At 59.9% G+C, this 56,987-nt stretch carries 49 protein-coding genes, 2 tRNA genes and 1 pseudogene (2 of these 52 cut by a window edge); 21 read left to right on the forward strand and 31 right to left on the reverse strand.

The genetic code is table 11. The features are described from left to right. Both yidC and ABD837_RS17200 read left to right on the forward strand, forming a co-directional pair. Positions 1 to 688 carry the 3' portion of a membrane protein insertase YidC gene (gene yidC / locus ABD837_RS17195; RefSeq protein WP_345056931.1) on the forward strand. 1,118 nt of this gene lie to the left of the window's left edge, so only the last 688 of its 1,806 coding nucleotides appear in the window; its start codon lies off the left edge, out of view; the stop codon is at positions 686 to 688. Positions 689 to 856: 168 nt separating this feature from the next. Then, the gene (locus tag ABD837_RS17200; protein WP_345056933.1) at positions 857 to 1,390 is read left to right on the forward strand and encodes a DUF6438 domain-containing protein; all 534 of its coding nucleotides are present in this window, start codon (positions 857 to 859) and stop codon (positions 1,388 to 1,390) included. Between the two features lie 24 nt (positions 1,391 to 1,414). Here ABD837_RS17200 and ABD837_RS17205 read toward each other — a convergent pair whose 3' ends face one another. Beyond that, complete coding sequence (locus ABD837_RS17205) at positions 1,415 to 2,266, reverse strand: alpha/beta hydrolase (protein ID WP_345056935.1); 852 nt, start codon at positions 2,264 to 2,266, stop codon at positions 1,415 to 1,417. Between the two features lie 39 nt (positions 2,267 to 2,305). Further along, positions 2,306 to 4,000: an ABC transporter substrate-binding protein gene (locus ABD837_RS17210; protein ID WP_345056937.1), complete on the reverse strand. Its 1,695-nt coding sequence runs from the start codon at positions 3,998 to 4,000 to the stop codon at positions 2,306 to 2,308. Positions 4,001 to 4,178: 178 nt separating this feature from the next. Between ABD837_RS17210 and ABD837_RS17215 the strand changes: the two genes are divergently transcribed. The 6 genes from ABD837_RS17215 to lepB all read left to right on the forward strand — a co-directional run bounded on the left by ABD837_RS17215 (position 4,179) and on the right by lepB (position 9,566). Continuing rightward, positions 4,179 to 4,985 carry a ParA family protein gene (locus ABD837_RS17215; RefSeq protein WP_345056939.1) on the forward strand — a complete coding sequence of 269 codons (807 nt, stop codon included), beginning with the start codon at positions 4,179 to 4,181 and terminating at the stop codon, positions 4,983 to 4,985. A 19-nt stretch (positions 4,986 to 5,004) separates the two neighbouring features. After that, positions 5,005 to 5,388, forward strand: a complete 384-nt coding sequence (locus ABD837_RS17220; protein ID WP_345056941.1) for a hypothetical protein — start codon at positions 5,005 to 5,007, stop codon at positions 5,386 to 5,388. A gap of 333 nt (positions 5,389 to 5,721) precedes the next feature. Beyond that, positions 5,722 to 6,705: a ParB/RepB/Spo0J family partition protein gene (locus ABD837_RS17225; protein ID WP_345056943.1), complete on the forward strand. Its 984-nt coding sequence runs from the start codon at positions 5,722 to 5,724 to the stop codon at positions 6,703 to 6,705. A gap of 58 nt (positions 6,706 to 6,763) precedes the next feature. Further along, a complete protein-coding gene (locus tag ABD837_RS17230; protein WP_345056945.1) occupies positions 6,764 to 7,519 on the forward strand; it encodes a DUF5683 domain-containing protein in 756 nt (251 codons plus the stop codon). 93 nt (positions 7,520 to 7,612) lie between these two features. Then, positions 7,613 to 8,332 (forward strand): 4-hydroxy-tetrahydrodipicolinate reductase, encoded by a 720-nt coding sequence (gene dapB, locus ABD837_RS17235; RefSeq protein WP_345056947.1) that lies wholly within the window; start codon positions 7,613 to 7,615, stop codon positions 8,330 to 8,332. Between the two features lie 82 nt (positions 8,333 to 8,414). Continuing rightward, on the forward strand, positions 8,415 to 9,566 hold the full coding sequence (gene lepB / locus ABD837_RS17240) for a signal peptidase I (RefSeq protein WP_345056949.1): 1,152 nt from the start codon (positions 8,415 to 8,417) through the stop codon (positions 9,564 to 9,566). A gap of 246 nt (positions 9,567 to 9,812) precedes the next feature. Here lepB and ABD837_RS17245 read toward each other — a convergent pair whose 3' ends face one another. Further along, positions 9,813 to 10,475: a uracil-DNA glycosylase gene (locus ABD837_RS17245; protein WP_345056951.1), complete on the reverse strand. Its 663-nt coding sequence runs from the start codon at positions 10,473 to 10,475 to the stop codon at positions 9,813 to 9,815. A 114-nt stretch (positions 10,476 to 10,589) separates the two neighbouring features. Here ABD837_RS17245 and apaG point away from each other — a divergent pair, with 114 nt between their 5' ends. Both apaG and ABD837_RS17255 read left to right on the forward strand, forming a co-directional pair. Next, positions 10,590 to 10,976: a Co2+/Mg2+ efflux protein ApaG gene (gene apaG / locus ABD837_RS17250; protein ID WP_345056953.1), complete on the forward strand. Its 387-nt coding sequence runs from the start codon at positions 10,590 to 10,592 to the stop codon at positions 10,974 to 10,976. 91 nt (positions 10,977 to 11,067) lie between these two features. Further along, a complete protein-coding gene (locus tag ABD837_RS17255) occupies positions 11,068 to 11,847 on the forward strand; it encodes an O-methyltransferase (RefSeq protein ID WP_345056955.1) in 780 nt (259 codons plus the stop codon). A 308-nt stretch (positions 11,848 to 12,155) separates the two neighbouring features. Here ABD837_RS17255 and kdsA read toward each other — a convergent pair whose 3' ends face one another. Beyond that, a complete protein-coding gene (kdsA, locus tag ABD837_RS17260; RefSeq protein WP_345056957.1) occupies positions 12,156 to 13,004 on the reverse strand; it encodes a 3-deoxy-8-phosphooctulonate synthase in 849 nt (282 codons plus the stop codon). 6 nt (positions 13,005 to 13,010) lie between these two features. Next, on the reverse strand, positions 13,011 to 13,619 hold the full coding sequence (locus tag ABD837_RS17265) for a methyltransferase domain-containing protein (protein WP_345056959.1): 609 nt from the start codon (positions 13,617 to 13,619) through the stop codon (positions 13,011 to 13,013). Positions 13,620 to 13,726: 107 nt separating this feature from the next. Here ABD837_RS17265 and ABD837_RS17270 point away from each other — a divergent pair, with 107 nt between their 5' ends. Then, positions 13,727 to 14,695 carry a hypothetical protein gene (locus ABD837_RS17270; RefSeq protein WP_345056961.1) on the forward strand — a complete coding sequence of 323 codons (969 nt, stop codon included), beginning with the start codon at positions 13,727 to 13,729 and terminating at the stop codon, positions 14,693 to 14,695. A gap of 60 nt (positions 14,696 to 14,755) precedes the next feature. Here ABD837_RS17270 and ABD837_RS17275 read toward each other — a convergent pair whose 3' ends face one another. The 10 genes and pseudogenes from ABD837_RS17275 to ABD837_RS17320 form a co-directional block, all read right to left on the reverse strand. Further along, positions 14,756 to 16,471 carry a T9SS type A sorting domain-containing protein gene (locus ABD837_RS17275; protein ID WP_345056963.1) on the reverse strand — a complete coding sequence of 572 codons (1,716 nt, stop codon included), beginning with the start codon at positions 16,469 to 16,471 and terminating at the stop codon, positions 14,756 to 14,758. 109 nt (positions 16,472 to 16,580) lie between these two features. Next, the gene (gene cphA, locus ABD837_RS17280) at positions 16,581 to 19,208 is read right to left on the reverse strand and encodes a cyanophycin synthetase (protein WP_345056965.1); all 2,628 of its coding nucleotides are present in this window, start codon (positions 19,206 to 19,208) and stop codon (positions 16,581 to 16,583) included. Between the two features lie 180 nt (positions 19,209 to 19,388). Further along, positions 19,389 to 19,459: transfer RNA gene (locus ABD837_RS17285), tRNA-Cys, on the reverse strand. A 663-nt stretch (positions 19,460 to 20,122) separates the two neighbouring features. Beyond that, positions 20,123 to 21,928 (reverse strand): annotated as a pseudogene (rpsA, locus tag ABD837_RS17290) (30S ribosomal protein S1); the annotation flags it as partial. Between the two features lie 129 nt (positions 21,929 to 22,057). Further along, entirely contained in the window at positions 22,058 to 22,672 is a 615-nt protein-coding gene (locus tag ABD837_RS17295) for a hypothetical protein (RefSeq protein ID WP_345056967.1), read from the reverse strand. A 115-nt stretch (positions 22,673 to 22,787) separates the two neighbouring features. Further along, positions 22,788 to 24,038 carry an RsiV family protein gene (locus ABD837_RS17300; RefSeq protein WP_345056969.1) on the reverse strand — a complete coding sequence of 417 codons (1,251 nt, stop codon included), beginning with the start codon at positions 24,036 to 24,038 and terminating at the stop codon, positions 22,788 to 22,790. 117 nt (positions 24,039 to 24,155) lie between these two features. Continuing rightward, complete coding sequence (locus tag ABD837_RS17305) at positions 24,156 to 25,430, reverse strand: DUF3298 domain-containing protein (protein WP_345056971.1); 1,275 nt, start codon at positions 25,428 to 25,430, stop codon at positions 24,156 to 24,158. A gap of 34 nt (positions 25,431 to 25,464) precedes the next feature. Then, entirely contained in the window at positions 25,465 to 26,724 is a 1,260-nt protein-coding gene (locus ABD837_RS17310) for a DUF3298 domain-containing protein (RefSeq protein ID WP_345056973.1), read from the reverse strand. Between the two features lie 237 nt (positions 26,725 to 26,961). After that, positions 26,962 to 27,792 (reverse strand): polyphosphate kinase 2 family protein, encoded by an 831-nt coding sequence (locus ABD837_RS17315; protein WP_345056975.1) that lies wholly within the window; start codon positions 27,790 to 27,792, stop codon positions 26,962 to 26,964. Positions 27,793 to 27,837: 45 nt separating this feature from the next. Further along, positions 27,838 to 28,566 (reverse strand): VIT1/CCC1 transporter family protein, encoded by a 729-nt coding sequence (locus ABD837_RS17320; protein ID WP_345056977.1) that lies wholly within the window; start codon positions 28,564 to 28,566, stop codon positions 27,838 to 27,840. A 114-nt stretch (positions 28,567 to 28,680) separates the two neighbouring features. Here ABD837_RS17320 and ABD837_RS17325 point away from each other — a divergent pair, with 114 nt between their 5' ends. Further along, positions 28,681 to 29,367 (forward strand): Dps family protein, encoded by a 687-nt coding sequence (locus tag ABD837_RS17325; RefSeq protein ID WP_345056979.1) that lies wholly within the window; start codon positions 28,681 to 28,683, stop codon positions 29,365 to 29,367. Positions 29,368 to 29,456: 89 nt separating this feature from the next. Here the strand turns inward: ABD837_RS17325 and ABD837_RS17330 are convergent, their stop codons facing one another. Next, on the reverse strand, positions 29,457 to 29,858 hold the full coding sequence (locus tag ABD837_RS17330; protein ID WP_345056981.1) for a low affinity iron permease family protein: 402 nt from the start codon (positions 29,856 to 29,858) through the stop codon (positions 29,457 to 29,459). A 239-nt stretch (positions 29,859 to 30,097) separates the two neighbouring features. On the opposite strand from ABD837_RS17330, the gene ABD837_RS17335 reads away from it, so the two are divergent. Then, positions 30,098 to 30,179 (forward strand) — tRNA-Leu (locus tag ABD837_RS17335). 134 nt (positions 30,180 to 30,313) lie between these two features. On the opposite strand, the gene ABD837_RS17340 is transcribed toward ABD837_RS17335, so the two are convergent. The 4 genes from ABD837_RS17340 to ABD837_RS17355 form a co-directional block, all read right to left on the reverse strand. Next, positions 30,314 to 31,873, reverse strand: coding sequence for an NFACT RNA binding domain-containing protein (locus ABD837_RS17340; RefSeq protein WP_345056983.1), 1,560 nt, complete (start codon positions 31,871 to 31,873; stop codon positions 30,314 to 30,316). Positions 31,874 to 32,404: 531 nt separating this feature from the next. Continuing rightward, positions 32,405 to 33,172, reverse strand: a complete 768-nt coding sequence (locus ABD837_RS17345) for an MBL fold metallo-hydrolase (RefSeq protein ID WP_345056985.1) — start codon at positions 33,170 to 33,172, stop codon at positions 32,405 to 32,407. A 96-nt stretch (positions 33,173 to 33,268) separates the two neighbouring features. Then, positions 33,269 to 33,652 (reverse strand): response regulator, encoded by a 384-nt coding sequence (locus ABD837_RS17350; RefSeq protein WP_345056987.1) that lies wholly within the window; start codon positions 33,650 to 33,652, stop codon positions 33,269 to 33,271. Positions 33,653 to 33,716: 64 nt separating this feature from the next. Next, a complete protein-coding gene (locus tag ABD837_RS17355) occupies positions 33,717 to 37,382 on the reverse strand; it encodes a PAS domain S-box protein (protein ID WP_345056989.1) in 3,666 nt (1,221 codons plus the stop codon). 133 nt (positions 37,383 to 37,515) lie between these two features. On the opposite strand from ABD837_RS17355, the gene ABD837_RS17360 reads away from it, so the two are divergent. The 4 genes from ABD837_RS17360 (at position 37,516) to miaA (ending at position 43,496) form a co-directional block, all read left to right on the forward strand. Continuing rightward, positions 37,516 to 38,643, forward strand: coding sequence for a glycosyltransferase (locus tag ABD837_RS17360; protein ID WP_345056991.1), 1,128 nt, complete (start codon positions 37,516 to 37,518; stop codon positions 38,641 to 38,643). Between the two features lie 43 nt (positions 38,644 to 38,686). Beyond that, positions 38,687 to 40,363, forward strand: coding sequence for an amidase (locus tag ABD837_RS17365; RefSeq protein ID WP_345056992.1), 1,677 nt, complete (start codon positions 38,687 to 38,689; stop codon positions 40,361 to 40,363). 130 nt (positions 40,364 to 40,493) lie between these two features. Beyond that, complete coding sequence (locus ABD837_RS17370; protein ID WP_345056994.1) at positions 40,494 to 42,497, forward strand: OmpA family protein; 2,004 nt, start codon at positions 40,494 to 40,496, stop codon at positions 42,495 to 42,497. Between the two features lie 63 nt (positions 42,498 to 42,560). Then, complete coding sequence (gene miaA, locus ABD837_RS17375) at positions 42,561 to 43,496, forward strand: tRNA (adenosine(37)-N6)-dimethylallyltransferase MiaA (RefSeq protein ID WP_345056996.1); 936 nt, start codon at positions 42,561 to 42,563, stop codon at positions 43,494 to 43,496. 125 nt (positions 43,497 to 43,621) lie between these two features. Here the strand turns inward: miaA and pfkA are convergent, their stop codons facing one another. Beyond that, a complete protein-coding gene (gene pfkA, locus ABD837_RS17380; RefSeq protein ID WP_345056998.1) occupies positions 43,622 to 44,593 on the reverse strand; it encodes a 6-phosphofructokinase in 972 nt (323 codons plus the stop codon). Between the two features lie 231 nt (positions 44,594 to 44,824). Between pfkA and ABD837_RS17385 the strand changes: the two genes are divergently transcribed. Beyond that, positions 44,825 to 45,286 carry a tellurite resistance TerB family protein gene (locus ABD837_RS17385; protein WP_345057000.1) on the forward strand — a complete coding sequence of 154 codons (462 nt, stop codon included), beginning with the start codon at positions 44,825 to 44,827 and terminating at the stop codon, positions 45,284 to 45,286. A gap of 102 nt (positions 45,287 to 45,388) precedes the next feature. On the opposite strand, the gene ABD837_RS17390 is transcribed toward ABD837_RS17385, so the two are convergent. The 4 genes from ABD837_RS17390 to ABD837_RS17405 all read right to left on the reverse strand — a co-directional run bounded on the left by ABD837_RS17390 (position 45,389) and on the right by ABD837_RS17405 (position 48,341). Continuing rightward, complete coding sequence (locus ABD837_RS17390) at positions 45,389 to 46,603, reverse strand: aspartate aminotransferase family protein (protein ID WP_345057002.1); 1,215 nt, start codon at positions 46,601 to 46,603, stop codon at positions 45,389 to 45,391. 143 nt (positions 46,604 to 46,746) lie between these two features. After that, positions 46,747 to 47,232, reverse strand: coding sequence for a hypothetical protein (locus ABD837_RS17395; protein WP_345057004.1), 486 nt, complete (start codon positions 47,230 to 47,232; stop codon positions 46,747 to 46,749). Between the two features lie 25 nt (positions 47,233 to 47,257). Then, positions 47,258 to 47,725, reverse strand: coding sequence for a hypothetical protein (locus ABD837_RS17400; RefSeq protein WP_345057006.1), 468 nt, complete (start codon positions 47,723 to 47,725; stop codon positions 47,258 to 47,260). Between the two features lie 67 nt (positions 47,726 to 47,792). Next, on the reverse strand, positions 47,793 to 48,341 hold the full coding sequence (locus tag ABD837_RS17405; RefSeq protein WP_345057008.1) for an RNA polymerase sigma factor: 549 nt from the start codon (positions 48,339 to 48,341) through the stop codon (positions 47,793 to 47,795). 125 nt (positions 48,342 to 48,466) lie between these two features. On the opposite strand from ABD837_RS17405, the gene ABD837_RS17410 reads away from it, so the two are divergent. From ABD837_RS17410 to ABD837_RS17420, 3 genes are all read left to right on the forward strand, one after another. After that, positions 48,467 to 49,114 (forward strand): hypothetical protein, encoded by a 648-nt coding sequence (locus tag ABD837_RS17410; protein WP_345057010.1) that lies wholly within the window; start codon positions 48,467 to 48,469, stop codon positions 49,112 to 49,114. Positions 49,115 to 49,203: 89 nt separating this feature from the next. Next, entirely contained in the window at positions 49,204 to 49,638 is a 435-nt protein-coding gene (locus ABD837_RS17415) for a hypothetical protein (protein ID WP_345057012.1), read from the forward strand. Positions 49,639 to 50,056: 418 nt separating this feature from the next. Next, positions 50,057 to 51,841 carry a serine hydrolase gene (locus ABD837_RS17420; protein ID WP_345057014.1) on the forward strand — a complete coding sequence of 595 codons (1,785 nt, stop codon included), beginning with the start codon at positions 50,057 to 50,059 and terminating at the stop codon, positions 51,839 to 51,841. A gap of 99 nt (positions 51,842 to 51,940) precedes the next feature. Here the strand turns inward: ABD837_RS17420 and ABD837_RS17425 are convergent, their stop codons facing one another. The 6 genes from ABD837_RS17425 to ABD837_RS17450 form a co-directional block, all read right to left on the reverse strand. Beyond that, on the reverse strand, positions 51,941 to 52,897 hold the full coding sequence (locus ABD837_RS17425) for a transketolase family protein (protein WP_345057016.1): 957 nt from the start codon (positions 52,895 to 52,897) through the stop codon (positions 51,941 to 51,943). A 49-nt stretch (positions 52,898 to 52,946) separates the two neighbouring features. Next, positions 52,947 to 53,579 carry a GldL-related protein gene (locus ABD837_RS17430; RefSeq protein ID WP_345057018.1) on the reverse strand — a complete coding sequence of 211 codons (633 nt, stop codon included), beginning with the start codon at positions 53,577 to 53,579 and terminating at the stop codon, positions 52,947 to 52,949. Between the two features lie 2 nt (positions 53,580 to 53,581). Further along, entirely contained in the window at positions 53,582 to 54,943 is a 1,362-nt protein-coding gene (locus ABD837_RS17435) for a vWA domain-containing protein (RefSeq protein ID WP_345057020.1), read from the reverse strand. Positions 54,944 to 55,088: 145 nt separating this feature from the next. Beyond that, entirely contained in the window at positions 55,089 to 55,976 is an 888-nt protein-coding gene (locus tag ABD837_RS17440) for a transketolase (RefSeq protein WP_345057022.1), read from the reverse strand. A 107-nt stretch (positions 55,977 to 56,083) separates the two neighbouring features. Further along, positions 56,084 to 56,533: a thioredoxin-dependent thiol peroxidase gene (gene bcp, locus ABD837_RS17445; RefSeq protein ID WP_345057024.1), complete on the reverse strand. Its 450-nt coding sequence runs from the start codon at positions 56,531 to 56,533 to the stop codon at positions 56,084 to 56,086. Positions 56,534 to 56,708: 175 nt separating this feature from the next. Next, positions 56,709 to 56,987, reverse strand: the final stretch of a protein-coding gene (locus ABD837_RS17450) for a M23 family metallopeptidase (protein WP_345057026.1). It continues 1,722 nt past the right edge of the window; the window shows 279 of its 2,001 coding nt (coding positions 1,723-2,001); its start codon lies off the right edge, out of view; it ends in the stop codon at positions 56,709 to 56,711.

Genomic DNA, 56,987 nt, shown 5'->3' on the forward strand with positions numbered 1-56,987 from the left:
CACCTACAAAAGCTACGAGAGCCAAGCCCGCATGAAAGTGCTGAAGCCGGAAATTGACGCCCTGAAAGAAAAGTACGGCGACGACGCCACCAAGGTGCAGCAGGAAACCATGAAGCTGTACCAGGAATTCGGGGTAAGCCCGCTAGGCGGCTGCATACCCACCCTGCTGACGCTGCCGATTCTGTTCGCCCTGTTTCAGTTCTTCCCCAACGCCATCGAGCTGCGCCAGGAAAGCTTTTTGTGGGCCAAGGATTTGAGCAGCTACGATGTGTTCATCAAACTGCCCTTCTACGTGAAATGGTACGGCGACCACGTCTCCATGTTCACGCTGATGATGACGGCCTCCACCCTGCTCATGACCTGGCAGAGCAACCAGACCAATACGGCCATGCAGGGCCCAATGAAGACCTACAGCTACTTGATGCCCATCATATTTCTGTTCGTGCTGAACAGCTTCGCGGCGGGCCTCACCTGGTACTACTTCGTCTCGAACGTCATCACTTTCGCGCAGCAGGCCGCCACCAAGGCGTTCGTGGACGACACGAAAATCCGCGCCCAGCTCGACGCCAACAAAATCAAAAACAAGGACAAGAAGCCCGGTGGCATTCAGGGCCGCATCGCCGAAGCCATGAAAGCCGCGCAGGAGCGCGAGGCGCAGGCCAAAGCTCAGGCCCGCAAGAAGTCGTAGCGCGGAGCCTTTGCTTCGCGTTTAGCTCAATGGCTTGTCATTCGTTGCAGCAAGTCGCGGAGCAAACGCTCCGCGCTACAAAACCGGCAATACCGAAACCGCAGGCACGGTTTTCGTATTGCCGGTTTTTTGTGAGCCTACTTTCACGCTCACCTCAGCCCTCTTGTCATGCGCTTTTTCACCCTTTTGCTGCTCAGCTTCTTCTGTTTTAGCAGCGCGCTGCCAGCCGCGGCCCAGCACGCGCCCACCAAGAAGATAAAGGCCAAGAAGGCCAGTAAAAAGACGGTAACTCGTCCTAAAGCCGCCGTACCGGCCACCGCGGGTCCGGTCCTCACCTTCGAGCGCACGCCCTGCTTTGGTACCTGCCCCGCCTACAGCATGCAGGTGTACGCCGACGGCCGCGTGGATTACGACGGCCGCCACGCGGTGCCGCTCATGGGCAAGCGTAGCCTGAAACTACCCGCTGCTACCGTAGCCGAAATGCTACGTCTGAGCCGGGAGGCCCATTTCGAAACGTTCGAGAAGGAATATTTGAGCGGCGCGACGGATATGCCCAGCACCATCGTCGCCATCCGCCAGCCCGACGGCAGCTTGCGGAAGGTAAAGGCCGAGGCCAACATTCCCGAAAACGTGAAAACCTATTTCACCTACCTCAGCACGCAGTTCGACCAATTAGCCCAAGTGAATGGTGCGGAGAAATAAGCTGATTCCCAGGCGCAACCCACCCTACCGCTTGCCTTTGGCTTGCGGCTTGAAAACCGCCCGGAAGGCCCGAAGCGCCGCCGGATGATAAATAGTGGCGTGCGTTTCCTCCGGCATTGGCTCGTAGTGCCAGGCCCCGGTGCGGGCTACTTCGGTGCCGCCCGCTTCCACCAGCTGGCGCGTGGTTTTTAGCTCGCCCTGGCTGCTGGTGGCCAGATAGACAGTGGTTGCCGGGCGGCCAGCGGCGCCCACCAGCTTGATGCCCTGCGCAGCTAGTTGCCCGTTATTCCACCACAGGCTGGGGTCGAAGGCGATATAAGTATTGAACAGTTTGGGCTCGAGAACCAGCGTTTCAACTACGAATAAGCCGGCCAACGACTCGCCCACAATGGCCGTTTCGGCCGTGGTGCGGTAGCGCTGCTTCACCTGCGGCATCAGCTCTTCGCGGATAAACTGCCGGTACGCGGCCGAACCGCCCACTTTCGGGGCAATCTTTTTATCCTCGGCGACTGTAGTGGGGCCGGTCAGGTCGCGCCGGCGCTGGGTGTTTTCGATGCCAACCAGAATAAAGGGCCGCATCGTGCCGTTGCCCGTCAGCACTTGCATGAGGCCCGCAACGTGCAGGAAATCTTCGGCAATGCCCCCGTCGGGCATGTACAGCACCGGCAGCCGCACCGTGGCCGAGTCGGTATAAGCTGTCGGCAGGTACACGTTGATGCGCCGCTTCTCACCCAGCGCTTGGGATTCCAAGGTAAACGTTTGGCCAATACCCAACGGGGCGGCCGCAGAGGTTGCGCTCGGGGCTTGCGCGTGTACGCCTTCGGCTCCGGCCCAGGCCAGCGCCACTGCCGCCAGCACAATTCGCAGATACCGCATTGGTTGGTTTCGTTTAGTTTAGTTGAGATAAGGGAATTGCTACTCCTTACGCACGCGCTCCAGCAGCAGTTGGTTCATCGGATTTGGGCGGAGGCCGCGCACATTGTTCTGCGTCAGGCGCACCACTTCATCGTAGTACAGGCTGATGACGGGCGACTCTTCCACCACAATCCGGTCCATGGCCTGGTAAAGGGCCGTGCGCTTGGCCACGTCCTGGGTGCGGCGGGCTTCGTCGTAGAGCTTGTCGTAGGCCGCACTTTTGAAGTGGGTTTTGTCGGGGCCGGCGGGGCTGAAATTGGGGCTGTAGAACAGGGCCAGGTAGTTTTCGGCATCGGGGTAGTCGCCCAGCCAGCTCTTGGCGAAGAAGGCCACCCGGCCGTTGTCCACCAAATCCTGCTGCGCCGCCGATTGGTTGATGTCAATTTGTACCTGCGCACCCACATCGGCCCACTGCTTCTGCAAGTACTCGCCTATCTCCTTGCGTTCCAGCACGGTGCTCAACCGCAGCCGCAGCGGGTGCTGTGGGCCGTAGCCAGCGGCGCGCAGCAGCTGGCGGGCCTTCTGGGGCTGGTAGCTGTAGCCGGGCACTTCCTTTTCGGAGAACGAGGGTAGTGCCGTGGGCACGAAGCCCGACGTGCCCGCATGGCCCACCCGGTTCAGCAGGTAAGTCAGCATTTCGGGCTTGTTGAGGGCATAGTTCAGGGCCTGGCGCACGCGCTTGTCGCGCAATGCCCGCCCCTGTATGGCCTGTTCGCCAATCAGATTCGCCGAGTCGAGCTGAAAGCCCAGGTACTCGGTGTTCAGGTACGGCGCTTTCTGCACCGTGAACTTGCCCTTGAAATCGGCCCGAATGGTGCCGTCGGGGTGCATTATAAGGTCGCGCGAGCCGGCCCGGATGCCCGACAGGAAATCCAGCTTGCCCTGCATGAAAGTCAGAAACTCGGTTTTGCGGTCGGGCAGAAAGCTCACGGCCACCGCATCCAGATACGGTAGCGGGCGGCCCTGCCGGTCAGCGCGCCAGTAGTCGGGGTTGCGCTCGTAGAGCAGCACGTTGCCTTCATCCCAGAGCTTGAACCGGAACGGTCCCGTGCCCACCGGGTGCTCGCGGAAGTCCTTCCCATATTTCTCCACGGCCTCATGCGGCACCACGTAAGCATACGGCATCGTGAGAATGCCCAGAAACGGAATGAATGGTTCCTTTAAGTGAATGCGCAGCGTCGAGTCATTAGCCGCCACAAACGCCGTGTCGCTGATGCTGCCGTCGGGCTTCTCCAGCACCTTGCCCCGAAAAATCCAGCCGCCCGAGCTGGCCGTGGCCGCATCCAGAATGCGCTTGAAGGAATAGACAAAATCTTGGGCCTTCACCTCCCGGCCCTGGCCACCCGCAAAAACGTTGCTGTCGTGAAACCGCACGCCCGGCCGCAGCACAAACGTGTACGTCCGCCCATCGGGCGAAATCGTGTAGCGCCGGGCCAGCGCGGGCACCGGCAACAGGGTCGAATCCAGCTCCATCAACCCATTGAACAGCTGCGATACCGCCCAGGAGTTGGCTTGGTTGCGGGCAAAAGCGGGGTCGAGCGAGGACAGCGCCTCGGGCTGGTTGTACCGAAACACGCGGCGCTCGTCGGCGGCCGGCTGGGCCGCGTTGTGGCAGCCGGCCAGCGCCAGTGCCGGTACCCAGAATCCAAAAGGTTTAGCCAATAAGCTAGCCCAACGAGCCAAAAAAGGGGCCATGCGAACAGGGAAAGAATGTATCTTTGTGCAATGCTACGGCAAAAGTTATTAGTTATTAGTCGCCAGTTGTTCGTTGTCAGTAGTTAGTCGATGTGGCTTAGAAGGCCCGGGAACTGACAATGGAGACCGAACAACCAGCAACTGACAACGAACAACTGACAACTGACAACTAACTCCAATGGGAAAAATCATCGCGGTAGCCAATCAGAAAGGCGGGGTGGGCAAAACCACTACCTCCATTAACCTCGCGGCTTCCCTGGCCGCCCTGGACTACCGGACCCTGCTCGTCGACGCCGACCCCCAGGCCAACGCCACCTCGGGCGTGGGCTACGACCCCAAGGACATTCAGAACAGCATCTACGAATGCATGGTCGACGGCATCAATGCCCAAGACATCATCGTGCCCACCAACATTTTGCCCCACCTAGACCTCATGCCCTCCCACATCGACCTGGTGGGCGCCGAGGTGGAAATGATAAACCTGCCCAACCGCGAAGAGAAAATGAAGGAGGCCCTGCGCCCCCTCGCCGAGCAGTACGACTTCATCATCATCGACTGTTCGCCCTCCCTCGGCCTCATCACGGTGAATGCCCTCACGGCGGCGCACTCGGTTATCATCCCGGTGCAGTGCGAGTATTTCGCCCTCGAAGGTCTGGGTAAGCTCTTGAATACCATCAAAATCATTCAGAGCCGCCTCAACACTGAGCTCGAAATTGAAGGCATCCTGCTCACGATGTACGACGTGCGCCTGCGCCTAAGCAACCAAGTGGTGGAGGAAGTCCGCATGCACTTCCAGCAGCTGGCCTTCGACACCATCATCCCCCGCAACGTGAAACTGAGCGAGTCGCCCAGCTTCGGCATTCCCGTCATCCTGCACGACGCCGAAAGCAAAGGCTCCATCAGCTACCTCAACCTGGCCCGCGAAATCGTGGAGAAAAACAGCGTGGAGGCTACGGAGGAAACGGCCGAGGACGAGCGGATTTAATAATGTTTGGTTTGCTGCTATGGCCTCCTATTCTGAACACCTGCCACCAGATTTCAGAGTAAGCTACCGTCTCTTCAGTGCTGAAGAAGGGGGAAGAAAAACGTCACATTTTCAGCATATTCGCTGGGATTTCTCGTACGAGGACGAAACAATTGGCAAACCGAATCAAGTCTTTTTGATTTGGCCGGAGTTCATTTCTGATTCCGGCCAGGTGCTGCCCGAAGGCCAACCGATGCCCAAGCAGGGTTTAGCCGATATGTTCATCGCAAATCCAGCATTTCGGGCGTTTCATAGCCAACATATCAAGGTGGGCGTGCGTGGCTATTTCAGAGAAGGATTCCGCAAAATCGCATTATGCGAAGTCGTTGAGATACTTGCGCTTCATCAGAATCCAACGTCGTAAATCCTCGTGTAGCCCTAGCGGGGCGGCAAATTGGTAGCGACTAAATCTTCTTCGGATTTCCAAAGCCCCGTCGGGGCGGCACTCGTTGAACGGGTATCGCCCCGACGGGGCTTTCTTATTCGTAATTATCACCTTACTACCAACATGTTGTCCTGCCTGAAGCTATGTTAAACTGGTTCTACGTCAGGCTCCCCTCTCTTGGGAAGAAGGGCCGGGGGTGAGGTTTCCCGCGTCTGGTGAATCCTGCCAAACATTCCGGCTTGCCCTTCGGCCAACAATCCGTAATTTTGACATCCGTTGCCGCAGGCCTTTTATGGGCGCGGCCGATGAATTATGCCGCTAGAGAAGAACGAAGAGAAATTGCAAGCTGCCCTGGCCGCCGCCGCGTCAGTAAAACGCAAGGGAGGCCTGGGCCGCGGCCTGAATGCCCTCATTGAAGGCAGCTACGACAAAAAAGGCGAGCGCCCCGGCTCCAGCGACCGGCTCGTGTCGCACCCCGTCAATTCGGTGGGCTTCATCTCCGTCGAGCACATCGAGGCCAACCCTTACCAGCCCCGCACCCATTTCGACAAGGAAGCGCTACAGGAACTGGCCGACAGCATTAAAATCCAGGGCATTATTCAGCCCGTGACCCTGCGCCAGCTCGGCACCAACTCCTACCAGCTCATTTCGGGGGAACGCCGCCTGCAGGCCTCCCGCTTGGCGGGCCTGGAAACCATTCCGGCCTACATCCGCAAGGCCGACGACCAGCAGATGCTGGAAATGGCCCTGATTGAGAACATTCAGCGCGAAAACCTGAATGCCATCGAAATTGCTCTCAGCTACCAGCGCCTGCTCAGCGAGTGCAACCTGCGCCAGGAAGACCTCGGCGACCGGGTGGGCAAGAACCGCACGACCGTAACCAACTACCTGCGCCTACTAAAGCTGCCGCCCGATGTGCAGATTGGCCTGCGCGACGCCGAAATCAGCATGGGCCACGCCCGCGCCCTCATCGGCCTCGACGACCCCAAGCTGCAGGTTGAGCTGTACCGCAAAACGGTAGCCGAAGAGCTTTCGGTGCGCCGCGTAGAAGAGCTGGTGCGCAACGGCTACGGCCGCAACAGCGCCGAGGCCAAGCCCAAGGCTGAAGGCGATACCACGCCCGCGTCGTCGGCGGTGCCGGTGGCCGAAATTCGCCGCGCCGAGCGCCACCTCACCGACCGGTTTGGCTCGCGGGTGCAGGTACGCCCCACGCCCAAGGGCAACGGCGAAATCAAAATCGCCTTCGACTCGGTGGAAGACATGCAGCGTATCCTGCACATTCTGCAGCCTTCGTAACACCCGAACCGGAACGCCGGTACGCTAAATGCCGGCAACCGCCGTTAGCTGGTTTGTTATGAAAAAACGAATTTCCCACGTTGTCTTCTTTGGGTTGCTGTTAAGCAGCTTGCTGGCCGGTTCCATCGCCCGGGCCCAGGTGGTCGACCCCAATGCCCCCCCCACCCGCACCTCGGCCGAGATTATGGCCGATACCACCGAGCGCCGGGAGGTAGTGGTAACGCCCGCCGCCAAGCGCCAGAAAGCCGCCGCCGATTCGGCCAAGCGCACCGAACACATGTTCCGGGCATTTGGCTACAAAGGCATCCGCCTCACGCGGCCGGGCAAAGCGGCGCTGCTGGCCGCCATTCTGCCCGGCGCTGGCCAGATTTACAACCACCGCTGGTGGAAACTGCCACTTGTTTTTGGAGCTGTAGGCGGCACTATTGCCGGTGAGGTATTTTACCAGCAGCGGTACAAGCAGTATGCTACTGCCTATAACCATATCATCGACAGCGATTACAATTCTGAAACGAAAGCAACCTTTAAGATAGGTGACCGGGCATTGGGCACGCAGGCTCGCAATGCCTTATCTGTGGATGGCTTAGACCGGGGCGTCCAGTATTACCGCGGTTACCGCGACATTTTTTACCTCTACATTGGCCTTGCTTACGGCCTGCAAATTGTAGATGCGCTGGTGGACGCACACTTGCAGGATTTCGACGTGAGCAACGACCTGAGCCTGCACTGGCAGCCCCAGTTGCTGCCCACGCCCGGCCAGCCGGCCAGCTTGCCCACCAACCCCGGCGTGATGTTCGCGCTGCGGGTCCGCTGATTAGTTGTCAGTTGCTCGTTGTCGGTTGTCAGTTTTGATGCTGTGACAATGAAGTTTCCTGATAACTGACAACCAAAAACTGACACCTAACCCATGAACATCCTCCTCATCGGCTACGGCAAAATGGGCCAGACCATTGCCGCCCTGGCCGCCCGGCGCGGGCACACCGTGGCTGGCATCGTCGACCTGCACACCTCACAATCGGCCATTACAGATTTCACGCCAGCTACCGTCGATGTCGCCATCGAGTTTACGCATCCCGATTCGGCTTTTGGCAACGTGGCGGCCTGCCTCCGCCAGGGCATTCCGGTGGTGTGCGGCAGCACGGGCTGGCTGCATCATTTCGAAGAAGCCCAGGCGCTAACCAAAGAAGTAGGCGGCAGCCTGTTCTACGCATCCAACTACAGCGTGGGCGTGAACCTGTTCTTCCACTTCAACGAGTACATCGCGGCCAAGATGGCGCAATTTGGTGGCTACGACGTGGCAATGCGCGAAATTCACCACACCCAGAAAATCGACCAGCCCAGCGGCACGGCCCTCACGGCGGCCGAAGCCATTATCCGGAATTTCCCGGCCAAAACCAGCTGGCGCAACGCGCCGGCCGAAACGCCTACCGAGTTGGCCGTCATCAGCGAGCGCACCGGCGATGCCGTGGGCACGCACATCGTCACCTACACTTCCGACGTGGATACGCTGGAGCTGAGCCACGCCGCGCACAGCCGTGAGGGCTTCGCGCTGGGCGCGCTGCTGGCCGCTGAGTGGCTGCCCGGCCGGTCGGGCGTGTTTGGCATGAAGGAGCTGTTGGAGCTGTAGCTGCCAGGTCTACTGCCCGCGGTGGCGTTCTGCTGCGTTTATTTGCTGAATTAACTTGCCAGGCTCAAGCTTGCTCTCCCTCATGTCTTTGCTCAAAACCGACCACACTGCCCCGCCCAAACCGCCCAAAACCAAAACCCGGGAGTGGGCCGACTCGCTGATTTTTGCCATTGTGGCGGCCACGCTCATCCGCTGGGCCACGTTTGAGGCCTACACCATTCCGTCGCCCAGCATGGAAGCCTCCCTGCTGGTGGGCGACTACCTGTTTGTGAGCAAGCTGCACTACGGCCCCATCACGCCCCAAACCCCGCTTCAGGTGCCCCTCACCCACCAAACCGTGTGGGGCACGGGCCTGAAAAGCTACTCCGAGCTTATTCAGCTGCCTACCTACCGGCTGCCCGGCTTCTCGGAAATTAAGCGCAACGACGTGGTGGTTTTCCACGTGCCCCACGAAAGCCAGTACCCGGCCGACCTGCGCACCAACTACATCAAGCGCTGCGTGGCCGTGGCCGGCGACACCCTCGAAATCCGCGATGGCAAGGTGTTTCTGAACGGCAAGCCCGGCGAAACGCCCCCCGGCCTGCAAACTACCTACTTCATGCAGGTAGACAGCCCGAACGACGAGGTGCTGGCCGCCCTGCGCAGCCAAGGGGTGGTGGAATACGAGGCACCCGGTGGGCTGCCGCAGGCGGTACCGGGCCCCACGCCCGGCAGCTATGGCTACACCATCAGCTGCACCCAGGCCACGGCCGACTATTTCAAAAAGCAGCCCTACGTGAAAGGTATGACGGTGCTGCAACCTCAGGTGCAGCTGTTCCCCGACGTAGCCGACTTCCACAACTCGCCCGCCATCAGCGCCACCCCGCGCAACTGGAGCCTCGACAGCTACGGCCCGCTGCCCATTCCCAAGAAGGGCCAGGTCATCACGCTCTCACCGGCCAATACGGCCATCTACTACAAAATTGTGGCCCGCTACGAGCACAACGAAGGCATTACCTGGCAGGACGGCATGATTTACCAGAACGGTAAGATGCTGACCAGCTACACCGTGAAGCAGAACTACTACATGATGATGGGCGACAACCGCCACAACTCAGAAGACTCGCGCTTCTGGGGCTTCGTACCCGAAGACCACGTGGTGGGCAAAGCCGTGCTCATCTGGCTCTCGATGGACCCCAACGCCGACTTCTGGCACAGAATCCGCTGGAACCGCCTGTTCAATATCATCCATTAATCACGCTGCCTGCCATTGCGAGGAGGCACGACGAAGCACCCGAAGAACAGCGTAGCTAATCCGTCCTCTCTCTGCGACAAGCCTGAAAGACGTAAAAAGCCCCGGCACTGTGCAGTGTCGGGGCTTTTTATGTGAAGGTTGATTGTATCTGAACAGCGCTATAGAAATCCCTGTCACACTATTAAGTTAGTTGCTTCGGGAGGATAGATTGCAGCGCTCCGCTCGCAATGACAGACGGTCTTGACGCTACCACTTTACCGGGCCCAGTCGGTGCTCGGCCAGCCAGGCATTGGCTTTGCTGAAAGGCTTGCTGCCGAAAAAACCTTTATCGGCGGCGAATGGTGAGGGATGAACTGATTTAATGACCAGGTGCTTGCGCTCGTCAATCAGCTCCGATTTTTTGCCGGCGTAGGCGCCCCAGAGGATGAAGACAACGTGCGGCCGGCCCTCCGACACTTTGCGGATAACGGCGTCGGTGAATTTCTCCCAGCCGCGCTTCTGGTGCGAAGCGGGCTCGCTGGCCCGCACCGTGAGGGTAGCGTTGAGCAGCAGTACGCCCTGCTGAGCCCAGCGGTCGAGGTTGCCGTTGGGGGGTGTGGGGGTGCCGGGGATATCGGCCTGCAGCTCTTTGAAGATGTTGACGAGTGAGGGCGGCGTGCGTTGGCCCTCCTGCACCGAAAACGAGAGACCGTGCGCCTGGTTGCGCCCGTGGTAGGGGTCCTGGCCCAGAATAACGACTTTCACCTGGTCGAAAGGGGTGGCGTCGAAGGCATGAAATATCTGGGAGCCGGCGGGGTAAACCGTGGCGGTGGCGTACTCGCCTTTTACAAACGCAATTAGCTTTTGGAAGTAGGGCTTTTCGAACTCATCGGCCAGCACGGGCTGCCAGCTTTCGGCTATCTTTACCATAGAAGTTTGCGGGAAAATAAACGGCACCGGGGCGGCGTTGCAGAGTCGTGTTTGCGTAAAACCAATTATCGCGGGCGACTGTTACGTCCGCAGCTATCTTTAGCTTTGCCGACTATGCCCACCACCACTACGCAAGGCGTCACCGTTTCGGTTACGACCAACTACCTGCCCGACTACTCCAGCCCCGGCCAGGAACATTTTGTATTTGCCTATAAAATTGAAATTCGCAACAACAGCGAGTTTACGGTGAAGCTGTTGCGCCGGCACTGGCATATTCACGATGCTACCGGTGCGGTGCGCGAAGTAGAAGGCGAAGGCGTAGTAGGCCGCCAGCCTGTGCTGGAGCCCGGCGAGGCCCACCAGTACGTAAGCGGCTGCAACCTGAAGTCGGGCCTGGGCAAAATGCGCGGCACTTACCTGATGGAGCGCCTGGCCAACGGCCAGCAGTTCCAGGTAGAAATACCCGAGTTTACCCTGATGGTGCCGTTCCGGATGAACTAGTTTAGTTTTCAGTTGCTCGTTGTCGGTTGTTAGTTTGTACCGTGGTTGTCGCTTCGGCCTGCCAACGGACAACTAACAACCGACAATTATTTTGTTTCAACTTCTCGCTTACCTCCGCTTCTGGCTGCGTTCGGGCAACGCCCACGGGCTGCACTCGCCGTTTGTTTTTGGGCTTTACACCTCGGTGGTGCGCCACACTGGCCATTACCGCGCCTACGCAGCCATTGAGGAGCGGCGGCGGCAGCTGCTGGCCAGCCCGGCCAGCCTAAGCGTAACGGATATGGGAGCGGGCTCGCACACCGGAGCGGGCCAGCAGCGCCGCGTGGCCGACATTGCCCGCAACGCTGCCAAGCCCCGGAGGCTGGCGCAGCTGCTGTTCCGGTTAGCAAATTACCTACGCCCCGCTACCGTGCTGGAGTTGGGCACTTCGCTGGGCCTCACTACCGCCTATTTGGCCGCTGCTAATAGCGGCAGCCGCGTTGTCACGTTCGAGGGTTGCCCCAACGTGGCCGCAGTGGCCCGCGAAACTTTTGCTACGCTGAACCTGGGCAACATTGACGTGGTGGAGGGCAACCTCGACCACACCCTGGCCCCTACCCTGTCGGGACTGGGGGCTTCGGTGGATTTCGTTTTTTTCGACGGCAACCACCGCTACGAACCCACGCTGCGCTACTTCGGGTTGTGCCTGGCCCACCGCACCGACGAGTCGGTGTTTGTCTTCGACGACATTCACTGGTCGGAAGAAATGGAGCGCGCCTGGGAAACCATCAAAGCCCACCCCGACGTGCGCCTAACGGTGGATTTGTTCTACATCGGCCTCGTGTTCTTCCGAAAGAGCCAGCCTAAACAGCACTTCTGGCTGCGGACGTGATTTAGCGAATTAGCAGTGCGACTGACGTTGTCAAGCCCATAGACAGTGCTAGCAACATCAAAAAGTGTTTTCGGCGCTCCTTGAAAGCAACTGCGCAGGCGATAATGCACAACAGGTAAGCCATCGAACCTATCATTCCAACAATCAACGGAATGATACTACCTTCTTCATATAGGAGACTATTGAGACAATAGTACACCCCTAAACCAATCCAACATAACGCGTATATAACGAGTGCGTTAGTAGAGGATAAGCTCCGTTGGATTTGATTATTGTCTAAGTACATCAGCATGTAGTTATTAAGAGCTTCAGTTCGATTTCACCTCGCCCGTTTCCCGAATGGCGTCGCGCACCCGCGTGAGTTTCACCAGCAATGCTTCGAGCTGGTCGAGCGGGAGCATGTTGGCGCCGTCGGACAGCGCCGTGGTGGGCGTCGGGTGGGTTTCGATGAACAGGCCGTCGGCCCCTACGGCAATGGCGGCTTTGGCGATGGTTTCGATGAGAGCGGGCTGGCCGCCGGTGACGCCGCTGCTCTGGTTGGGGCGTTGCAGCGAGTGCGTCACGTCCATCACCACGGGCACCTCGAACTCGCGCATGGCGGGCAGGTTGCGGAAATCTACCACCAGGTCGGAGTAGCCGAACGAGTTGCCGCGTTCGGTGAGGATGACGTGCGAGTTGCCGGCCTGGCGCACCTTATCCACGGCCCACTTCATGGCCTCGCCGCTCAGGAACTGACCTTTTTTGATATTCACCACCTTGCCGGTCTGAGCGGCCGCAATCAGCAAATCGGTCTGCCGACACAAAAAAGCCGGAATCTGCAGCACGTCGACGTACTCAGCAGCCAGCGCAGCTTCGCCCGATTCGTGGATGTCCGTCACGGTCGGCACGCCGATTTCGCGGCTCACCTTCTGCAGAATGCGCAGGGCTGTTTCGTCGCCGATGCCGGTGAACGAGTCGAGGCGCGAGCGGTTGGCCTTGCGGTAGGACCCCTTGAAGATGTAGGGAATCTGCAGCTTGTCCGTCATGCGCTTGATGCGCTCGGCGATGCGCAGGGCCATGTCCTCGCCTTCGATGACGCAGGGGCCAGCCATGAGGAAAAACTGACCGGAATTGGTGTGGTGGAAGTGCGGAAGGGTGTTGGCGAGGGCTTGCAGCATGATGGGTTATTTCTTTTTCAAACAAATGAACAGCTCGCGCCCCTCCCGGGGCTTGAGCGAGTTGGTAGCGGTTTCGAAATGGCGAAATTCAAAGTAGGGCGCGAAATATTCGCGGTATTCTTCCCTACTCCCGCCAAACGGTGGCTCCTGCACGGGCCCGAAGTCAGCATCGAACAGCAGGCCCATGAGCGTGCCGCCGGGGCGTAGCAAATCGGCGCACTGCCGGGCGTAGGCCGGGCGCAGGGCGGAGTCGAGGGCGCAGAAAAACGTCTGCTCTACAATTAAATCGTAGGGAGGGTCGTTGGGCAGACCAAAAAAGTCGGCCAGCATCAGGTGCTCCTTGGGGAAGCCGGGCACGCGGGCAGCCAGCGCGTCCAGCGCTTCGGGGGCGATGTCGGCCACAAATACCTGTCGAAATCCGAGCTGGTGCAGGTACTCGGCTTCGTAGGCCCGGCCGGCCCCCGGAATGAGGATGCGCGGTTGGACGGCCACGGCCATTTGGTCGAAATAGGCGCGCAGCGGCGGGGTGATGCCGCGGGTGTCCCAACCGTCGCGGCCGTCGTCGTAACGTGCTTGCCAGTAAGCAGCATCGAAGTCAGGTAAAACCGTTTTCATTTGGCCTGAGTATAGGTTTAACTTGCCAGGGCACCAAACTCCCCTATTTTTACGCCCAAAGGTACGTGCCGCACTGCGCCACCGGCCCCGATTTCCATTCGCTTCTTTTGCATAACTATTCCCGCATGGACCCTAACGAAACCCCCGAACCCCGCTCCAACAACAGCCGCGTCCTCCTCTGGGTCGCCCTGGTGCTCGTCCTGCTCGGCATTAATGGTGTCCTGTTCTACCTCAACCAGCAGAAAGGCCAGCAAAACGAGGTGCTGACCACCGAAGTAAAAGCCAAAGACAGCAAGCTCCAGGAACAAATCAAGCAATACGAAGCCCTAAAAGCTGATTTCGAGCGCCAAAGCCAGGAGTTACAAGCGCTGGGCCTGAGCAACGACTCACTCGTGGCCAAAATCTCGGCCGTGAACGCCGACCTGCTGAAGCTGCGCTCCTTTAAGGCCGGCAGCTTCTCCATTAGCCAGCAAACCCTCTTCAAGCGCCGCGCCCAGAACCTCGAAGGCCAGCTCCGCAAGAAGGACGACGACATTGCCCAGCTGAAGAAGGACAACGAGACCCTCTACACCGAAACCAACACGCTAAAGGAGAAGCAGAATAAGCTTTCCGACACCATCAGCACAGTGGTGCGCAGCAACAAAGAGCTCTCGGAAAAAGTATCGGTGGCTTCGCGCCTGCAGGCCGACAACATCCACGTGGCCATCATCACCTCCAAAAACAAGGAGAAGGACGACGAGAAAGAGGAGTTCAAGGCCAAGCGCGTGGAGAAGCTGAAAATCACCGCCAACTTTGCCCGCAACGACGTGTCGCCCAAGGAAACCAAGGCCGTGTATATGCGCATTCTGGAGCCCGACGGCGCGGCCCTCTACAACCTGAGCACGGGAGGCGGCACGTTCACCGTGGACGGCCAGGAGGCTTTCTACACCCAGAAGCAGGACGTGGTGTACGACAACTCCCGGCAGAAGCTGGAATTCGTGTACGCCAAGGGCGCCGAGTACAAGAAAGGCCTGCACACTGTAGAACTCTACGAAAGCGGCCAACTGATGGGCAAAACGACCTTCACCCTGAAGTAGCCCAAGAGAATTTCAACGCATAAAAAAGCCGCTTCAGTTGCTGAAGCGGCTTTTTGTGTTCTATTCTAGCACAAGTCGCTGGGCCGGCCCAGCTCCGCGCAGCAGGTAGAGGCCCGCGGGTAGGCCCTGCAGGTCAAGCGCAGCCTCGGCACTGGTTGGGGCGGGGTAGTGGCGCACGGCCCGGCCCAGCGCGTCGGTCAGAGTAAGAGGCGCGGGAGTCGTGCCGGCGGGCAGGCGTAGCGTGGCCGTGCGCCGGGCCGGGTTAGGGAAGAGGGTGGCCGCCTCGCGGGGCACGGCGGCTGTGGTGGCCGTTAGAGTGGCATCGGTGAGGGAGGCCAGGAAACCGAGGTTGGTGACAGGACTCGAGTTGGAGAGGGTAGTTGCACTGAAGCTGGCGGTAGAACTGGCAAAATACCCTGCCACGTAAACGCTAGTGGCGCTCACGACCAGCGCAGTGGATGCGTCGTTCCCCGTGCCGCCAGCCCGCTGTGCCCACGCGAAACTACCTGTGCTGCCCGCGTCGGTGAGCTTGGCCACAAACACGTCGGAAAAGCCCATATTCGTCAGCGGGGTGGTACCAAAACCTGCCGTTGGGCTATCGAAACCTCCGGCTAAGTATACACTATTTCCACTCACGACCAGTGCATTCGCTACCTCGCTGCCCGTGCCGCCGGCCCGCAGTGCCCATACAAAACTACCTGTGCTGCCCGCGTCGGTGAGCTTGGCCACAAACACGTCATAGATGCCCGCATTGGTCAGGGTGTTGGCACCGAAGCCTGCCGTGAGGCTAGCGAAACCTCCGGCCACGTATACGCTGGTTCCGTTAGTGGCCAGCGCGATGGCAAAATCACTACCCGTGCCGCCAGCCCGCTGCGCCCATGCAAAGCTGCCCGTGCTGCCCGCGTCGGTGAGTTTGGCGACGAATACGTCGGAAGAGGTTACATTGGTATTGGTCAATGTGATGGTGCCAAAATCCGCCGTGGAACTGGCGAAAACACCGGCCACGTACACGCTGGTGCCACTCACGGCCAGCGCGTTGGCGAAATCACCGTTTGTGCCACCGGCCTGTTGCGCCCACACGAAGCTGCTCGAACTGCCTGCGTCGGTGAGTTTGGTAACGAATACATCGGAAGTACCTGCACTGGTCAGCGTAGCGGTGCCAAAGCCTACTGTGAAGCTGCTGAAACTGCCGGCCACGTACACGCTGGTGCCACCCACGACTAGGGCATTTGCTTCGTCATCGCCCGTGCCGCCGGCCCGCTGCGCCCACACGAAGCTTCCTGTGCTGCCCGCGTCAGTGAGCTTGGCAACGAAAATATCGTCACCCCCGGCGTTGGCCAAGGTGGTGGGGCCGAAGCCCGCCGTTGAACTGGTGAAATATCCTGCTATGTAAACGTTGGTTCCGCTCACGGTCAGCGCGTCGGCATAGTCATTGCCCGTACCGCCGGCCCGCTGCGCCCACATGAACTGGTTGCTGGCGGGATTGAACTTGACCACGAACACGTCACGGTTTCCGAGGCTCGTCAGCGTGGTACCGCCCAGCACCACTGTATTCGCGAAATTCCCAGCTAGGAATACGTTGCCCGCCGCATCCACGGCCGTAGCCGTCACTATCGAGTAATTGCCTGATGCTGCCGCTGTGGCTGTTGCTACGGCCCGCGCCGACTGCCAGGACGGGGCCTGGGCCGCCGCCCGCAGGTGTAAGGTGAGGAACAACAGGGCCAGCAGGGTGCGAACCAGCGCGGCGGGAAGTGGCAAGGAGGAAAAGTTGAACATAGAAAGGAAGTAGCGTAACGCACTGATTATAGAACGATACAAAAATAGGGTGCGGGAATAAGTCCCCGCACCCTATTTACAAGGGCAGCCACTGCCGCCCTCAGACTGCTTAGGCCGATTTCTCGAACTCGTCCAGCTTGGCCAGCGTGTTGGTGATGTTCTCGGTGAAGATGACTCCTACCCCACCCTTCGGCGTGTGCTTCAGGAGGTGGTCGATGGCATCGGGCTCGTTGTCGATATAAGTAATTTTGAGCTTGGGTTTGTCGAGGCGCAGGCCGCGCTCCATGATTTCGCGCAGGTACTCGGCCGACTTACCGCGCAAGTCCTGGTCCTGGCGCAGAATCACTTCGTCGAAGATGCGGCCGGCGATGCGGGCGAAGCCCAGGGTGTCTTCGTCGCGGCGGTCGCCGAGGCCCGACACGATGCCGATTTTATGCGTGGCCGTCGTGGCCTCCATAAACTCGGCGAATTTGGTGATGCCCGCCGTGTTGTGGGCATAGTCCACAATCACCTCAAATTTCGGAAACTTGTATACGTTCATGCGGCCCGGCGTTTTGGTGCCCGACGGGATGAACGTGCGGAAGGCCGTTTTGATGGCGTCCTTATCGAACCCGGCCAGGTAGCCCGCCAAGCTGGCCGCCAGGCAGTTCTCAATGTTGAAGCCCGCCCGCCCATCAAAGGTGATGGGAAACTCGGCGGCACGGTCGATGCGCAGCTTGTAGCTGTTACGGTAAATCGTCACGTAGCCTTCCTCGTACACGGCGGCCACACCGCCTGCCTCCACGTGCTCCTGAATGCGGGGGTTGTGTTCGTTCATGCTGAACAGCGCTACGCGGCAGTCCACGGTGCGGGCCATGGCGTACACTAGGTCGTCGTCGGCGTTCAGCACGGCCCAGCCGTTTTTGCGCACGGTACGGGGCAGCACGCCCTTCACGGCGGCCATCTCCTCCACAGTATGGATGTCGCGCAGGCCCAGATGGTCGGCGGCTACGTTGGTCACCACTGCAATGTCGCAGGTATGAAAGCCCAGGCCCGAGCGCAGCATGCCGCCGCGCGCGGTTTCGAGCACGGCGTAGTTAATGGTCGGGTCGCGCAGTACGAACTCGGCGCTTTGGCCGCCGGTGCAGTCGCCCTTCTGCAGCTGCACGCCCTGGATGTAGATACCATCGGTGGTAGTGAAGCCTACTTTGTAGCCCTTGCTGGCTACCAAGTGCGCAATGAGGCGCGTGGTGGTGGTTTTGCCGTTGGTACCCGTGATGGCAATAATCGGGATGCGGGCCGTGCTGCCGGGCGGGAACAGCATATCGACCACCGGGGCGGCCACGTTGCGCGGCAGCCCTTCGGTGGGCGCAATGTGCATGCGGAAGCCGGGGGCGGCGTTCACCTCAATCACGGCGCCGCGGCTTTCATTCAGGGGCACGGCAATGTCGGTGGCCATCAAATCGATGCCGCAAATATCGAGGCCTACGATGCCGGCCACGCGTTCAGCCAGCAGCACATTGTAGGGGTGCATCTGGTCGGTTACGTCGGTGGCGGTGCCGCCGGTGCTGATGTTGGCCGTGCTCTTCAGATACAAAATTTCACCGGCTGGCAGCACCGACTTCAGCGTCAGCTGGCGGCCCTTCAGAATATCGAGCGTGTGCTTGTCGGCTTTGATGCTGGTGAGCACCTTTTCGTGGCCAATGCCCCGGCGTGGGTCCTTGTTCACCTCATCGATGAGCTGCTGAATGGTGCTTTTGCCGTTGCCCACCACGGCCGCCGGCGTGCGCTTGGCGGCGGCAATCAGCTTGCCGTTCACCACCAGCAGGCGGAAATCGAAGCCCTCAATGAACTGCTCCACAATCACGGCCCGCGAGTATACCTGGGCGGCTTTCAGGCCCTCAGCGGCATCCTTCCAGTTCATGATGCGAATAGTGGCGCCCTTGCCGTGGTTGCCGTCGAGCGGCTTGGTCACGATGGGGAAGCCTAGTTCGTCGATGGCGTCGCGCAGGCCGGCCTCCGAGTACACGGTGGTACCGCGGGGCACGGGCACGCCCGCGTCGTTCAACATGGCCTTGGTGCGGTTCTTATTGCCGGCCACTTCCACGCCCGCGTGCGAGGTGAGGTTGGTCGTGGTGGCCCAGATGCGGCGCTGGTTTTCGCCATAGCCCAGCTGGATAATGCTGGTGTTCTTGAGCTGGATGTAGGGAATGTTGCGCGAGGCGGCCTCGGCCACAATGCTGTAGGTACTGGGGCCGAAAAATTCGTCTTCGCGAATCTCATGCAGCTCGGCCACGATGGGCTTCAGGTCGACCTTCTCCTTTTTGCAGACGGCCTCCACAATGTCCACGGCGGCTTCCACGGCGCGGCGGCCGGCGCGCTCTTCCTGGTAGGCGACCACCACGTACTCCACTCCCTCTTCGTGGGCCGGGTAGCTTTTGCCCCAGAACGTGGGCATGGCGGCCTGCCGCTGCAGCTCCAGCGCCACGTGCTGAATGACGTGACCCAGCGGCTCCCCATCCAGCAGGGCTTCTTCCGTGAGCGGCTGGTGCTTGGCGGCCTGCTTGCCACTCATGCCGCTGGGCTGCACCTGCCCGATGTTGGGAAACAGCTTCATCAGCCGCCCGGCAAAACCCGGCACAGTGTTCGACCACTGCCCGGCCAGCTCCTGCAAATCAACTTTGGCAACAATCAGTTTAAACTGTTTAACAGACCAATAGCTCGGCCCGCGCATGGTGCGGAGGTCAACAATCTTCATAAGGTGTGGGGTAGTAAAGAACGAGGGATGCCGCAAGTACGGCCAACGGCCCAGCTTGGCTACGAAATGTAGGCATAATGTGTCCAAAACCCGTCTTTAAACCGATAGCCAGGCGCAGTACATACGTAAAAAGCCCCATCTGCCAGGTGGCGAATGGGGCTTTTCGAAGCATTGCTGCTGAGGTGACGGGCGGATTCGAACCGCCGTAGGAGGTTTTGCAGACCTCTACCTAGCCACTCGGTCACGTCACCTGGAGTGGTCTTTTGGGAGCGCAAAGGTAGGCAGCGGGTTTGGCGTGGGCAAGGGTTTGAACACAAAAAAGCCCCGGCGCATGCGCCGGGGCTCCTTTCTGCAACAAGGCTAAGCGGTTAGGCTTTGGCTTCGTCGTCTTTTTTGTCGGCAGCGTCATCGCCGGCAACCAGGCCCTTGGCCTTGTCCACCAGGTCGCCAGCTACTTCCGAAGCCTTGGTGAAGGCTTCCGAGTGGGTCACAGCGTCAACCGCGTCAGCGGCAGCGTGCTTTACCTTATCGAAAGCTTCCGAACCGGTTACGGCATCCACCGCGTCCGAGGCGGCGTGCTTCACTTTGTCGAAGGTCTCGTTGTGCGAAACGGCTTCGGCAGCATCAGCAGCTACTTCTTTCACTTTGTCGAATGCAGCCGAAGCGGCACCCGTGATGCTGGCCAGCAGGCCACCTTCGGCAGCGGCCGGAGCAGCTTCGGCAGCAGGAGCTTCCTCGGCTTTGGCAGCCTTCTCAGCCTTGGGAGCTTTGGCGGCAGGAGCGTCAGCCTTGGGAGCTTCTTCAGCAGCCGGAGCTTCCTCAGCGGCGGGCGCTTCGGCAGCTTCAGCTTTCTCGGCCTTGGGAGCAGCAGCAGGCTTGGCAGCGGCGGCGAGCTTCTGCTCACCAGCCTTGCGCTCGTTGCCCATCATCTGGTCGCGCAGGGCGCTCAGCGCGTCGAGGTCGCCGAGGGTCGACTTCTCTTCCGTCTTCTTCAAGTCGCTGATTTTGCCTTCGCCCTGGGTGTCGCCAGCCTTTGCGTTGGTTTTCTTCTTGAACTTGTTGTTGCGGCTGTCGTCTTCAGCAGCGGCTTCCTTGTTGAACACGGCCGTGTGCGAGAGCACGATGCGGCGGTCGTCCTTCGAGAACTCCGTTACGCGGAAGTCGAGCTGCTCGCCGTTCTCAGCGTTCGAGCCGTCTTCCTTCACCAACGACTTGGGGTAAGCGAAGCCCTCGATGCCGTAAGGCAATTCGAGAACCGCGCCACGCTCGGTCTTCTCGGTGATGGTCGCCTTGTGTACCGAGCCGGGAGTGAACACCGTCTGGAAAGTATCCCAGGGGTTTTCTTCCAGCTGCTTGTGGCCCAGGGCCAGGCGACGAGCGCCCAGGTCCAGCTCCAACACAACTACGTCCAGCTTGTCGCCCACCTTCACCATTTCCGATGGGTGCTTGATTTTCTTGGTCCACGACAGGTCGGACACGTGCACGAGGCCGTCAACGCCCTCTTCCAGTTCTACGAACAGGCCGAAGTTGGTGAGGTTGCGCACGGTGCCGCTGTGCTTGGTGCCGACAGCGTAAGTACCGCCGAAGTCGCCACGCGTCCACGGGTCTTCGGTCAGTTGCTTGATGCCGAGGCTCATCTTGCGGTCTTCGCGGTCGAGCGTCAGAATCTGCGCTTCTACCGTGTCGCCCTGCTTGATGAAGTCCTGCGGGTTGCGCAGGTGCTGGCTCCAGCTCATTTCCGAAACGTGGATGAGGCCTTCCACACCGGGTACCACTTCCATGAAAGCACCGTAGTCGGCCACGTTCACGATGCGGCCCGATACTTTCGAACCTGGCTGCAGGTCGGCCGGCAGCGAATCCCATGGGTGAGGAGTCAGCTGCTTCAAGCCCAGCGAAATACGCTTCTTGGCTTCGTCGAAGTCCAGAACTACGATGTTCAGTTTCTGGTCCAGGGTCAGCACTTCGCTCGGGTGAGCGATACGGCCCCACGAGATGTCCGTGATGTGCAGCAGACCGTCGACACCGCCGAGGTCGATGAACACGCCGAAGTTGGTCATGTTCTTGATGTTGCCTTCCAGAATCTGGCCTTTCTCCAGGTTGTTCAGGATGGCCTCACGCTGCTTCTCGAGGTCTTTCTCGATGAGTACTTTGTGCGAAACCACCACGTTGTCGAAAGCGGAGTTGATTTTCACCACTTTCACTTCCATGCGACGGCCAACATAAATGTCGAAGTCGCGGATGGGCTTCACGTCGATTTGCGAGCCGGGCAGGAAGGCTTCTACGCCGTCGAGCTCCATGATGAGGCCGCCTTTGGTGCGACGCTTCACTACACCTTCGAGGATGGTATCCAACTCGAGGGCGTCGTAAATCGACTTCCAGGCCTGCTTGATTTTGGCTTTCTTACGGCTCAGGATGAGCTGGCCGTTGATGTCTTCCTGGTCTTCGATGAATACCTCTACCTCGTCACCGATTTTCAGGTCGGGCAGGTCGCGAAATTCAGTAATCGACACGAGACCGTCCGACTTGAAGCCGATGTTCAGGATAACGTCGCGGTCGGTGATGCCAACTACGGTGCCCTTCACAACTTCTTCTTCCTGTACGGTCGTGAGCGTGTCGCCGTACATTTTCTCCATCTCGGCACGCTGGTCAGCCGAGTAATTTCCACCAAAACCGGTGGCTCCGACGTTATCCCAGTCGAAATCGTCAATCATTTCTGCCATAATAGCTTGCGGACACCTCTTAGATAAACGAGAAGGCCGGTGCCCGGGCCAATTCGCGGTTCTTATTGAACACCTTGCCGTTGAGCAACAAGGCCCGCCACCCTGGCGGGGCCGCAAAGGTACGGGTTATCAGGAGGTTTTACTAATGGGCACACTCCCATTTCTTTCGAGCCAAAACGTTCTGCGAGTCGCATTAAAGTATTTGGCCATAATGAAATCCGCGGCTTCGAGGCGAAATGCTTCGGTTTGCACTTTCATCTCCATATCAGCGGGTCGTTTCGTTTCAGCAAGCAATTTTCGAATGCTTTTCCTTGCCAACTCTGGCTCAAAAGGGCCCTTCATGGCACGAATAATCATGATACATATCATCATAGCCTCACCAGGGTCCTCAATTTTCACAATGAAGTTCACAAAATATGCAAGGTGCTTTGTGCAATCGTATTTGATGAGCGGCCACAAAAAGTATGAGCGAACCTCGGCGTTTTCTGGCGCCTGTGCAGCCCTCATCATCGGCCGAATTATTCTTTCATCCTTAATGCTTTCAAGCACTTTTGTAATAAACCACTTCGTTGTTCGACGCAGGCTTGGGCATAGCATTCGTAGCAATGCCCCAACAGCCTTATGTTTAGGCTTATTAAGGCATACTTGTACAGCCTCAAGTTCAGCAACCAATATTGAATCTGATTCAGCTTCTTGGAGAAGATTTTGGAGTTCTTGTCTACGAGTGAGCTTTCGTTTATTCATTCTGATTTAAGAAGGTATTATCAGCTGTTGTTACCCAGAAATCAGTTTCAAAGCCAGGAAATCGCATTTCTGATTTTGAAAAAACAAGCTACTAGAAAGAAATACACAAGCAAAGTTATCGAACCGCAACTCCGCCACGTGCTGGCAACGGCAGCCCCTCGCGTAGCCAGGGGCGCAACTCGGCCAGGGGCACGAACAGGCGTATTTCGCCGTCAGCATAGGCTGCGATTTCATAAGGTGTATAGCTAAAAATGACCCCGCCGGGCGTCAGGCAGACATTTTCGCAAACCGGTATTTCGCTTACCAGCAACTCGTCATCCAAAGGCTTGTCGGCGGGTATCTGCATGGTCTGGCGGACGTGGCGTTCCAGCAGGGCGGACAATTGCAGGCGCGCTTCCGGCAGGAAAATGTCGTTGAAGGACAGTACTTGTCCCGTACGCAGGTCGAAACTCCGAATTTGAGTAGACCCCAATCCGTGGACTCCACCCGAGTAGCTGTAGCTACTAAAGCTTAGACTGAGCAGCGGAGGCTGATGCACCAGTACATGGACCGCATTGAGTTGCTGGTGGCGCAATACCTCGGGGGGAATTGCCTCCGCGGTGTCACCAGGAGTTGGCTTGAGCACGGCAGTGGCAACTCGGTAATCCTGCGTAAACGTTTGGCGCTGGGCCAGCCAAAGCGCCTGCCAGGAAGTGTGGGCCGGCCCCGATAAATTAGCACCTAATTCACGCAAAATATTCAGCAGCAATTTCTTATTTGCTGCGCTAGCGTTGGATGAGCCGATGGGTATTAGTCCTTGCAGGCTTACGTCCCCATAGGGAGTATGGGCCTCCCCGGGATAAGCCGCTACCGTATCGGAGTGCATGGCTATAGCAAAGCCCAATCCATTGGGCGCAGCGCCTACCCGACGGAGTTTGAGCGGCTGCCCGGCCCGGGTGCCTGTCCAGTTTCCCCCGTCCCGACGCAGCCGCCAAACCCCGCCTTTGATGGCAACGGCCTCGCCGGGGTAGGTATCGGAGCTGGTATCGTATACCACCAAGCTGTCGGGCCCACTGCTTGGTTGGCCAACCAGCTGGAACGGGTGGCCAGCTGGGCCATAGTAGCTGCCCGCAATACCGTCAGAACCTAAGTTCTTGGGTACGCACGTCAGGTGTAGGGTAAAGCTGTCGGGAGCGGTGGCGAAACGGCCGCGATAGGTTTCGTAGAAGGCCCCGCGGGGGCTGCTGGCCGCAGGCGTAGCAGTGGCCCTGCCGACAGGTGGTTTGGGCGGGGGCTTACTGGTTTGGGACCGGTCGGCTTGGGCGTGGCAGCCCGCCAGGGCCAGCAGCACAACGCTCACTAGATGAACAGGAAAAGCAGTTTTCATGAAGCAGGAATTCTATATCGGCGTTGCTAAGCGCAGGCTGCTGGCGTAGCTGCCTACAATTTCACGGCTTGATTTTACCCTTTAGCTGCGATGGGTTTTAATCGTTTTCGGTTGGAATCACCGCACCGCCACCCCGGCCCTTGCTGGCAGCGGCAGGCCATCGCGCAGCCAGGGCCGCAACTCGGCAAAGGGCACGAACAAGCGGGCTTCCTCGTAGCTGGTGGGCACCGTTTCATATGGAGAGTAGCTGAATACGACGCCTCTGGGGGTGAGGCACACATTCGTGCTTACGCCCTCATCCGGCTCTGATAAGCGGGCAATGAGGGCTTCCCCTGCCTGGGTGTGAAGGGTACGCCGCGCATAGCGGATGAGCAAAGCCGGGAGCTGGGTGCGGGCTTTAGGCAGGAAGATATCGTCGAAGGAGAGCGCCTTCCCCGTCCGCAAATCGAAGCTGCGCAACTGGGTATCGCCTAGGCGGTGATTGCCACCTGAGAAGCTGTAGTCGGCGAATCCCAAGCTCAGGAGAGGAGGCTGGTGCACCCATACATTAACCGACTTACGATGATAGTAGTACAGAGAAGAGCTGAGGAAGGACTCGGTAGTATCTTCAAACAGCGGCCTCATTTCTTCGGCAACTTCGCGGTATTCCTTCTTAAATGCTCGCCGTTGGCTGGCCCAGATTACATCTAGAGAAGCCGGAGCGGCTTGTTTGGCTTTGAAGTCGCCGCGCTCCTCACGCAGGATATTGCTAGCCAACAACGTCCCAGCAGCAGTGCCAGTAGCAGGCCCCACGGGGGTAAGTCCCTGCATGCTCACTTCGCCGTAGGGAGTTTGCGGGCTGCCGGGGTAGGCGGCAATGGTGTCTGAATGGCTTTCAATGGCCAGACCCATGCCGCCGGGGGTAGAACTCACGCGCCGTAGCCGCAGCGATTGGCCGGCCCGGGTACCGGTCCAGTTGCCATTGGGTTCCCGGTGCAGGCGCCAAACTGAGCCTGCCTGCCCATCGGCACCAGTGGGGAGGGCCTCGTCGCTAACATCCTGCAGGAGCATACTATCGGGCGCAGTACTCTGCAACGCCAGTTCCTCAAGCTCTAACGGGTGCATGTCGGCACCGTAGTAAATGCCCGAAACGATGGCGTCTTCGCTGTCCAGCCGGGGAGGTACGCGGGTTAAATGGAGTGTGAAGCTGTCGGCCGCAGCAGCGAAAAGGCCACGATACGTCTCGTACAAGGAACCCCGGTCGGAAACTATTGGTGGCGTTGCAACTGCCTTAACGCCTGCTTTGGAAGTATCTGTGGCAGCGGTGGTGTGTTGCTGGTCAGTTTTGGAATGGCAGCCGGCCAGCGCCAACACGAACAGGCCAGCCATGCGGGGCCGTAAATAGCTGGTCATCTGCATCAGATTCAAGCTTGCTAAAACGGCACCCCTAACGAACGGCGACTCCGGCACCTACTGGCAGCGGCAGGCCCTCGCGCAGCCAAGGCCGCAACTCGGCCAGGGGCACGAATACATCAACCGCGCCTTCCATTTCCGGAGCAATGGCCGCGGGGGAATAGCTGAAGAGTACGCCACCGGGGGTGAGGCAGACATTGGTAGAAACCGGCATCTTGCCATTCATCAACCCACCTTCGAGAGGCTCGGTCGCGTTGAGGTTCCTGGCCTGGCGCAGATGGCGCTCCAGCACGGCCACCAACTGAGTACGCGCGCCCGGCAGGAAAATGTCGTCGAAATACAGCGCGCGCCCGGTGCGCAGGTCGAAGCTGCGGATGCGAGTTTCCTCATGGCCGCGGTTACCACCCGAGAATTCGTAGACGGGAAAGGCCACGCTGAGCAGCGGCGGCTGATGGACCATGACGTGCGCAGTAATCCGCTCCTGGTATTGCAAGGCATAGCGCGGAATTTCCTCATCGGTGCTGCCAGCCTTGGGGCGCAGCTCGGCGGCATCGGCCCGGTAGGTCCGCGTGTAGGCCTGGCGCTTGGTGCTCCATAGCGCATCCAGCGAAGCCGGGGCGGCTAGGCCGGCGAGGGTATCGCCCCGCTCTTCGCGCAATATGTTGGCAGCCAAGAGCTGGTTGGCTTCGCTAGTAGCGGCAGGCCCGGTGGGCACAAGCCCCTGCAAATTCAGCTCGGCGTAAGGCGAATTTGGCTCCGCAGGGAAGGCGGCTATTTTATCAGTGTGCAGCACCGCGGCAAACCCCAGCCCTTCCAGCGCCGTGCTCACCCGCCGCAGCTGCAGCGGCTGGCCGGCCCGGGTTCCGGCCCAGTTGCCGTTGGGTTCGCGGTGCAGGTGCCAGGTGTAATCGGGTTCGGGCTGCCCGGATGCCGGCGCGGGGCCGCTGTCGCCGAGTAGCAGGCTATCGGGCGCAGCATTAGACCGTTCGCTGAGGTCGTGCACTATCCCATCGGCCCCGTAGTAGTGCGCAGACAGGCTTCCGGCTTCGATGTCCTCGGAAACGGGCACTATTGTCAGGTGCAGGGTAAAGCTGTCGGGAGCGGCGGCAAAACGGCCGCGGTACGTTTCGTAAAGAGCGGCCGGTGTAGCCGCTTCTTTATCGGGCGAGGCGGCCGGTTTGGACGTGGCCTTGGTGGTGTTGGTTTGCGGTTTGTCGCTGGTTTTGCCGTGGCAGCCAACTAGAAGAACAAACAGCAGAACCCCCGCTGAACGGGAAAGGAAAGTAATGGTCATGCAAAAACAGAAAGGAATATATGCGAGGCAAGATACTATCTCCTGATAGTTGTCCCCGATAAATTCCCCTCTGCGCCCGCTCTTTGCATGCCTGCATCAACTTTAGAGCGGTTTCGTGGCCAGTGTACAGGCGGAACGATGCAGGGGCGGGGGCAAGCCCTACCGGGTACGACCCCGCCCCTGCATCCACTGATTCCGAAACGGCTCTAGAATGACTGCTTCAAAACCCTTTTTTTATTACTCAATCAGCTGCGCCTTCACGTCGAACGTGGGCTTGGGCGGCTGGGGGTTCATCTCTTCCAAAGCAGCAACCACGATTTCGGCGATGGCTAAATCCCGGGCCCATTTCTGGTTAGCGGGAATGACAAACCACGGAGCATGGTCGGGCGAGCAGTGGCGCAGGGCGTCTTCGTACACGGCCTGGTAGTCGTTCCAACGGGCGCGCTCTTTGAGGTCGTTGGGGTCGAACTTCCAGTTTTTGGCGGGGTCGTCGAGGCGGGCCTGCAGGCGGGCGGCCTGCTCCTCTTTCGAGATGTGCAGGAAAAACTTGAGGATGCGCGTGCCGTTGTTGGTAAGCATACTTTCGAAGTTATTAATATCCTCGAAGCGCTGCTTGGCGGTTTTGTCGTCGACGATGTCGTGCACGCGGGTCACCAGCACGTCTTCGTAGTGCGAGCGGTTGTACACGCCGATGTGGCCACGCTTGGGTGCCTGGGCATGAATGCGCCAGAGGAAATCGTGGCTCAGCTCCTCGGGCGAGGGCGCTTTAAACGAAGCCACGGTTACGCCAGCTGGGTTCACGCCCGTGAGCAGGTTGCCGATAGCGCCGTCTTTGCCGCCCGTGTCCATCGCCTGAAATACCAGCAGCAAGGCTTGCTTGTGCTCGGCGTAGAGCAACTCCTGCAGCTCGAAGAGGCGCTTGCGCAGCTCCAGCAGGCGCGGGGTGGCGTCTTCGCGGTTGCTGGGGTGGTGGGCAAAGGGCTTTTCGCTGCCGGCGTCTACCTCAGCAAGGCGGAAGGACTTGCCCTTGACGAGCACGGCGGAAGTTTTGGGAAGTTTGAGTTTCATGGATGATGGCAAGAAGAAAACGGGAAATGTAGCAGCGGCAGACGCTTAAGCTCCGCCCACCAGCCGGGCAATACCGAACGCGGCAGTCGCAGCCAGCGCACCTACTACGGCCATCTTCAGGGCGCCGGCTACGGGTGGCTGGCCAGTCAGGCGGCTTTTAAAGTAGCCGAAGATGAGCAGACAGAGCAATGTAATTGCGGCCGACCATCCCAGCCCCTGCTGCGGCGTGGCGGTAAAGAAGTAGGCACTGAGCGGAATGAGGCCGCCCACCGCATAGGCGGCGCTGATGGTAACCGCGCTTTTGGGCGCCTGTTTGGGGTCGGGCTCTTCGAGGCCCAACTCGTACTTCATCATGAACTTCACCCACTGTTCGGGGTCGGCGGTGAGCTCGGCCACGGCCTGGCGGCGGGTGGCTTCGGAGAGGCCCATGTCGGCGAGCAGCTCTTCGACTTCGGCGCGCTCCACATCTGGCACCTCCTGTACCTCGCGGTGCTCACGGGCCAGCTCCGAGGCGTAGTGCTCCACTTCGGTGCGGCCGGCCAGGTAGCCGCCCAGGCCCATGGCAATGCTGCCGGCCACAATCTCGGCCAGGCCCGCCGTGATGACCAGGCTCGATGACGACACGGCCCCGGTGAGCCCGGCCGCCAGCGCGAAGGGCACGGTGAGGCCGTCGGAGAGGCCAATGACCACGTCCTGCAACATGGCCGAACTGGTAAGGTGGTGCTCGGGGTGCACATCATGCGGCAGTTTGGTTGTGGTCTGAGGTTCGGCCATAAGGAGATTTTAACAGGTTGAACTTAACCCCGCAGGGTGCTTTACGTACGATGAATAACAATTTTCGCTGCCGAATTGCTCGGCCAACCACTCACCTCAACTTTCGCTTTTCTTATGGCCTCTTCCGCCAAAGCTGCTGCTCCTAAAGCCGCCGCATCAAAAAAAACTGCCGCTCCCGCCGCCAAAAAATCAGCTGGCAACACCGGTAAAGGTGCCGGCAGCAACGCTACCGTCGACATCCAGCCCATTCTCAACCAGCAGAACCACGCTCCTGCCCCTACCCAGCGCTACGGCACCGTGAGCCAGCGCCTGCCCATCGGCCTCGACGAGCCAACCCGGCAGGCCAGCGTGACCATGCTCAACCAGCTCTTGGCCGATACCATCACGCTGCGCGACATGTACAAGAAGCACCATTGGCAGGTAGTAGGCCCTACTTTCTACCAGCTGCACCTGCTTTTCGACAAGCACTATGAGGAGCAAGCCGTGCTGGTGGATGCCATTGCCGAGCGCATCCAGATTCTGGGCGGCGTGGCCGTCGCCATGGCCCACGACGTAGCCGAGCTCAGCAGCATTCCCCGGGTGCCGCGCGACCGCGAAGAAGCCCCCGTACAAGTTTCGCGCCTGCTCGACGGCCACCAGCGCCTCCTCAAAAACTGCCACGACTACGCCAGCAAAGCCGATGACAAGGGCGACGACGGCACCAACGACCTCATTGTGAGCCAGCTCATTCGCACCAACGAAATGCAGGTGTGGTTCGTGTCGGAGCACGTAGTGGAGTCGCCATTGACCCGCGCCGAATAAGTAATTCCTAATCCGGTTTTGAGATTAAAGCAGGCCGCCACAATAGTTGTGGCGGCCTGCTTTATGTATGACCTACTCGACTTGGGCCGCTACCTTGTCAGCTTGGTTGGCTTCGGCTTCCTCCACGCTGTGGGTTTTGCCGAGGTCGCTGTCTTTCTTGGCCAGTTCGGCCAGCGCACAGTAAAAATCGTGTAGGGGCGAATTTCTTCTTCCGAAAAATCCTGCGCATTGATGAGGCGGTTGCTGGCGCCTTGGGTGGCAGCCAGTAGCTCATTCAGCTTGAGATGCAGTACCAACGAATCCTTATTCTGGGCGCGCTGAATGAGAAACACCATCAGAAAGGTGACAATGGTGGTGCCGGTGTTGATGACCAGCTGCCACGTTTCGGAGTAGTGAAACAGCGGCCCCGTGAGTGCCCAGACCAGCACAATGCCCGCGGCAGCAAGGAAAGCGGCCGTAGAACCCGAAAATTTGGTGATGCTTTCGGCCATCCGGCCAAAAAAAGATGTATGCGACGGAGCCGGAGCGTTTGCCATGTAGCCAGATGATTGTCAGGTAAGAAAGGGAGTTGCTTTCCCCTACGTAAGCTCAAGTATAGCGGCCAAATCATGGAGGAAACATGAAAAACCACCCCATTGGTTGTGTAGCCCAAATCCTCCGGCTATCTTTGCACCCGCTTCGCTACCTCAGCGACGCCGGCTTCGGCCGAATGCCAAGTTTAGTTGCCTTTGCGCACGTGGTGAAACTGGTAGACACGCCATCTTGAGGGGGTGGTGCCTTCGGGTGTGGGAGTTCGAATCTCCCCGCGCGCACGCAAAAACGAAAGGCCGCTGCAAGCAATTGCAGCGGCCTTTTTCGTATAGTCTGTAGCTGTAGCACGCAGCCTTTGCTCCGTATGGAAAGGCCTTCAACTGGCACCAGACCCAGCAAAAGCTGCGTGCTACGGTTATGATTCCCGCTCGAAGGGATTGCCGGGTTTCACCAACACAACCCGCTCACGCTCCACAATTACCTGGCCCGGACGCGCGCCGCGGGGCTTACGCACAAACTTTTTGGGCGTAACGGTGACCGGGCACAGCGTATCATTCTGGCGCTTGGAGTACCAGCCGGCGAGCATGGCGGCGTGCTCTATTACGGGCTCGGGCACGGTTTGGCCGGCGCGGTGGCGGATGACCACGTGCGAACCGGCTACGTCCTTGGCGTGCAGCCAGAGGTCGTCTTTGTGCGCGTATTTCTGGGTGAGCAGGTCGTTGTTTTCGGCACTACGACCCACCAGAATGGTAAAGCCCCGGTCTTCAAACACCTTAAACGGAAGCTCGCCGGTTGCTTTAGTGTTGGCGTTAGCCGTGGGGTCGAGGCCGTGCTGCTTGCGCCAGTTGCGCAGCCCGCGCAGCTCGGCCAGGGCGGGCTCGTTATCCATTTCCTCCAGCCGCTCCAGCGCCGTGAAGGCTTCGGCCTCGCGGCGGGCAATGCGTTCCGTTAGCTCCCGCTCTTCGATTTGCTGGTTTTTGGCTTTGCGGTAAAGGTTCTCGGCGGTGCGCTGGGGCTTTTCGCGGGGCTTGAGCTTGATGATGCGCGGCTCGTTGGTATAAAAATCGATGACCTCGACTTGGGCTGCGCCGGGCGCGATGGCGTGCAGGTTGGCCATGATGAGGTCGGCCGAGTTGCGGTACCCGGCTTCGTGGGCCAGCGCGTGCAGGCGTCGGCGGGCGTGGGCCGCAGCAGTCCCAGCCTCGTCGGCGCGGCGCGTGAGCAACTGGCGCAGCTGTTGGGTTTCGGTTTCGAGGGCGCGGCGGCCCAGGGCCATGGGCACAAAGCGGCGCAGCGCGGCCAGCGGGTCGTCGCCGGCAAAGGTTTCGAGCACCTCCCTTATCGGCAGCAGGCTGAGCCGGGTGCGGCCGTCGAGTTGGATGATGTAATAATGAGCCGGCTTTTCAAGTTGCGCCAATACCTGGTTTACCTGGCGGGACTTGGCTTCGGGCTCGGCTTCGTCGTAGCCGTGGGTGCGCAGGTAGCGCAGCGGCAGGTCGGCCAGCGGCGGCGGGAGCTTCCCGGGCACCGCGGGTGCAGGCGCAGTTTGCGGGCGTAGGTCAGCATCGGCGAGCAGCTTCTGCTGGAAAAGCTGGGCGGCACCATCGTGAGTAGTCCGGAAAATGGCGTTGGGACGCGGGCCATAGAGTTTGAACGCAAGGCGTGCGCCACTGCGGAAATTCACCTGCAGCACCCGGTCCTGGGGCCAGGCCACGACGGTTTCGACTTGCTCGCCCAACAAATCGGGGAATAAATCGACGGAATTGGCACGGGCGCGCTGGAAAGTTTCGGGCAGGGCCAGCGCCGGAAAATTCGCGCCCAGTTGGGCTTTCAGCCAAAACTCGGCGGTTCCGTTAGTGAGGCCCACCACCAGCTCGTCCTTCTCCTGCGTGAAGCAGGCCGCCACGCGGTAGCCCCGCAGCTGCTCGGTAAGGGCGGGGGCCAGCTGGCGCAGGAAGTAATAGTTGGTGTGCATATCAGAATTTTTAGCTTCTGGCTTGATTCAAACTGTATCTTCTGGCTTCTCCAAGACCAAAAGCTCAATCAGAATTTCACGAGAACTTTTAACTTCCTGCCAAAACGGCCCTGTAATAGAGGATAGGCTAAGGATAAATAGGCTGGGAGGAAGCAGCAGAACCAGTGGGCTGGCATCACCATCAAGCACTAGTGTCACGGCAATTAGCAGCCCAAAAGCGCAGATTAGTAAGGCAACCAATGCACCGACCCAAAATCCAAAAGGGTTCAAATGATGGCGTAATGTAAGCCTACTGCCCTTACCATGCGGTAGCGCCTCAACCCAGCCGGCCACATTAGGACGATTTGAAACGCTGTTAAACCAGCGAATACGTCTGATTGCAAACGAGTCCGTCCCAACATCACCCCGAAAAGGTTCAGTTCGATACTCAAGCACCCGATTACTCGTGTTTTGCTGAACTCTCGCTAATAGTTCTGATGGCCAGAGAGACGAAACAAACTCTTCTGTCAAAGATGGATACCCCCACATCGCCTATACCTCCACCTTCAGCCCATCATACGCCAGCCGAATCCACGGCGGCAATTCAGCTTCCACATCGGCGTGCCGGCCCAGCTGGTGGCTGATGTGGGTGAGGTAGGCCCGTTTGGGGGCAGCTTCTTCGAGCACTTCGATGGCCTGGGCCAAGGTAAAGTGCGAGATGTGCTGCTCGCGGCGCAGGGCATTGAGCACGATGACGTCGGCCCCACGCAGTTGGGCACGGGTTTCGGGGCTGAGGTGGTTGGCGTCGGTGAGGTAGCAGAAGTTGCCGATGCGGAAGCCCAGCACCGGCAGCTTGTGGTGCATCGCCCGCAGCGGCAGCACGGGCACGCCCAGCACGTCGAACGGTTCGTCGTCGCGCTCGATGGGGTGCAATACCACGCGGGGCACGCCGGGGTACTTGTGTTCGGCAAAAATGTAGGCAAACTCCTGCTGCAGCTGGCGCAGCACGCGCGGCTCGCCATACACGGGCATGTCGGTTTGCTGCCGGAAGTTGAACGCCCGGATATCGTCGAGGCCCGCGGTGTGGTCCTTGTGCTCGTGCGTGAAAAGCAGGCCGTCGAGGTGGGTGACGCGGGCGCGCAGCATCTGCTGCCGAAAATCGGGACCCGAGTCGATAACGAGGCTGCGCCCGTCGACCACCACGTGCACCGACACGCGCAGGCGGTGGTCGCGGTGGTCGAGCGAGCGGCACACGGCGCAGGTGCACCCAATCATGGGCACGCCCGACGAGGTGCCCGTGCCAAGGAAAGTTACTTGCATGATAGTTGTCAGGTGCTCGTTGTCAGTTGTTGGTCAGGCACAAATAGCCGAATAGAACGACCTGACAACTGACAACGAGCAACTGACAACTGGAAACTAGCCGACGTACTGCTTCACTACGCGCACGAGGGCATCGAAGTCGAGCGGCTTGGGCAGGTAATCGGTTACGCCGGCCTCCCGGAACTGGTCCATCGAGTAGTTGTTGGCGTTGCCGGTGATGGCGATGATGGGCAGCTTGTTGATTTTGGGGTCGGCGTGGGCACGGATTTCGCGGGTGCACTGCATGCCATCCTTCACCGGGATGTTGATGTCCATCAGCACGCAATCGATGGGGTTGCCTTCGAGTTGCTTCAGTACTTCGCCGCCGTTTTTGGCCAGCACAATCTTGTACTTCTGAAGCTCGAGGATTTTACGGGTAAGGTTGAGGATAACCGAGCTGTCTTCAGCAATCAGAATCGTCTTTTGGGTATCAACAGACATGCGCGTGGGGTTTTTGTGAGAAGAATGGATGGTAGAGGAGCAGAGGCAAGCAAAAACGAACGGTTTATTCGGCAGCTGTGGCCCGCTGCACTGCGGCCGGATATTCGGCAACGAAGCGTGCAAAGTAATGTTCTAAAAGTTGAAAGCCCGCTGCCCCAGCTTCCATACGTCCTTCCTTGAACTGGCGTTCGAGGTGGCGCGCCTGGGCAGCGAGGGCCACGCCCCCAAGCGTGGCAGAAGTGCCCTTCAGCTGGTGCAGCATGGGCAGTAGCTCGCGAAACTCGGCGCTGGCCACAACTGGTGCTGCGTCGCGCAGCAGGTCGCCGGCTTCCTGCTCGAATTCCTGGTACAGGTCGGTGGTGAACTCCGCTCCGCCCAACTCCATCAGCTGAAGCAGAATAGCTTCGTCAAGGACGGGCTCGGTCGCTGCGCCATCGGGCTCGGGCACCACGGGGCTGGCCACGGGAACGGGCGGCGTTAATACGGCCGCAACGGCAGCGGCAGCTACCGTGGCAGCCGACGTAGAGCGTGGGCCGCGCGGGCGCAGCCAGCGGTGCAGCACTTCGTAGAGGTGGCGGCTTTTTACGGGCTTGCCCACGTAGTCGTCGAGGCCCTGGCGCATGAAGCGGCCGGCATCTTCCTGCATCGAGTAGGCCGTCATGGCCACTACCGGGGGGCAGGCACTGCCCAGCAGGCGGCGAATTTCGGCCGTGGCAGCCACGCCGTCCATGTCGGGCATCTGGATGTCCATAAAAATCATGTCGTACTCCAGGCCGGGCGTTTTCACCAGGCCAATGGCCTCGGGGCCGCCGCCAGCCACGTCGACCTCGCAGCCCAGGCGCGAGAGCAGGCGCTGGCCCACCTTCTGGTTGATGGCGTTGTCGTCGACGAGCAACACCCGGGGTGGGTCTTCGAATGCTTTGAACACCGGGTCGCGCACGGGCGCCACGGCGGGCAGGTCTTCGCGCTGGGCGGCCTTGGTGGCAATCGTGAACCAGAACACCGAGCCCTCCCCTTCATCAGAAAGCACCCCGATTTCGCCGCCCAGCAGCTCGGCTAGCTGCCGGCTGATGCTCAGGCCCAGGCCCGTGCCGCCGTAAGCCTTGCTGGGCGTGGTATCGAGCTGCGTGAAGTTGGTGAAAAGGCGGGCGGCGTTTTCGCTCGAAATGCCAATGCCGGAGTCCTGCACGGCGAAGCGCAGGGTATGCAGCTCGCCGTCGGTACTCACACTGCTCACCACAATGCTAACCGTGCCCTCGTTGGTGAACTTAATGGCGTTGGCCACCAGGTTGCTCAGAATCTGCAGCAGGCGCACTTCATCCGTAACCACAAAGGCCGGCGTGTGGGGCGTGATGTGGTAAGTGAAACGGATGTTTTTCTGCTCGGCGCGGTAGATGAACAGGGAACGGATGCGCTCCATCACGGCGGTCAGCTCGAGGGCCGATTCGTGAATCTGGAGCTTGCCGGCCTGAATTTTCGACAGGTCGAGGATGTCGTTGAGGATGGTGAGCAGGGCGTCGGAGCTCTTGCGCAGCGTGTCGACGTAGTCGAGCTGCTCGTCGTTTTCCACGGTCTGGTCGAGCAGGTCAATCATGCCGATGATGCCGTTCATGGGCGTGCGCAGCTCGTGGCTCATGTTGGCCAGAAACTGGGTTTTGGCCTCTAGCGCGGCTTCGGCGGCATCCTTGGCCAGGCGCAGGTCGTCCTGCATCTGCTTGAGCTCGGTGACGTCGCGGGCAATGCCCTCGGTGCCGCGCCGGCCGTCGACCGAGAGGCGCGCGTTCACCAGCACGCTCACGGGGTGGCCCAACTTGTGCCACATCTGGGTTTCGAAGTTGCGCAGGCCGCCGTTGCGCTCCAGCTCGGCCCCCACGCGGTCGGGGTCGGTGGGGTCGACGTAGTAGAGCGCCACGGGCTGGCCCATCACTTCCTCGGGCTCGTAGCCCAGCACCTCGCGCACCGACGGGCTCACGATGGTGAGCAGGCCCTCGTCGTTGGTCTGGTAATAAATATCCTGGAAGGACTCGAAAATGGAGCGGAACTTCTCTTCCTGGGCCTCCAGGGCAAAATGGGCCCGCTTCTGCTCGGTGATGTCGTGGGCGATGGCCGAGATTTCCTCAAAGGAGCCGTCGCCCAGGTAAATCGGGTTCAGGTACACGTCGGTCCACACGTCGTAGCCCCGGGCATCGCGCAGGCACATCTGGAAGCGCTGGGCCTGGCCCTTGCCGGCCGCTTCGTAGTGCTCCACGAAGGTGTCGCGCTCGTGGGTGGGCATCCGTTCGAGGTCGGCTTGCCACAGGTTGATGCCGCGCACGGGATACGTGCCGTTGCGCCGCAGGAACAGGGCCGCGTAGTTGCGGTTGAAATTCATGAGGTGGCCGTGGGTGTCCACGGTCCACATCACGTGCGAGCCACTTTCGAAAATGGCGTTGAGGCGGGCCGTCTGGCGGCCAATCTGCTCTTCGTTGCGCTTGCGCTCGATGGCCAGCGCCACCTGGTTCGAAATGAAGTGCAGCACGTCGAGGTCGCCGGGCGTGTAGGCGTCCACGCGGTGGTAGTCCTGCACGGCCAGCACCCCAATGATGCGGTCGCCGATGCTCAGCGGCGAGGCCAGCATCACCTCGGGCACCTGGCCGAAGAGGGTGAGCGTGCCGCTGCGCACGAGCTGCTGAAAATCGGCGTGGGTGAGGTAGCGCGGCTGCCCACCGGCGATGATGTACTCCGATACGCCGTCCGAAAACGGCTGGGCGGCCTGCGGCCGGTTCTGCGGGTACTGGTCGACGTGGTACACGAACTGCAGCTGCGTGCGGACATCGTCGCAAAGGGCGATGAACAGGTTGCTGGTTTCGATAATCTTGCTCAGCTCGCGGTGAATCGCGCCGTAGAGACTGGGCAAGTCTTTGGCCGAAATAGCCAGGTTGGCAATGCTGTAGTAGACCTTCTGGAGCCGCTCGGCCTTGATGCGGTCGGTGATGTCGTGCAGGATGGCGCGGCTGCTCATCGGCTGGCCTTCCTCGCGCACCACGCTCATGCTGCCAATGAGGTGCACGGGCTTGCCCAGGCTGGTGAGGAACACGGTTTCGACCTTGTTCACCGGCTCGCCGTCGTACAGGTTGCGCAGCTGATAGAGCAGCTTGGCCTTGTAATAGGGATGCACCACATCGGCGAGGGTGCGGGTGGCCAGCTCGGCATCGGTGTAGCCCAGCTTTTCCTTCCAGGCCTTGTTCACGAAGAGGAAGGCGTTGGTGGCGCTCAGGTGCTGCACCAAATCCTGGGCGTTGTCGAGGAAGTCCTGGAGGTGGGTACTGTCGTTGGCCAGGGCGGGCGAGGCCAGGGTCATTTCGTTGGCTTCCTGGCCGGTCATCCACACGCCGGTGACTTTGCCGGCGGTGTCGCGGGTGTAGCCCGTGCGCCAGTGCACCAGGCGCGGCTGGCCGCCCTGGGTGAGCAAGGTGCGGTCGTAGGCGGTGGGCAGGGTTTCGGTGGCTACGCCTTCGAGGTAGTCGCGGCGGCGCTGCTCTCGCTGGCCCGGGGCCATAAACATTTCGTGGCCGCGCTGGCCCAGTACCTGCTTGCGCGCGTAGCCGGTGAGGTGAAGAAAGGCATCGTTGGCTTCCACGATGACCCCGTCGGTATCGAGCAGCAGGTACACCTGCCCCAACTGGTCGAGCATCGACGCCGGGGAAGGAGCAACAGGACGGGCAGAAGCAGCAGCCGAAAAAGGAGCCATGGTAGCACAACGTAGGATGCCGGAAGAGATATTTCCGGCTAAGATAATTCCGAAGCCGTGGGGCCCGGGCTGTAAATTTGAACAAAAAAACTTAGCGCCGGGCCATTTGGGGCGGCGCGCCCGCTTTCGCTCCGTGCCCAACCCCCTCGCCCCCCGGCTGGTTTTCGCCGTGACCACCGATTTGTGCTTCGACCAGCGCATGCAGCGCATCTGCGGCAGCCTGGCCGCGGCGGGCTACCGGGTGCAGTTGGTGGGGTGGCAGCGGCCGGCCTCGCCCCCGCTCACGCCGCAGCCGTATGCCCAGCACCGGCTGCGCGGCTGGTTTCAGAAGGGCAAGCTTTTTTACCTCGAATACAACCTGCGGCTGCTGCTGTACCTGCTGGGCCAGCGGGCGGCGGCCTGGTGCGCCTGCGACCTCGACACGACCCTGCCCATGTGGCTGCGCGCCCGCCTGGGCGGCCAGCCGCTGGTGTACGACGCCCACGAGCTGTTCACGGAAGTACCCGAAGTGGTGGCCCGGCCCGCCGTGCAACGCCTGTGGCGGGCAGTAGAGCGGTTTATCGTGCCGCGCGCCCGGCTGGCTTATACCGTAGGGCCGGCCCTGGCGCGCCTGTTCGAAGTGCGGTACGGCCGCCCTGTTGGCGTGGTGCGCAACGTGAGCCGCTATGCCCGTGAGCCCTTTCTCGCAACAGCTGGCAGCTACATTCTTTACCAAGGCGCGCTGAACGTGGGGCGCGGTCTGGAGCAACTACTCGATGCAATGCCGGAGGTAGCCGGTCGGCTGGTGATTTGTGGCGAAGGCGACTGCTCGGCCGCGCTGCGGACCCAGGCCGGCCGGCTGGGGCTGCTGGATTCGGGCAAAGTTGAGTTTCGGGGGTTTGTGCTGCCGCAGGAGCTGCGCGAGGTGACCCAGCAGGCAGCAGTGGGCATTATGCTGCTGGAAAATGTGGGGTTGAGCTACTATTACTCCCTAGCCAACAAGTTCTTCGACTACGTACACGCCGGCATTCCGCAGGTCCTCATCGACTTCCCCGAATACCGGGCCCTCAACGACGAATTTGACGTGGCCGAGTTAGTGCCCGACCTTGCCCCGGCTACGTTGACCGCCGCCCTCAACCGCCTGCTGCCCGGCGGCGACGTAGCCCGCTACCAGCACCTGGCCGCCAATTGCCGCGCCGCCGCCCCGCAACTCAGCTGGCAGCACGAGGAACAGGAGCTGCTGCGGCTGTGGAGGCGAGTGGTGCAGCTCCCGGCACATTGAAATTTATTTGCATCCTCTACAATTTATTCAGGCCTTTATACTCATGAAAAAAATTCTCTCTGCCCTGCTGCTCGGCACAGCCTGCTTTGCTACCGGAGCTTTCGTAGCCCGGCCCACGGCTCCCGACGAAATAACGGTGCCCATGCTGCGCACAGCCCAGCAGCTGTTCGGCTTGAACTTCAACGATGCGCAACTCGACTCGACCCGCCGCAACCTGAGCGGCTACCGCGACAGCTACGAGGCGTTGCGCAAAGTGCCGCTGCCCAACAGCGTGGCCCCGGCCGTGGGCTTCGACCCGCGCCCGCTGCACATGCGGCAGGCCCAGCTGAGCGGAGGCGGAAGTGCTGGCCGGCTGCCGGCTACGGGCAAAGTGGCGCTGCCCGCCAACCGCGACGACCTGGCCTTCTACACGGTGCGCCAGTTAAGCGAACTGCTGCGCACCAAGCAAATTACTTCGGAAGCACTGACCACGTTCTTTTTGGCCCGTCTGAAGAAGTATGACCCGCAGCTGCACTGCGTCATCACCCTCACCGAAGACCTGGCTTACCAGCAAGCCAAGCAGGCCGACGCCGAAATCAAGGCCGGCCGGTACCGGGGGCCGCTGCACGGCATTCCGTTTGGGGTGAAGGACTTATTCAGCGCCAAAGGCTACAAAACCACCTGGGGCTCGGTGCCTTTTAAGGAGCAGGTACTGGACGAGGACGCCGCCGTGGTGGAACGCCTGCGCGAAGCCGGCGCGGTGCTGGTGGCCAAGCTCACGCTGGGCGAGCTGGCGCAGGGCGATGTGTGGTTCGGTGGCAAAACCCGCACGCCCTGGGATGTAACCAAGGGCTCCAGCGGGTCGTCGGCCGGGTCGGCTTCGGCGGTGGCGGCGGGGTTGCTGCCGTTTGCCATTGGCACCGAAACCCTGGGCTCCATCCTTAGCCCGAGCACGGCCTGCGGGGTGACGGGCCTGCGCCCCACCTACGGCCGGGTGAGCCGCGCCGGGGCCATGGCCCTGAGCTGGACCATGGACAAAGCCGGCCCGCTGGCTCGTTCGGCCGAGGACTGCGCCATCGTGCTGGCCGCCCTCACCGCCGCCGGCCCCGATGCCCGCGACCCTGCCACCATGCTGGCCCCCAACCGCTTCGAGTACGCTTTCGGCAACAGCATCAAAAAGCTGCGCGTGGGCTACATCAAAAAGGCTTTTGACCAAGACTACCCCACTAAGGCCAACGACCTGGCCACCCTCGAAGTGCTGCGCAAGCTGGGCGTGGAGCTGGTGCCGCTGGAGCTGCCCGCCCTTTCGCCGGGCATGCTGCGCTTCATTCTCACGGCCGAAGGCGCGGCGGCGTTCGACGACCTCACCCGCTCGGGCCGCGACGGGCAGATGGTGCTGCAAAACCGCTCGGCCTGGCCCAATACCTTCCGCTCATCGCGCTTCATTCCGGCCGTCGAGTATATCCAGGCCCAGCGCGTGCGCAGCCTGCTCATCGAGCAGATGGATGCCCAGCTGAAGGGCTTCGACTGCTACATCACGCCCACGTTCAGCACCAGCCTGGTGCTCACCAACTTCACCGGCCACCCGGCCATAGCGCTGCCCAATGGCCTGACTGCCGCCGGCTTGCCTACCACCATCACCTTCCTGGGCCAGCTCTACGAAGAAGGCAAGCTTCTGGCGCTGGCCAAAGCCTACCAGGACGCAACCAGCTTCGACGAAAAGCACCCGCCGCTGCAATAGTGGCGGTTTGTGGCCGTTTTACCGGCCCTGCCAACCGGTGGGCCCGGCCCGGCAATGTGCGCTTGGGCAGTACCTTGCAGGTTACTACGGCGCGGCATTCGCTGCCCGCAGGTTGAATTTGCTCCGGCTTATGAGGTTTTTTCTGACGCTGGTTATGCTGCTGTGGGGCGCGGGGTTGCGAGCGCAGCCGGTGCCGCCGCCAGTTTTCACCGATGCGGCCGGGCGCTGCCAGCTCACGTATGCGAGCCCCTGGCAGCTGCAAAAAAGGCCCGCTACTGGTGCAACGGCCACCTTCCGGGCCGGCGATACGGCAGTGGTAGCCACCCTGCGCATTATGCCCTTGCCCGACGACCGCCGCGACTTCCGCCTGCTGGGCGAGGGCCGGCCCGACTCGGTGCGGCGGCGCCTGCTGGCCTTGCCGCTTGTGCATATTCTGCGGCTCGACCAGCGCGCCGGGGCCAGCTTCGATGAGGTGGCCTACGACTATTCTTTTGGGGGCAACCGGCCCGGCACGCGTACTCACGTAATGGGGCGTCAGCTGTGGCGGGGCGGCTACGAGTTTCGCGTCGAATACCGGGCCCGCGTCAGCCACGACAGCACCTATCTGGCGGCTGGTCAGGCACTGCTGGCCTCGTTTGCCTTCACCAGCACGCCCTGGGCCAGCCGCCGCTACGACGACCAGCTGTGCGATGGCAAGATGTACGGCATTTCGGCGCTGCACCAAGTTGATGGGCATTGGGAAGATGACTGCCGCAGCATCCACGAGTTTATCGCAGACGACCCCACGGCCCCGCCCAAAGTGCACCGCCGGGTGCTGCCTTTCCAGTCCTATGCCCTGGCCAAAGGCTTCGATAACTGCCTGTACTCGGTAACCAAAGCTCCTACCGATGCGCCCGAGCGCGTGTACCGCTACGACCCCGCCACCCACAAAGGCGCTTACACTGATTGGGTCTTGCCCCCGCAAGGCGGCGAAAACGTCTGGATTTCAGCCAGTACCGACGACCGCGGCGACCTCTACTTTATGGCTTCCGACGCCAACCTGCTGGTGCGCATCAGCCCGCACGATGGCAAGGTGAGCACCGTCTGGACCGCCGACCCACTGCGCAAGGCCCCGTTTTACCCCTACATCGCCTTTGCTAGCGCCGGCACCCACGGCAACTTCTGTCTCGACGACTCGAACACCATGTACTTGGTGTACAGCACCGACGGCTCGCTGCTGAAAATCAACCTGCCCACCCAAAAGCCCTTTGCCGAGCAGATGTTTCTGAGTGGCCTGCCTGCCCGCGGTGGCTACAGCGACTTGCTGATGCAGAACGATGCCACCGGCCGCCGCCGCATGTACCTGGCCGGCCCGCACGGGCTGTACACCGTCGACCTGGCCAGGCACCAGGCCACCCGCCTGCGCAAGGGTACCTACACCGACCTGGCCGGCTGCAACCTGTTCCGGGTCGTGACGCCGCCCCACCCGGCCCCGCCGGCCCCCACCACTGCCACCTTAGAAGGCCGCGTGCTCGACGCCACAACGCTCCGTCCCCTACCCGCCGCCAGCCTCCGCCTCGACCGCCCCGAGGGCAGCGTGGGCGTACTGCTTTCGGCCAAAGGCGACTTCGCCTATACCAGCGCCACGCCCGGCCGCCCCTACCGCTACCACGCCGAGCACCCCGGGTACTTCCCTGGCGACAGCACCTGGGCCGCCGCCCCCGGCCCGCTAATGCACGACGTGCTGCTGCGCCCGCTGGCAGTTGGCGAAACGCTGTCCTTGGCACAGGTGCAGTTTGAGCAGAGCAAAGCGGTGCTGCTGCCCACCTCCTACCCCGCCCTGGGCCAGCTGGTGCGCCTCTTGGTCGATAACCCCGGCCTGCATATTGAGCTGCGCGGCCATACCGACAACGTGGGCCCGCCCGAAAAAAACGTTGTGCTTAGCGAGCAGCGCGTCGATGCGGTAATGGCTTACCTGGTGAGCCACGGCGTGGAGGCCCCGCGCATAACCGGCTTGGGCCTGGGGGGCGCCGAGCCCATTGCCAGCAACGAGCAGGAAGCCACCCGCCGCCTCAACCGCCGCGTGGAGTTCCGCATTACCGGCCTCGACCCGCCGTTGCAGGAAGCTTCCCCTTTTCCGGAGCCGCAGCCGTAGCGTGACGTTCTCAAAATTGGTCATCCTAAGCATTCTGCGACTAAATAGCTTCGTTTATCTCCCGTGTCTCTGCTCCCCCCACACATTATCGCCCGGCTCGCACCCACTGCCGCCGACCCGCGCCCTGTCCTGCTGACAATAGCCGGGCCCACGGCGGTGGGCAAAACCGCCCTGTGCGTACAGTTGGCTCAGCAATTCGGCACTGAAATAGTGTCGGCCGACTCGCGCCAGTTTTTTCGTGAGCTCAGCATTGGCACAGCCAAGCCTACTCCGGCTGAAATGCAGGGCGTGCCGCACCACTTCATCAACAGCCACAGCATTGCGCAGGACTACAGCGCCGGGCGCTTTGCCACCGATTGCCACGCCGTGCTGGCCGACTTGTTCAAGCAACACCCCGTCGTCATCCTCACCGGCGGCTCGGGCCTCTACGTGCAGGCCGTGACGGACGGCCTCGATGCCCTGCCCGACGTGCCGCCCGAGGTGCGGGCCCAGTTGCACAGCGAACTGGCAACCCACGGCTTGCCCCACCTCGTGGCCGAGCTGGCTGCAACCGACCCGGTCGCCCACGCCCGCATCGACCAACAAAATCCCCAGCGCATTGTGCGTGCCCTCGAAATCACGCGAGCGACCGGCCGGCCTTTTTCCAGTTTCCACACTGTCGGCCCACCGCCCGAAAACCCACTTTTCCGCAATGTGAAAGTGGCGCTCACCCGCGAACGGGAGGAGTTGTACCAGCGTATCAACCTGCGCGTTGAGCACATGCTCGCCGCGGGCCTGCTCGATGAGGTACGCGGCATAATGACCTACCGCCACCACCATGCGCTGCAAACCGTGGGCTACACGGAAATATTCGGCTTTCTGGATGGCGAGTACGACTGGGACGAAGCCGTGCGCCTGCTCCAGCGCAACACCCGCCGCTACGCCAAGCGCCAGCTTACGTGGCTGCGCCGCGACACGGCGTATGAGTGGGTAGATTTGAGCAATATGCCCGTAAAGTAGAACGTCATGTTGAGCGAAGTCGAAGCATCTCGCGTGCAATAGCGACTCAATCGAATGAATTACTACAACACGCGAGATGCTTCGGCTACGCTCAGCATGACGTCCTTTTTTGTGCCATTTAAGCGCTACACGCTCAGTATCTCGACCATCCGCATAAAGCTCTGGTTGATAAGCTTCTTCTTGTTGATGGTATCAATGAACGGGGTGTACACCAGCTTTTTGTCTACAATACCGGCCATCACGTTGCGCATGCCGTTCATCAGGCCTTCTACGGCCGCAATGCCGATTTGCGAGCCGAGCAGGCGGTCGGCAGCCGTAGGTGAGCCGCCCCGCTGAATGTGGCCGATAACAGTAACGCGGGTATCGAGCTGCGGAATGGCTTCCTTTACGCGGGCTGCGGTGTTGGTGGCATTGCCTTCGTCTTCACCCTCGGCCACAATCACGATAAACGAGGTTTTCGAACGCTTCCAACCGGCCTGTAGCGTATCAATCACAACGTCCACGCTCATTTGGGTTTCCGGAATCATCACGATTTCGGCCCCGCCGCCGATAGCACATGGAATGGCGATGTAGCCCGAGTCGCGGCCCATTACTTCCACGAAAAAGCAGCGGTCGTGCGAGTCGGCCGTGTCGCGGATTTTGTCGATGCAGTCTAGCGCCGTATTCACGGCGGTGTCGTAGCCAATGGTGTAGTCGGTGCCGTACAGGTCGTTGTCGATGGTGCCCGGCGCGCCCACAGTTGGGATACCAAACTCTTCCTCAAAAATCATGGCCCCGGTGAAGGTGCCATTGCCGCCAATGGCCACCAAACCCTCGATGCCATTGTTCACCAGCTGGTCGAAGGCCTGCTGACGGCCTTCCTTGGTCATAAACTTCTGGCTGCGGGCTGACTTCAGGATGGTGCCGCCCTTCTGCACAGTGTTGGATACCGAAGCCGAATCGAGCCGCACGAACTCGCCCTTAATCATGCCGCTGTAACCCCGCATAATGCCGTATACTTCAATGCCGTGGTACGTGGCCGTACGCACTACCGCCCGGATTGCGGCGTTCATGCCCGGCGCATCGCCTCCACTCGTAAAAACCGCAATTCTCTTCATCTGAACATTCATATAGCAAGCAGGCGCGCAAACTGCACCCAAACCCCGCAAAGTTGGCGAAACGAATGCAAACCCTCAACTAACTGCCTAAGATTCGCGTAAAACCACTGATTAGCATTTTTCTGATTTCGGTAATATTCCCGCAACAACCGGCCTGTTTTCCGTGTATCTTACCAATGAAATCGAGGTTTCGATTGAGAAATTATCTTTTCACCCTTAATTCCCACGTTTATGTTCGGATTTTTTCAAAATGAGCAAGCCAAAAAAATAAAGGGCCATTTGCTAAATCTCGCGGCGCTGGCGAAAGCCGACGGACACATCGACGCGCGGGAAATGAACTTTATTATTGCGGTGGGCAAGAAGAATGGCATCAGCTCGTCGGAAGTGCAGGAGTTGGTATCGGGTGCCAAAGGCACCAGCAGCGACCTGCCTACCAACGATTCCGAGCGGTTCGACCAGATTTTTGACCTCGTGGACATGATGCTCGCCGATGGCATCGTGGACGATACAGAAATGGATTTTTGCATTATGATGGCTGAGAAGCTCGGCTTCCGCAAGGCCATTGTGGGCGTGTTGGTACGCAAAATTTCGCAGGGTGTGAAGGATGGTCATCCCCGCGAGCGCATCAAGGAAGAAAGCAACCAGTTCCTGAACTACAACGAGTTGCCGCGTCCCATCGTCAACCTGAACTAGCGTTTACTTGTCCGCCGCTTCGGCGGTTGTTCCGGCCCGTTGGGGGTGGCTCGCTCGGCGGGCTGCACCAACGGACCGGCTGCATTACGGGCAAACCCGGTCCTATTCGCCAGCCACGTAGGCAATGGCCCGCAACAAGGCCGCGCAGGCCTCGTCAATCTCCGTTTCGGAGATGGTGAGTGGTGGGGCCAGCCGCAGCGAGTTGTCGCAGAACAAGAACCAATCCGTCAGGACACCCTCGTGCTCCAGCGCCCGGTCGATGATGGGCTTGAGGACAGCAAATGAGTCGAATTCCACCGCCATCAGCAGCCCGCAACCCCGTACGGTCCGAATGGCAGGGTGCTGCAGCTGCGCCCGAAACCGGGCGGCTTTGGCAGTTGCGCCGGCCGGCAGCTGCTCGTCCTGCATGATTTGCAGGGTAGCCAGGGCCGCCGCGCAACTCACCGGGTGTCCGCCGAAGGTGGTGCAGTGCCCCAGAATGGGGTTGGTTTTGAAGCCCGACATGATTTCGGTGCTCGATATAAACGCGCCAATGGGCATGCCGCCACCCATGCCTTTGGCACACACCAGAATATCGGGCTCGATGCCGAACTGCTCGAACGCCCACATAGTGCCGGTACGCCCGTAGCCGCACTGTATCTCGTCGAGAATGAGCAGCGCGCCTACTTCGCGGCAGCGGCGGCGCAGCGCCGGCAGGTAGTAAGACGAGGGCACGCGCACGCCCGCTTCCCCCTGCACGGTTTCGATGACTACGGCTGCCGTACGCTCAGTGATGAGCATCAGGTCAGCAAAGTCGTTGTGGCGAATGTGACGCACGTCGGGCAGCAGGGGGCGGAAGCTGTTTTTGAAACCCTCGGAGCCGGTGATGGACAGGGCGCCGTGGGTGGAGCCGTGGTAGGCGTTGAGGCAGGAAATAAGCTCGGTGCGGCCGGTGTGGCGCTTGGCCAGCTTCAGGGCGCCCTCGATGGCCTCGGTGCCGGAGTTGGTGAAGTAGACGGAATCGAGGTGGGCCGGCAAGGTTTGGTGCAAGGCCTGAGCCAGCTGCGCGGGCACGGCCTGTACCAACTCGCCATACACCATCAGGTGCAGGTACTTGTCGAGCTGGGCCTGAATGGCCGCCAGTACGCGCGGGTGGCGGTGGCCCACGTTGCTCACGCCAATGCCCGAAATAAGGTCGAGGTAGCGGCGGCCGTCGGGGGCGTACATGTACACCCCTTCGGCCCGCTCAATTTCCAGCAGCAGCGGAAAATCGGAGGTTTGGGCCTGGTGGCGGAGGAATAATTGGCGCGGCGTAACGACGGAGGGTGAGGAATTCAACGGCTGGGACGGCTTTTCTGGTGGTTGGGCGAGCAATTACTCGCACTATTCTCAACCACCTATTCGGCCATTTGATTATCCCACAAAAGTAAAGAGGCCGCTGCGGGGGCAGCGGCCTCTTGAAAAAATGAGCAAGCGCCGGCTTAGTCGTTGCCGATTCCAGCCTGCCCGGCCCCACCGCCCCCACCGGCCACGCGCCTGATAACTTCCTTGGTGAAGTCGCGCTCGGCCTGAAACAGCTGGGCCACTTGGCGCAGGGAAATTACTTTCTGGAACTTCTCGAAGTACTCCTTTTCGAGGTTCAGCTCTTGCTGGCGGGTGTTGAAAGACTGCGTGAAGTTTTCGCGCAGCTGCTGGTCAGTCATGCCTTCGGTGATGTCGCGGCGCAGCAGGCGGCCACTGCGGTTCAGCTCGCGCCGGCGGTCGGAAAACTCGTTGTAGAGCGGCCAGAACTTCTGGGCCTGCTCCTGCGTGAGCGACACGCGGTTGGTAATGAAAGCAATTTTGGCGTTCTCGAGCTGGCCGAGGCGCTGGGCCCGGCGGCCGCCCTGGGCCTGTGCGGCCGGGGCCAGCAACAGCAGCAGTGCTGCCAAGCTCAGGAATCGCAATACGGATGAGAAAACGGACATGGTTCTGAAACGGAAGAGCAGGTAATTATAGATAAGTAGGGTCGTCGGTGGGCTGAGCGTCGAGCGCGTCGTTCAACTCTTCGTCCGACACGCGCAGAAATCCTTTTGCAATGTCAGGATGCGCGGCGGTGAGGGTGGCCAAATCGGATGACTCCACGCGGGCACCGCTTGTGAGCAGGTAGTTGGCCAGCTCGGTGCGGGGCACGGCATCGAGGGCAGCAGTACCAGCGGTGGCGGGCACCAGCGGAGCGGAGCCGCTCAGGTAGAAGGAGGCCGCAAAGCCCCCCAGTACGGCCACCGAGGCCAGCCCCGTGCGCAATGCCGGCGAGAGGAACGCGAACCAACCCCAGGCCGTGGAAGCATCACGGGCGTCGGCCTGCGGCAGGCGGGCCATGATGCGGGTAGGTAATTTATCGAAGTAGTCGGCGGGCGGCTCGCTCAGCAGCGGGCGGGGCCGCCGAGGGTGCGCGTCGAGCTTAAAAGCAGGTTTCATGAGCGTTGGATGATAATGAGGGGCGAACGTTTAATGCAACGGATAAAAAATAGGATAGGTAGCGGGGCTAATCATCGGTGTTGCGGGTAACGTATTCTTCCACCTTCTTCACGGCGTGGTGGTAGCTGGCTTTCAGGGCGCCTACGCTGGTGCCGGTTACTTCGGCCATTTGCTCGTAGGGCATTTCGTCGTAGTAGCGCAGGTTGAAGACGAGGCGTTGCTTGTCGGGTAGGCGCAGAATGGCTTTTTGCAGCTTTAGCTCAATTTCGTCGCCGGCAATGGCGGGGTCGGCTTCTATTTTAGCAGCCAACTCGGCCCCCACGTCCGTGAGCGGCAACAGGAACTTGCGGCGCTTGCTGCTGAGGAAGTTCAGGCACTCGTTGGTGGCAATGCGGTAAATCCAGGTGAAAAGCTGGGCATCCTGCCGGAAGTTCTCGAGGTGCTTCCACACCTTCACAAACACGTCCTGGGTGAGGTCGTCGGCGTCGTCGTGGTCCACCACCATTTTGCGCACGTGCCAGTACACCTTGCTCTGGTACTTGCGCACGAGCTGGTTGAAGGCCAGGTTGCGGCTGGCGGGGTCCTGGAACTTGAGGAGAATTTCGTGGTCTTCCAAACGCGCGATACTAGCAAAAACGGCTTCTTGGAGGGCTTAAAGTTGGCAATGTTTAACCGAGGCAAAAATATTTCCCATCTTTAGCCTGGCTTTCCACTTCATATTCCAGCCCAGCAACTTGTTAAATGCCTTCTAAAACGTTTTACCTCGACGATGCCCGCACCGAGCCCCTCACTGCCAGTTGGGGCTTTCTCTTCCGCAACTTCACCGTCAGCTACGCCGGAAATGCTTTAGAGCCAACCAACCCGGAAGCGACCATTGCCCAAGGCCGCCAGTATCGCCTGCCCGACGGCCGCATTTTCTCGGCGCAGCACAAGCAGAACAGCTACCCACAGGAAATGGAGCTGCTCATTGAGGGCCAGCCGGTACCCGGCAGCGGCACTCATCCGCAAGAGCGCATCAAGCAAGCGTGGTACGCCCTGCTCTTTATCGGGGTAATGAGTATTGGCTTTGGGCTATGGGCAGAACTCGGCCAAGTTGCGGTTTTGCTTCAGAATAGTATCGGTTGGGGTTCTTTCGGCGAGGGTATTATTTTCGTGGCCTTGGGCTGGCTGGGGTATTACCGACGCTCTGCGCTCGCCCTTACAATTGCCCTCGTCATTCTGGTTGTAGAAAGCCTTTTGAGCATTGGTTCTTCCTTGGCGATGGCACAAAGCGCAGCGCTAGGAGGTGTAGTCATACGGTTGTTTTTCTGCTTAACTGTATATCGCGGCATGAAGGCTGCCCGGCTGCTTCGGGCAGAAGATATCACATTAACTAATTCATCTACTTAACAGCCCTACAGGGCTCGTTTTGGCGCGATAAATGTTTAGCATCTGAGTAGCAGACATAGACTTTTCACACTACGTAGCTGCTACTACTCATGAAACCAACTTCACTCCTTACAGCCTGCTTGCTGGCACTTTCAAGCCTGACGGCGGTTCCTGCTTTTGCCCAACACCATGTTTCGGCTACGGTATCACAAAGCAATCAAACGAGCTTCAAAATTGAAGAACCCGCTTTTGTTATCTACCTCTCGAACGCAGGCCAAATAGCCGATTTTAGCGTCAACGCCAGGGGCAAATTTGCTTATGATTTGCACGGACGCTTAGAAAAAGCGGGCCCAATTGCCATCGACTACGATTTACACAACCGTATTGAGAAAATCGGTGATGAATCTATTTCGTACGATTTGCACGGCCGAGTAGAGAAAATTGGCACCTTGCGTATCTCCTACGACCTGCATAACCGCATCGACCAAATTGGGGACACCCGCATCTCCTACGACTTTCACGGCCGGGTCGACAACATCGACTGATAAAAGAGCTTAAACCGCCTGCTACCAAAAAGCCCCCGTAGCTTCTCAGTTGCGGGGGCTTTTTGGTTGTGCGAAAAGCTACTTCCGGTTCATCACCGCTGCTACAGCGGCCATGATGGCGGCATGGGTGATGCCATATTCTTTTCATCAATTGGTCCGGGGGTGCCTCTTTTGCCAAAACTGTAGTGCACGGCCACCAACTTCTGGGGCTGCGGCTCTTCGCAGGCCCGCAGGGCAATGCTGTCGCTGCGGCCGCCGTTCACCTTAAAACTGAATACCATCCTTGGGGATGTTGGGTTCTCTTTCAATGAAAAAACCCCGTTTTAATAAATAATATTATAAGTATTGTCTTATCATCGATACATTTGATGACTTGCCATATTGCCAAATATTCACTCATCCTCACATCACCATCTGCATGAAAGTACGGTTACACTATTACCTCCTGGGGCTGTTGCTCGTGGGAGCCAGCCAGGCCAATGCCCAGAAGCTGGACGTCAGGAAAAGGCTGAGCGGTTTCGATAAAACCGTGGGACAGATGCTAAAGGAATGGAATGTGCCGGGCTGCGGCATTGCCGTGGTGGTGAAGGACAAGCTAGTTTTTGCCCAGGGCTATGGCTTTCGCGACCTAGAAAAGAAGCTGCCGGTGACGCCCACCACCTTGTTCCCCATTGCGTCGAACACCAAGCTTTTCACCGCTAGCGCCGTGGGCCTGCTGGTGGAAGAAGGCAAGCTGGACTGGGACCAGCCGGTGAAGAAATATGTGCCGCAAATTCAGTTTTACAACGACGACCTGACGGCCAACATCACCATGCGCGACATGCTTTCGCACCGCACCGGCATGTCGCGGCACGACCGCATCTGGAGCGGCTCGAGTTTTAGTCGTCAGGAGCTGTTCGACCGATTGAAGTACTTGGAGCCCAGCCTGCCGCTGCGCCAGGGGTACTTGTACAACAACATGATGTACGCCGCCGCCGGGCACATTGTGGAGTTGCTATCGGGGCAAACCTGGGAGGAGTATGTGCGGACCAAATTCTTCGTGCCCCTGGGCATGTCGCGCACCATCTTCTCGTCGGTGGACATGCAGCAGCAGCCGGATTTCCTGACCGCCTACTACGAAAAGCGCGACACGACCACGCTGGCACCCTACCCTTTTTACACCCGCCAGCAGGGCGTGGGCCCGGCCGGCGCGATTGTATCCGACCTTAATGACATGTCGCATTGGCTGATTATGCAGATGCACGGCGGCAAATTCAACGGCAAGGTGGTGGTTCCCAATTCCGTGATTCGGGCCACCCTGCAGCCGGCGGCGCTGGCCGCCACGGTGCCGGACAAGTACTACGAGGAAATTAACTCGATGTACGGCATGGCGCGGTACACCTCCAGCTACAAGGGGCACTACCGCACCCAGCACGGCGGCTCCATCGGGGGCATCTACTCGCAGGTTTCGTTTATGCCGAACGACAGCGTCGGCGTGATTGTGTTTATGAACGGCGTGCACGCCCGGCCTATGCTCGACGGGCTAGTGAACACGGTGTACGACCGGGTGATGGGCCTGGAGGCCACGCCCTGGAACGAGCGCAACCTGAAAAACTACCGCCTCGCCAAAGCCACCGCGCGGGCCGCCCGCCGCAAGCCCGGCACCGACCGGGTGCTGAACACTCAGCCCTCGCACGCGCTGGCCGACTACGTGGGGCAATACGAGGACCCGGCCTACGGCGTACTCCAAATCAGCCAGGAGGCTGGTAAGCTGCGCTTCACGTTCAACGACAAGAGCTTGCCGCTGGAGCATTACCACTACGACCGTTTCACCTCCGCCAACGACGAAGTATTTGGCCAGTGGTCCTTTACCTTCGGGTCCGATGCGCAGGGCAACATTTCGCAGGCTCGAATCAGCATGGATGAAAAGGAAGTAGTGTTTGTTAAGAAGGCCGACGCCCGCCTGCAGGACCCTGGCTTTCTCAAAACCCTGGCCGGGCAGTACGAGCTAAACGGCAGCACGATGAACGTGGCATTCGGCAATAAAGAACTGACCATGAGCACGTCGCCCCTCACCCACCTGGACGCCTACAAAAACAACACCTTCCGAATGCGCGAGTTCTCGGACCGAACCGTTCAGTTTGCGCTGGACGCCAGCGGCAATCCCACCGGCTTCAACGTGACTCAAAACGGCATAACCGTACAATACAGCCGGAAGAAGTAGACACTGAGCCTTTCCCAGGAAGCCGAAAATCGAAAGCGTTTGTAACCAAAAAGCCCCCGCAGCCTTGTAGCTGCGGGGGCTTTTTGCTCGTGCACAGAATTACTTTTTCCGCTTCATCACCGCTTCCACAGCGGCCACAATGGCGGCATCGGTGAGGCCGTATTTCTCCATCAGCTGGTCGGGGGTGCCGCTTTCGCCGAAGCTGTCGTGCACGGCCACCATTTCCAGGGGCAGGGGCTCTTCGCGGGCCAGCAGCTGGGCGATGCTGTCGCCGAGGCCGCCGTTCATCTGGTGCTCTTCGGCCGTTACCACGCAGCCGGTCTTGCGGGCCGAAGCGAGGATGGCCTGCGCATCGAGCGGTTTGATGGTGTGGATGTTGATGATTTCGGCGTTGATGCCCTTTTCGGCCAGGAGCTTGCCGGCGAGCACGGCTTTCCACACCAAGTGGCCGGTGGCGAAGATGCTTACGTCGGTGCCTTCGTTCATCAGCCAGGCTTTGCCGATTTCAAACTTCTGGTCGGCGGGCGTGAAGTTGGGCACCACGGGGCGGCCGAAGCGCAGGTACACCGGGCCGTGGTGGTCGGCGATGGCGATGGTGGCGGCCTTGGTCTGGTTGTAGTCGCAGGGGTTGATGACGGTCATGCCGGGCAGCATTTTCATCATGCCCAGGTCTTCCAGAATCTGGTGGGTGGCGCCGTCTTCGCCCAGTGTGAGGCCGGCGTGTGAGGCACAGATTTTCACGTTCTTATCCGAATAGGCGATGCTCTGGCGAATCTGGTCGTAGACGCGGCCGGTGCTGAAGTTGGCAAACGTGCCCGTGAAGGGAATTTTGCCGCCAATGGTCATACCGGCGGCTACGCCCATCATGTTGGCCTCGGCAATGCCCACCTGGAAAAACCGCTCGGGGAAGGCCTTTTTGAAGGCATCCATTTTAAGCGAGCCGGTGAGGTCGGCACAGAGGGCCACCACGTTGGGGTTGGAAGCACCCAGCTCGGCCAGGCCGGCGCCGAAGCCGCTGCGGGTGTCTTTCGATTCGGTGTAGGGAAAGTCTTTCATGGGGAAGTTGGGTTGGGGCCGCGAGCGGCTGGGCGTTACAATTAAAGAACTAGCGCTGAGTGCGCTTTTGACGGAGGTACACCCGCAGCGCTTCATTAGCGGCACGGTCTTGTGGGTGATGCAGGTGAGTAATCATGAGCTCGATTAGCTGAGGGTCATCGCTGTGCAACTGGCGTATCAGGGTTTCTTCAGGCATAGAAAGCAGCAAGCCCCCCAGTACCGCCACGACAAATACTCGCCGGTTGATACGCTGATTTAAGGCAGAGACGAAAATGAATACCGCCAACAACGACACTCCAATCAGTAGCATCATTACTCCGCCTTTCCAAAACATCAGCTTGAATAACATTCCAATAAGCACGGTGGCTCCGCTGATGTACATCACTTTCGGAGCTAGAGTATCCAAAAAGAACGATTGGCTCGTCGTTACCGGAAATGAATTATCTGTACTAAAATACTGCTGAGGAAAATTAACTTCATCCAGCAATTTACGTGGTTCAAATGCTTTTAAATAGTACACTATTGCTAAGCCTCCCACACCAACAAGACTTAGTGTTTTACCCGCTCTCATGTGACTCCAAAGCAGTACGGCGGCCAGCACACTAAGAAAACTGTAAATCAGCTCTGGTTTAGGCAGCATGACGTCGTACAGAAAGCTCTTTTGGGGTTCAGTCGCTTCCATAATTACTTCCCGAAAATGGCTACTGAAGTCGTCTGCCCGCTGCGGATACTGAAATTGCGCACATCCGTAAACCTGCTGCCGTTGCTGGTGCCCGTGCGAAACACCAGCCGGTAGGCGCCCGGCTGCATCGGCAGGTTCATTTTGCTGTTACCACCTTCGGGCAGGCTGTAAATCCAGGTTTGTGATTCATCGTCGTTCAGCTGGTAAATGCTGCCGTAGCCTTTGAGGTCGGAGGTGATGTTGAGCGTGCCGGGCGCGGCGTAGGTCACGGCGGTTTCCTGGCCTTGCTTGATGGTGAGGCGGCGCACGATGCGCGGTAGGGTCAGTACCTCGACTTCGTAGTTGCCGGCCAGCAGTTTCTGGCGGCTGCCGAAGTTGCCGGCCGTCACGGTGGTGCGGTCGGGGGTGCGCACCACGGCGCGCATGGTGCCGTAGGGGTTGGGCGTGAGCTGCGGGCTTTGGAGTGCGAGCGTGCCCTGCGGCGTTTTGTAGGTGAGCACGTTGGCCTTGCCGGGCGTGATGGCCAGGCTGGCCTGGCGTACGGGTGGCACGGTGTTGATGACGAGGTCGTAGCTCTGGAGCGCGTCGATGTCGAGCACGTCGGCGCGGCCTTGGGCGTCGCGGTAGTGCACGTAGTTGTACTCGGGCTGGCCGGTCACGTTGTTCACGAAAGTGAGGTTGACGTTGCTTTCCACGGGCTTGCCGGCGGCATCCGTCAGGTTGACGGCGACGGTGGTTTTGCTCAGTGTTTTGGCGATAACATCGTTCATCACCGTGCGGAACGTGGCGACCTCGGCAGCGTTGTAGTACTGCCCCAGGCATTCGAGCTGCTTACCAAAATCCCGCTCGGCCCCAATCCCAATCACAAACGGCTTCAGGAACACGCGCTTGCGCTGCAGGGCCAGCGAGGCCGCGCAGGGGTCGCGGTTGCACGATTCGAGGCCGTCGGTAATGAGCAGCAGCACGTTGCGGGAGGTTTTATCGCTGGGGAAGTCGTTAGCCGACTGCTCCAGCGAGTAGGTAATGGGCGTATTGCCTTGGGCTTTGAGCTCCGCCAGCTTCTTATTGATGGCGGCCGCGTTGCGCGGCGCAAACGGTACTTCTAGGCGCGAGTCCTCGCAGTTCTTGTCGGCGTTCGGGTACTGGTGGCCGTACACGCGCAGGCCCAGCTCCAGGTTGGGGCAGGCGTTGAGCGAGTCGGCCATTTTGCTGAGCATGCGCTTGGCTACGTTCCAGCGGAGCTGGCCTTCCCACGGAGCCATCATCGAGCCCGAGGCATCGAGCAGGAAGAGAATGCGGGTGACTTTGGGTTTGGTGGGAGCGGCATTCTGAGCGGCTCCTATTCTACCAATGAGCAGAAGCAACAGTAGGGCTGCCCAACGAAACCTCACCCCCCAGCCCCCTCTCCGGTAGAGAGGGGGAGCTAAGCGAACTTCGAACGAAGTCGTCAGGCTCCCCCCTCTTTTTTGGAGAGGGGGGCCGGGGGGGTGAGGTTTGGCTAGCACAACGCTAATAGTCGCCGTTGGTGCCCACTTTCAGCTGTTCCAGCGCTTCGGCCAGCTGCTTGTCGTTGGGTGCCACGCCGTGCCACTTGTGGCCGTCCATCATAAAGTCGACGCCGAAGCCCATTTTGGTGTCCATGATGAACATGATGGGTTTGGCTTTGCCGGTAGCGGCTACGCAGTTTTCGAGCATGGGCAGCAGCGCATCGAAGTGGTTGCCGTCGCCCTCGAACACCTGCCAGCCGAAGGCCTTGAACTTGGCGCCGATGTCGCCCAGGCCGCCGATTTCGTCGGTCGAGCCATCAATCTGCTGCCCGTTGCGGTCGACGATGGCCACGAGGTTGTCGATTTTGTGGTGCGAAGCGTAGAGGGCGGCTTCCCAGTTTTGGCCTTCTTCGAGTTCGCCGTCGCCCATCAGCACGAACACGCGCTGCTTGTCGCCGTTCATTTTCTTGGCCTGGGCCGCGCCGCAGGCCACGCTCAGGCCCTGGCCCAGCGAGCCCGAAGCCACGCGCACGCCGGGCAAGCCCTCGTGGGTGGTGGGGTGGCCCTGCAACCGCGAGTTCAGCTTGCGGAACGTGACCAGCTCGCTCACCGGGAAGTAGCCCGAGCGCGCCAAACACGAGTACATGGTGGCCGACGTGTGGCCGTTGGACAGGAAAAACAGGTCCTGGTCCTTGCCATCCATGTCAAAAGGCTCGGGGTGGTGCTTCATCACCTTGAAGTAGAGCGCAACCAGCAAATCGGTGATGCCAAGCGAGCCGCCGGGGTGGCCCGAGTTCACGGCGTGCACCATGCGCACGATGTCGCGCCGCACCTGGGCAGCAATTTCCTTGAGCTCGTCGATGGACTTTTCGGGGTGTTCGACAGTTTTGGCGGTGGTGGTATCGGACATAAGTCGGAAGTTGGGTTCGGAGGGTAAAGGTAAGCGAAGAGGAATAGCTAAATCAACACAATCGATTGATTATCCTCAATTCGCCAGAAACAACGTTTTTACAGGCCTTATTTCAGTAGCTGTGCGGTGTGTTCTTTGGTATCGGGGCGCTTGATGACTTTCTCAATCAGCCCATTTTCGTCAATCAGGAAAGTGGTGCGCACGGTACCCATGTAAGTTTTACCGTAGTTTTTCTTCTCCTGCCACACGCCGTAGTCAGCCACAATCTTCTTCTCCGTATCGACCAGCAGCGGGAACGGCAGGTCGTATTTGAGCGCGAATTTCTTGTGCGCGGTTTCCCCGTCGATGCTCACGCCAATGACCTGGATATTACTGGCTTTCAGCTCTTCCTGGTGGTCGCGCAGGTTGCAGGCCTGGGCGGTGCAGCCGGGAGTGTCATCCTTCGGGTAGAAGTAGAGGGCGACTTTCTGGCCGCGGTAGTCGTGCAGGCTGACGGTGTTGCCGTCCTGGTCCTGGGCGGTGAAATCGGGAGCGGGCTGGCCGGGTTCGGGGAGCATTGGCTTTGGTTATTTACTTAGTGAATATTTCGCCCGTCATGCTGAGTGCAGTCGAAGCATCTGGCGTGCCACCACTAATCCATTTCATCGAGTTGGATTGCTACCACAAGCGAGATGCTTCAGCTGCGCGGACGCCAGATAAGCATGACGTTCAATTCTTTGTGCTGCAAATCGGCTACAGACTTAACGGAATTACCCGCTCGTTGCCGGCCTGGTCCATCAGGCGCAGCTCGGCGGGGCCGCGCAGCCGGGGGCCCAGCGTGTCGCCGACCACGGTGAACAGTAGCGCTTTCTTGTGCTCGAAGCGCAGCATCCGGAACTGCCCGCCGATGAGCAGGCGGTAGCTGGCCAGGCCCGACATATCATCGCCCACGCGGAAAAACAGCTGGCCACCGGCCCGGCTTGTGAGGCTGCCCTCCGGGGCTTTGGTGTCGGTGAGGATGCGGTAAGATGC

The organism is Hymenobacter glaciei (assembly GCF_039539585.1).
Taxonomy (GTDB): domain Bacteria; phylum Bacteroidota; class Bacteroidia; order Cytophagales; family Hymenobacteraceae; genus Hymenobacter; species Hymenobacter glaciei.

What these genes read in the sequence shown, in the direction of transcription:
- ABD837_RS17200 (WP_345056933.1), top strand. Translation starts at nt 857, where the DNA reads ATGCGCTTTTTCACCCTTTTGCTGCTCAGCTTCTTCTGTTTTAGCAGC.
- ABD837_RS17205 (WP_345056935.1), bottom strand. Translation starts at nt 2,266, where the DNA reads ATGCGGTATCTGCGAATTGTGCTGGCGGCAGTGGCGCTGGCCTGGGCC.
- ABD837_RS17210 (WP_345056937.1), bottom strand. Translation starts at nt 4,000, where the DNA reads ATGGCCCCTTTTTTGGCTCGTTGGGCTAGCTTATTGGCTAAACCTTTT.
- ABD837_RS17215 (WP_345056939.1), top strand. Translation starts at nt 4,179, where the DNA reads ATGGGAAAAATCATCGCGGTAGCCAATCAGAAAGGCGGGGTGGGCAAA.
- ABD837_RS17220 (WP_345056941.1), top strand. Translation starts at nt 5,005, where the DNA reads ATGGCCTCCTATTCTGAACACCTGCCACCAGATTTCAGAGTAAGCTAC.
- ABD837_RS17225 (WP_345056943.1), top strand. Translation starts at nt 5,722, where the DNA reads ATGCCGCTAGAGAAGAACGAAGAGAAATTGCAAGCTGCCCTGGCCGCC.
- ABD837_RS17230 (WP_345056945.1), top strand. Translation starts at nt 6,764, where the DNA reads ATGAAAAAACGAATTTCCCACGTTGTCTTCTTTGGGTTGCTGTTAAGC.
- dapB (WP_345056947.1), top strand. Translation starts at nt 7,613, where the DNA reads ATGAACATCCTCCTCATCGGCTACGGCAAAATGGGCCAGACCATTGCC.
- lepB (WP_345056949.1), top strand. Translation starts at nt 8,415, where the DNA reads ATGTCTTTGCTCAAAACCGACCACACTGCCCCGCCCAAACCGCCCAAA.
- ABD837_RS17245 (WP_345056951.1), bottom strand. Translation starts at nt 10,475, where the DNA reads ATGGTAAAGATAGCCGAAAGCTGGCAGCCCGTGCTGGCCGATGAGTTC.
- apaG (WP_345056953.1), top strand. Translation starts at nt 10,590, where the DNA reads ATGCCCACCACCACTACGCAAGGCGTCACCGTTTCGGTTACGACCAAC.
- kdsA (WP_345056957.1), bottom strand. Translation starts at nt 13,004, where the DNA reads ATGCTGCAAGCCCTCGCCAACACCCTTCCGCACTTCCACCACACCAAT.
- ABD837_RS17265 (WP_345056959.1), bottom strand. Translation starts at nt 13,619, where the DNA reads ATGAAAACGGTTTTACCTGACTTCGATGCTGCTTACTGGCAAGCACGT.
- ABD837_RS17275 (WP_345056963.1), bottom strand. Translation starts at nt 16,471, where the DNA reads ATGTTCAACTTTTCCTCCTTGCCACTTCCCGCCGCGCTGGTTCGCACC.
- cphA (WP_345056965.1), bottom strand. Translation starts at nt 19,208, where the DNA reads ATGAAGATTGTTGACCTCCGCACCATGCGCGGGCCGAGCTATTGGTCT.
- ABD837_RS17295 (WP_345056967.1), bottom strand. Translation starts at nt 22,672, where the DNA reads ATGAATAAACGAAAGCTCACTCGTAGACAAGAACTCCAAAATCTTCTC.
- ABD837_RS17300 (WP_345056969.1), bottom strand. Translation starts at nt 24,038, where the DNA reads ATGAAAACTGCTTTTCCTGTTCATCTAGTGAGCGTTGTGCTGCTGGCC.
- ABD837_RS17305 (WP_345056971.1), bottom strand. Translation starts at nt 25,430, where the DNA reads ATGACCAGCTATTTACGGCCCCGCATGGCTGGCCTGTTCGTGTTGGCG.
- ABD837_RS17310 (WP_345056973.1), bottom strand. Translation starts at nt 26,724, where the DNA reads ATGACCATTACTTTCCTTTCCCGTTCAGCGGGGGTTCTGCTGTTTGTT.
- ABD837_RS17315 (WP_345056975.1), bottom strand. Translation starts at nt 27,792, where the DNA reads ATGAAACTCAAACTTCCCAAAACTTCCGCCGTGCTCGTCAAGGGCAAG.
- ABD837_RS17320 (WP_345056977.1), bottom strand. Translation starts at nt 28,566, where the DNA reads ATGGCCGAACCTCAGACCACAACCAAACTGCCGCATGATGTGCACCCC.
- ABD837_RS17325 (WP_345056979.1), top strand. Translation starts at nt 28,681, where the DNA reads ATGGCCTCTTCCGCCAAAGCTGCTGCTCCTAAAGCCGCCGCATCAAAA.
- ABD837_RS17330 (WP_345056981.1), bottom strand. Translation starts at nt 29,858, where the DNA reads ATGGCCGAAAGCATCACCAAATTTTCGGGTTCTACGGCCGCTTTCCTT.
- ABD837_RS17340 (WP_345056983.1), bottom strand. Translation starts at nt 31,873, where the DNA reads ATGCACACCAACTATTACTTCCTGCGCCAGCTGGCCCCCGCCCTTACC.
- ABD837_RS17345 (WP_345056985.1), bottom strand. Translation starts at nt 33,172, where the DNA reads ATGCAAGTAACTTTCCTTGGCACGGGCACCTCGTCGGGCGTGCCCATG.
- ABD837_RS17350 (WP_345056987.1), bottom strand. Translation starts at nt 33,652, where the DNA reads ATGTCTGTTGATACCCAAAAGACGATTCTGATTGCTGAAGACAGCTCG.
- ABD837_RS17355 (WP_345056989.1), bottom strand. Translation starts at nt 37,382, where the DNA reads ATGGCTCCTTTTTCGGCTGCTGCTTCTGCCCGTCCTGTTGCTCCTTCC.
- ABD837_RS17365 (WP_345056992.1), top strand. Translation starts at nt 38,687, where the DNA reads ATGAAAAAAATTCTCTCTGCCCTGCTGCTCGGCACAGCCTGCTTTGCT.
- ABD837_RS17370 (WP_345056994.1), top strand. Translation starts at nt 40,494, where the DNA reads ATGAGGTTTTTTCTGACGCTGGTTATGCTGCTGTGGGGCGCGGGGTTG.
- pfkA (WP_345056998.1), bottom strand. Translation starts at nt 44,593, where the DNA reads ATGAAGAGAATTGCGGTTTTTACGAGTGGAGGCGATGCGCCGGGCATG.
- ABD837_RS17385 (WP_345057000.1), top strand. Translation starts at nt 44,825, where the DNA reads ATGTTCGGATTTTTTCAAAATGAGCAAGCCAAAAAAATAAAGGGCCAT.
- ABD837_RS17395 (WP_345057004.1), bottom strand. Translation starts at nt 47,232, where the DNA reads ATGTCCGTTTTCTCATCCGTATTGCGATTCCTGAGCTTGGCAGCACTG.
- ABD837_RS17400 (WP_345057006.1), bottom strand. Translation starts at nt 47,725, where the DNA reads ATGAAACCTGCTTTTAAGCTCGACGCGCACCCTCGGCGGCCCCGCCCG.
- ABD837_RS17410 (WP_345057010.1), top strand. Translation starts at nt 48,467, where the DNA reads ATGCCTTCTAAAACGTTTTACCTCGACGATGCCCGCACCGAGCCCCTC.
- ABD837_RS17415 (WP_345057012.1), top strand. Translation starts at nt 49,204, where the DNA reads ATGAAACCAACTTCACTCCTTACAGCCTGCTTGCTGGCACTTTCAAGC.
- ABD837_RS17420 (WP_345057014.1), top strand. Translation starts at nt 50,057, where the DNA reads ATGAAAGTACGGTTACACTATTACCTCCTGGGGCTGTTGCTCGTGGGA.
- ABD837_RS17425 (WP_345057016.1), bottom strand. Translation starts at nt 52,897, where the DNA reads ATGAAAGACTTTCCCTACACCGAATCGAAAGACACCCGCAGCGGCTTC.
- ABD837_RS17430 (WP_345057018.1), bottom strand. Translation starts at nt 53,579, where the DNA reads ATGGAAGCGACTGAACCCCAAAAGAGCTTTCTGTACGACGTCATGCTG.
- ABD837_RS17440 (WP_345057022.1), bottom strand. Translation starts at nt 55,976, where the DNA reads ATGTCCGATACCACCACCGCCAAAACTGTCGAACACCCCGAAAAGTCC.
- bcp (WP_345057024.1), bottom strand. Translation starts at nt 56,533, where the DNA reads ATGCTCCCCGAACCCGGCCAGCCCGCTCCCGATTTCACCGCCCAGGAC.